Raw genomic sequence first — 57359 nt, 5'->3', positions numbered from 1 at the left:
GAACCTCGACCAGGTCGTTTCCCGCACGGTCGAGCTCGGGCTGCGCGGCAAGACCAATCTCTCCGGCAACCAGACGCTCGGCTGGAAGCTCGGGCTCTACAGAACCGACAATTCGAACGACATCCTCAATGTGGTGGCCCCGATCGGCATGACCTTCGGCTATTTCGCCAATGTCGGGAAGACGCGCCGCGAGGGCATCGAGGCAGCTGTCAACTACACCAAGGGCGACTGGTCGGCCTTTGCCAGCTACGCCTATGTCGACGCAACCTACCAATCCTACATCACGCTCAATCCGCCTTCCGGTGACCCCGCCGGCGACGAACCGATACAAGTGGTGCCGGGCGACCACATCTCCCGCATCCCTGCGCACCACTTCAAGCTTGGCGTCGACTACAAGGTCAACGACAAATGGACGGTCGGCGGCAACGTGCTCGCCGTCGGCAGCCAGAATTTCGGTGGGGACGAGTCAAACGAGAACCCGAAACTGCCCGGCTACGCGACGGTCGACCTGCACACCACCTATCAGATCACCAAGAACATGCAGTTCCATGCGGAGATCGAGAACCTCTTCAACACAAAGTATTATCTGAACGGCACCTACTTCGATAACACGAGCTCCGTGGGAAGCCTGGTGGGAGGCCACAACACGGACACGGTGACGCCGGGCAAACCCTTTGCCGTTTATGCTGGATTGAAGGTCACCTTCTGACCCTTGCCGAAACGGGTTTCCTGAACAGATTACCTCGAGCGCGATTAGTGCGCCTTTTTGAGAGGCCTGTTTTCTTGAGGTCATTTCAGGCAAGGGGAACGTAATGGTTGGAAGTCATTGCCTGTTCGGTGTCTTTGCAGGGGCACTCCTGGCTGTGCTCGGACCCATAGAGGCCAAGGCTGCCGTCCCTCCCGCGCCGAAAAAGATTTCAGTCGAGTTGAACAAACTCGAACCCGTCGGCAGGGGTTGCCGAGCCTATGTCGTGGTCGATAATGCCACCGAATCCGCCTACTCGGTGCTGAAGCTCGACCTCGTCCTGTTTCGTCCGGATGGCGTGATCGACCGGCGCATTGCCATCGACATTGGGCCGCTTCCAGCGAGCAAGAAGGACGTCAAGACCTTCGATCTGGAGGCTACGCCGTGCAGCCAGATCGGAAGCATATTCGTCAATGACGTGCTGGAGTGCAGATCCGGCGAACAGGATGTGTCTGACTGTCTGGACAAGATCGCGGTGTCGTCCCGCGGGCCTGCCGCGCTTTCCAAATAGGGACGGCAAGCGGCCCCAGAGGGCGGAAACTTTCCCGAGATTGCGGAGTTGATTGGCATGGAATCCAGCCTTTCCGTCATCGATCTCGTCCGACACGCAGACCCGGTGGTTCAAGCCATCGTCCTCGGTCTGGCGCTCTGTTCCGTCGCTTGCTGGGCGATTATCATCGAAAAGCTCATCAGGCTCACCAGCCTCCGGCGCCAGATCAACGCCTTGGAACAGCTTGCCGTGCATGGTGGGCGTGGCGCCGGGCAACTCTCCGGTGTCGCGGGGGCCGTCATGTCCGCCGCCCGGAGCGAACAGGCGGATCTCGCCTCGGGCCTGGCATCGCCCTACGAGGCGCGTTCGCGGATCGAGGAAACCATGCGCGCGGCGATGCTCATCGAACTGCGACGCCTCGAAGGGGGGCTGCCCTTTCTCGCGACGATCAGCTCCGCAGCGCCATTCATCGGCCTTTTCGGCACGGTCTGGGGCATCATGACGAGCTTTGCCTCGATCGCGCAATCGCAGGACACCAGCCTTGAGGTCGTTGCGCCGGGTATAGCCGAAGCTCTGTTTGCCACCGCGGCCGGGCTTGCCGTCGCGATACCCGCCGTCATCGCGTATAATCAGATCTCGGCGGTTCTGGGTCGCGCGGCGCAGAGCGGCGGAGCGGCAATACCGCCCATCGCAAGGGCTCTTGCTTACGAACGCGCAAGGACCCCTCAGGAGGTCGACTGATGGCCATGTCGCCTCGGCAAGCGCTCGGTGGCCGGGACGGTCTCGTCTATCGCCCCTCGGCCGAGATCAACGTCACGCCGCTTGTCGACGTCACGCTCGTCCTGCTCATCATCTTCATGGTTGCCGCGCCGCTGATGATGACCGGCGTACGCGTCGACCTTCCGCGCACAAGCGCCGAGAAGATCGGGCAAGTGAAGAAGCCTGTCATCGTGACGGTGGCGCCGGACGGCAGCGTCTATATTCGCGACGAGCGCGTCGCACTGGCCGACTTAGCGGCCCGTCTCGACGCCCTGCGCGCGGCAGAGGGCGACGCCATCGTCTACATCCGCGCCGACAAGGGCACGGACTATGGCGTGGTGATGGACATGCTGGGCCGCGTGAACGCTGCCGGGTACAAGCGGTTCTCCTTGCTCGCCCAGGCTCCGGCGAAAGATGTGGCCTCCCCGTGAACCTCTTCGGCCGGCGTCCGCGCTACGGGCCCTGGCAGGCGGCGCGCTGGACTGCCATAACATTGTCCTTGCTGGTCCATGGCGCCGTTGCGGCATGGATTTTCAGTGCCTCGAGTCAATCGAACGAGCGTCAGCTCGAAATCCCTATCGAAGTCACCGCCGCTCCGCTGATCGACGAACCGCTGGTTGCTCCCTTGCCCGTGCCGCCCGAAGCTCCCTCGGTCCAGCAGGAGGCCGAGGTTCCGGCTTCCGAAGCCCAGCAGCAGGTTGAAGCGGGGCCCAGGTCTCCCACCGCAGCAGAAGCGACCCCTCCGTCCGAGGCAACGGCCGACAGCGGCCCGACCGAAACGGTGCCGGCGACACCGCCCTCCGAGGAATTGCCGGCAAGTCAGCCGCCGCTTACCACAGTCTCCCCAGAGACGCCCCCGACCGTGGCGACAAAACCATCGAAGGTCAAACCCGCGGCGTCTCAGGCCCGGACCAAAACCCGGGAGAAGCTGGCCGCCCGCGAGGGCTCGACGGCGCAGCAATCCGCGTCCCAGCACGCCGCTACAACTCCGAATGACCCCCGCGCGCAGGCCAGCTACATGGCCAGGGTCGCATCGCGCCTCCTGTCGCGAAAGTATTATCCCGGCGGGGCGCCGTCCGGATCGGTGGTTGTCAATTTCAGCGTATCTTCGTCGGGCAAGGTGATGAGCCGTAGGGTCGTCCGAAGCTCCGGTTCCTCGGTCCTCGATCGGGCGGCCTTGAACATAGTGGACAAGGCCGCGCCATTCCCTCCCTTTCCCAAGGGCGTGACCGCTCCGCAGTTGAATTTCAACGTGCCGATGAACTTCAGCAGGTGATAAGCGTCCGCTTCGGGGCAGACGCCACCATGACGCCTTATGATCCGAACGTCTGCTTTTGCTCTTCTGCGCCAAAAGCTGCCAGTCAGCATGCGGCCCCGAGCGGCAGTCGCGGGCCGGGCGAGCCCTGTCAATGAGATATGGCGGAAGAGAATGGGAGTCGAACCCACCAAAGACCGTCTGACGGCCTCTCCCGGATTTGAAGTCCGGACGCCCCACCAGGGACGATTCTCTTCCTTATCCACACGCCAGCGGCTCAACGATGTGCCAGGTCGCCGAACAAGTCCAGCTTGCGGCGGTTCAGCCGGCGCCGGTCGCCTCGCCTGATCGTCACGCTGTTGCGGTCGAAAAACTCGAGGATCTGGATCGCAACTTTGCGGCCGCTGTCCACATGGTCGCGAAAGCAGCCGGCGATGAACCAGCCGTCTTCTCGGCTGGCGTCCAGATCGGTGAGTATCGTGACCATCTCGGCAATTGTGGTGCGCAGGAAGAATCGGTCCTGCGCCACCTCGTGCACGCGGCCCATGCGGCCTGCCAGCTTCAGGAGGTGGCGGATGTCGTCCTCCCTTTCGCCGAGCAATTCGGCTATGTCGCGCACGCGCGGGGGACGGAAGCGTGCGCCGTCGCCCAGCAGGGGCTCGACCTGCCGCCAGAGCCGTTCCTCCCGCGGCCCCATCGTCGCCTCGTGGCCGGCGAGCCGCAGCCAGGCTCCGTCGAGCACGACCAGCCCCTCTTCCCTGAGCACGGTAAGCGCGGTGCGGAAAGCGGGCGCGGGCAAGCGCGGCCGCAGGGACTGCCGCAGCCGCTCGAGGCCGATGCCGGTGAGGTCCGGGTTGTCGGCATGGAACTGCGCCAGCCGCTCCAGGAGGCCGGTGCGGAACATCCGCCAATATTCGGGAAGCAGCAGGAGCGCGGAGGTCCCGTCAGCCAGCAGCACGGCGTCGAGGGCTTGGGCGAACGTGGCGGGGTCTTCCAACAGGGCGCGGTCGCGCAGGAAGGCGGAAGCGTCAAGATGATAGGGCTCGATTGCGAGCAATGCCCTTGCCGCCGCGACTGGGTCTTCCAGCGCATGTGCCTCCAACTGCGCCCGGCGCTGCGGACTGCGCCTGCCGCGCTGCGGGCCGCGAAGGTCCAGGAATCGACCGCCGCCGATCGTACGCTGGGCCGAGACGTCGCGAATGACGAAGCGATCGCCTGCCGCGGCGGCGATGGGGCGCTCCAGAACAAGTTGGACGCGGCTTTCGCTGCCGGGCTGCAGCTCCTCGTCGCTCAGGAGCACGATGCGCGCGCCGACTTCGGCCGAGGCGTGATGCAGCCGTGCCGGAAACCATTGGCCGAGCGGTTTTCGTTCCGAGGGAAGCACGCGTAGCGTTGCGTCGATACGGCCGGTCGGAGCATGCAAAGTGGGATCCACGACCATGTCGCCGCGCCCGATCGCATCCTTGGAAATGCCTTCGCCCGCCAGGTTGAGCGCACAGCGGTCTCCCGCCTTGCCGCTCTCTCTTTCCCGGTTCTGCGCGTGCAGCGAGCGCACCCGAACAGTTTTGCCCGAGGGGCTGACGATGAGATGGTCCCCGACGCGCACGCGCCCTGACAAGACCGTGCCGGTCACCACCGTACCGACCCCTTGGATGGTGAAGGAGCGGTCCACGGCCAGGCGGAAGCGGCCGCCGCTGTGGCGATGGCCGAATGTCCGCGCCGTCTCCATGAGCAGATCGCGCAGGGCATCGAGGCCCGCACCGGTAACCGTGGAGACGCACAGTATCGGCATGTCCCTGAGGCCGGTTGCGGCAAGTTCGTTGCGGGCCTGCGTTTCCACCTCGCTCAGCCGCTCCGGCGCGACGAGGTCGCTCTTTGTGATGACGGCGACGCCCCGCTCGATGCCGAGCAGGTCCACTATGGCCAGGTGCTCGCGGGTCTGCGGCATCACGCCATCGTCTGCCGCCACCACCAGCATCACGAAATCGATGCTGGCGGCACCGGCAAGCATGGTGTGGATGAACTTTTCGTGCCCCGGCACGTCGACGAAGCCCAGTACCTCGTCTTCCGTCTCAGGCAGCGGCACATAGGCAAAGCCGAGATCGATGGAAATGCCGCGTGCCTTTTCTTCCTTCAGCCGGTCGGTGTCGACCTCGGTCAGCGCCTTTACCAGCGCGGTCTTGCCATGATCGATGTGACCCGCCGTGCCAATGATCATGGGGCAGGGGCCTTTCCGGCTTCCGCTTCGGCCGCCCGAATCTGCTCCGGGTTCAGCGCGGTGCGCGCGGCCTTGATGAAGGGGGCGGCAAGCGCGCTGCCGTTCTTCTGCGCGCGCAGCAGCCAGGCAAGTGCTGCGACCGGGTCGCGCTCGACGCCTATTCCCAGATGCAGGGCGGCCCCCAGCATGGCCTGCGCGTCGGCATCACCGGCCTCGGCGCCTTTGCGCCACCAGTAGGCGGCCTGCGCGGCGTCGCGCGGAACGCCAAGCGCGTTGTGATGGATCATGCCGAGCCGCGTCATCGAGGAGGCGATGCCGTTCTCCGCTGCCTTCCTGGCCCATAGCCGCGCTTCCAGGGGATCGAAAGCGACAGCATCGCCCTCCAGCAGCATCCAGCTCAGCATGTCCTGCGCCTGCGCATCGCCCTGTTCCGCCGCCAGCCGGTAGAGGCGGGCCGCCTCCGCATGGTCCGGATCGATGCCTTCGCCCTTGAACAGCAGCGAGGCGAGATTGCGCTGTCCCGAGGCGTCGCCGGCCTCTGCCGAAAGCGCCAGCCAGCGGCGGGCGAGATCCGCGTCCTTTTCGACGCCGAGCCCGCCGGCGAAACAGGCGCCGATATTGTTCTGCGCCCGCGCATTGCCGCCGCGCGCCAGAGGCTCCCAGATGGAGAGGGCGGTCGCATAATCGCCGGATCTCGCGGCGACAAGCGCCGTCTCCATCGCTCGTGCGGTCTCGTCTTGCGGCGTTTTTCGCGTGAAGAACTCGGCAAGGCGCATCACGGCACCCCGCTATGCGTCCGGCCCGGAGAGATTGGCCGAAAACCGCTCCTCGTCTTCCAGGCAGCGCAGGTCCAGGATCAGCGCGCCGTGCTCGATGCGGCCTATCACCGGCATTGGCAGCGCGCGGAGCCGCGCCGAAAGATCGGCGAGCGCCGAGCCGCTGCCGTCCTTCGGCAACACGGCCAGGCCGGCGCTGGCGATGGTGGCAAGCGGCAGCGCGCCCGAGCCGATCTGGCTGAGGCAGTCGCCCACCGCAACATCGAAGGCAGGGCCGGCGAAAGCCGCCAGCTTCGGCGCCAGCCTTGCGGCCAGTGCGGCGATGTCGTCCAGTGAACGAGAGAGCAGGCGCAGCGTCGGCAGCCTTGCGGCCAGCCGCTGCGGGTCTCGATAGAGTTTGAGCGTCGCTTCGAGTGCCGCGAGCCTGATCTTGTCTACCCGCAGTGCCCGTTTCATCGGGTTGCGGTTGATCCTGGCGATCAGCTCCTTGCGTCCGACGATGAAGCCGGCCTGCGGCCCGCCAAGCAGCTTGTCGCCGGAAAAGGTGACGATGTCAGCGCCGTCTTTGACGGCTTCGCGCACCGTCGGCTCGTGCGCAAGCCCGAAGGCGGCAAGGTCGGCCAGCGTGCCGGAGCCCAGATCGTTGACGAGCGGCACGCCCTTCTGCCGGGCGATGCCCGCCAGTTCGGCGGCGGTCACCTCCCGGGTGAAGCCCTCGATCCGGTAGTTGGACGTATGCACCTTCAGCAGCAGGCCGGTATGCTCGCCGATCGCATCGGTATAGTCGCGCGGATGCGTGCGGTTGGTGGTGCCTACTTCCACCAGCTTCGTGCCGGCGCGCGCCATGATGTCGGGCATGCGGAAAGCGCCGCCGATTTCGATGAGTTCGCCGCGCGAGACGATGGCTTCCTTGCCGGAGGCCAGGCTGTTCAGCACCAGCAGCACGGCGGCGGCGTTGTTGTTGACCAGGGTGGCGTCCTCCGCCCCGGTCAGCTCGCAGACCAGTGTGCGCAGATGGTCGTCGCGTTCGCCGCGTTTGCCGGAGGAAAGGTCGAATTCCAGCGCCACCGCCTCGCGCATGGCATACGTCGCGGCCTCTATTGCGGCTTCCGCAAGCACCGCGCGGCCAAGATTGGTGTGAAGCACCGTGCCGGTGAGGTTGAAAAGCGGGCGAAGGCTCGAGCGCTCGGCCGCTTCTAGTGTGAGCGCCGCACGCTCGGCCAGCGCCTGTGCGGATAGAGCCGCCGCGCCGGCTTTCATGTCCTCGCGCGCGGCCGCAAGTGTGTCGCGCACCGCTTCCGTCACGGCCGCGCGGCCGAAACGTTCGGCGGCCTTGCGGGCGGCCTCGCTTTGCAACACCTGGTCTACGGAGGGCAGACGCCGAAGGCTTGCCTGAAGGTCGTGGCCCGGCTGTTCCTTGTTGCTCTGCTCCATGGCGACCTCAAAAGCCGGCAAGCAGTGGTGCGAAACCGCCGCGGCGATAGGGTTCGGCGCGCATCAGCATGTCCATGCCGAGGCTTGCGACATCGTCGGCCACGGGATCGGCGTTGGGTGAGTTCTTCTGGTAGATGATCTTCAGCCAGCTCTGGCACTTGTCGCAGGTCTCGGCCTTGACCGCGCCGCCGCCGTCCTCGACCTCCTTGTAGCCGACGCCCTCAGTGGAACCGCAGCAGACACATTTGATGCGCACATAATGCCACATGGTGCTGCAAAGCGAGCAGACGCAGAAGCGCGCGCCATGCGCACCCGTCCAGTCGACCACCATGGAGATGGAAGGGAGGCTGCCGCAGGCCGGGCAGATGCCGTCGGCCACCGGCTTGATGGTCTTGGGATCAAGCGAGGATGCCAGCCGGGAAAAATGTACCTGAAGCGCTGCCCAGATGTAGATGTGCTCCGCAATCGCGTCGGGAGGCAGCAGGCCGGAAAATATCGCACTCACCATGTCGCGGCGATTTAGAGCGCTCGCATGGGCTACGGCTGAAAGTGCGGCAGCAGCGTTTGGCGGCTTGTCGATCATTTCCGCTTCCGCGAAAAGCCGGTCGAATATGATGGCGAGGCCTTCGTCGGAGGTGGATTTTTCACGGTCGATCAGCGGCATGCCGAATTCTCGGGCGCGCGCTATCTCCTGCCCGTCGGCTGTTGGGGCCGAGCCGAGTTGCGTGGCGACCTGCTGCTGGGCCTCGGAGAGGTCGGCGACAAAGCTGAGATAGGGTTCTAGCGGAGAAACCGAAGCAAGTGTGCGCAGGCGCGCCGCGCGTCTTGCGAAAAGCGAGCCCGGATCGGGCAATCTGACGAAGGGAGGCGAGGAGACTTCACCAATTGCGGTGGGGTCCGGCGTCAGCTCTGGCTTGCCTGCCATATCGATACCTCACGAACCCTACGGGCCACGTGGACCTGAAAATGTATTTTGCGCACCATGTGCTGGTGCTGTCCATCCAAAAGGGATTGCTTGAATTTCAGGTACTATGCGTCGTGTGTGTCGTGGTCCCCGTTGGCTTGCCTTTCCGCATGGAAACCAGCTCGCGCAGCCATTTCCTGTGGTGCCGCCAGGCCCAGCCGCCGGTAACGGTTCCGCGCGTCATGGCATTGATCGTGCCCTTGACCCAGATTGCCGCATAGACGTGGACGATCCAGACGCAGATCGCCACGACGGCGGCGATCGAGTGGATGAGCAGCGCCCAGCGTTGCTGCTGGATGGTGGTGTAGGAGCCGAAATACTGGCTCCAGATCACGATGCCCGAAGCGATCAGGATGATGATCAGGGTCGACATGGACCAGAAGACGATCTTCTGCCCGGCGTTGTACTTGCCGACTTCCGGCAGCTTTTCCTCATGCCCCGAAACCACGTCGTTGGCTTGTGCGATCCACTGGCTGTCCTCGCGCTTCCAGAGGTTGGCGCTCCAGAAGCGAAGGAAGAGGCCGAAGAAGCTGAAGAACAGCACCACGCCGATCCAGGGATGGATCGTGCGTGTCCACTGGCCGCCGCCAAAGAGCGCGGAAAGGAAGAACAGGGAAGGGTGAAACATGGACAGTCCGGACAGCGCCAGGAGCACGAGGCAGATAGCGGTGATCCAATGGTTGACGCGCGCGCCGCCAGAGTAGCGGTGCACCTTCACCGGCCGGCCGGGCACGACGGCGTCGCCTCGCTCCACATCCTCATAGTCGGTCTTGCTCATGAGCGTTTCTCTCCCGTGAGCTTCTCGGCCTGTTCCTCGTCCTGCTCGGTCACGACATTGGGGCCACGCATCATGTAGTGCAGCGCGCCGGCGGCGACGGTAAGCCCCATCACCGCCATGCCGGCATATTTGGTCATGCCCTTCCACACTTCCACGATCGGGCTGATGCGTGGATTGGCGGGAAGGCCCGCATAGATTTCCGGCTTGTCGGCGTGGTGCAGCACATACATGACATGGGTGCCGCCGACGCCGGGCGGATCGTAGAGCCCGGCATTCTCGAAGCCGCGCGATTTCAGATCCTTGATGCGCCCCTGCGCCCACTCCTTCATCTCGTCCTTGGTGCCGTAGACGATCGCCTGGGTGGGGCAGGCCTTGGCGCAGGCCGGGCCTTGTCCGACCGCGATACGGTCGGAGCAGAGCGTGCACTTGTAGGCGGTGTGGTTGACTTCGGAGATGCGCGGGATGTTGAACGGGCAGCCCTTTATGCAATAGCCGCAGCCGATGCAGTTTTCATGGACGAAATCGACGATGCCGTTGGAATACTGCACGATGGCGCCGGGGGCGGGGCAGGCCTTGAGGCAGCCGGGGTCCTCGCAATGCATGCAGCCGTCCTTGCGGATCAGCCATTCGAGGTTGCCCGTGTCAGGATTGTCCCATTCGGTGAAGCGCATCAGGGTGAAGGTGTCGGGCGTCAGGTCGGGCGGATTGGTGTAGGAGCCCGTGTTGAAGCCGATCTCCTGGTGGGTGTCGTTCCATTCGGCACACGCCACCTGGCACGCCTTGCAGCCGATGCACTTGGTCACATCGATCAGCTTGGCCACTTCCGTCTGGCGCTGGGCAGGCGGCGTCACGGATGACGCCGAACGCCTTATCAGGTCTTTCTCACCGAACCGCGGCTGCTGCGGAGTGGTTTCGGGATTTGGAACGGGTGGAAACATGGCGTCGTTTCCTCCTTACGCCACCGCAGGTGCGGTGGTGCGCTCGATGTTGACCAGAAACGCCTTGTATTCCGGTGTTTCGATGTTGGCGTCGCCGACCACCGGCGTGAGCGAGTTCGGTCCCCACCCCTTGCGCGCCGCGCCCGTGAAGCCCCAGTGAAGCGGTATGCCCACCACATGCACGGTCTTGCCATCACAGATGAGCGGCTTGATGCGCTTGGTGACTACAGCCTTTGCCTTCACCGAGCCGCGCTTCGACCAGACGCGCACCCAGTCGCCCTTGCTGATGCCTTTCTCCTTCGCCAGTTCCTCCGAAATCTCCACGAAGAACTCCGGCTGCAGCACCGCGTTCGCGGTGACGTGCTTGGTCCAGTAGTGGAAATGCTCGGTCAGGCGATAGGAGGTGGCCGCATAGGGGAATTCCGGCGAAGCCGTATCGGCGAACTGCTTGAAGTCGTCGTCGAAGACGCGCGCCACCGGATTGCCCCGTACCTTGGGTGCGATCACGTTCTCGATCGGCGACTCGAACGGCTCGTAATGTGCCGGGAAGGGGCCGTCGCGCATCATGGCCCGGCTGAACAGGCGTGATGAGCCCTCCGCGTTCATGATGAACGGACCCACCTCCCGCGGATTGGCGGTCGGGGCGATGTCAGGCACATCATAGCCGGTCCATTTGTGGCCGTCCCACTCGATCAGCTTGCGGCTCGGATCCCACGGCTTGCCGTCGAGGTCGCAGGAGGCGCGGTTGTAGAGGATGCGCCGGTTGGCTGGCCACGACCACGCCCAGTTCAGATAGGCCCCGGTCTCGTCCGGATCGTGGTTGTCGCGGCGGGCCATGTTGTTGCCCGCCTCGGTGAAGCAACCGGAATAGATCCAGCAGCCGCAGGCGGTTGAGCCGTCGTCGCGCAGCACAGAAAAGCCCGGCAGGAGCTTGCCCTGTTCGACCACCACTTTGGCCGGGTCGGTGGGGTCTGTCAGCGCCGCCAGCGCGCGGCCGTTTATCTCCTGCGCAAGCTCGGCGGCCGCCGGCTCGTTCGGGTCCTTGTACGGCCACTGGAGGTTGAGGATCGGGTCGGGGAAGGCCCCGCCTTCCTTTGTGTAGAGCGCCTTCAGCCGCAGGAAGATCTGCGCCATGATCCAATTGTCGGACTTGGCGTCTCCGGGAGGCGTCACGCCCGGCCAGTGCCATTGCAACCAGCGGCCGGAATTGCTGAGGGATCCTTCGTCCTCCGCAAAGCAGGTGCAGGGAAGCTGGATCACTTCCGTTTTTATCGACGCCGTGTCGACGTCGTTGTACTCGCCGTGGTTCTCCCAGAAGCGCGACGTTTCGGTGTCGAGCGGGTCCATGATGACGAGGAACTTCAGCTTCGACAGTGCATCCGTCATCTTCTTGCGGTTTGGCGCGGCCATCAGCGGGTTGAAGCCCTGGCAGACATAGCCGTTAACCTTGCCGGCATTCATCATGTCGAAAATGCGCAACATATCGTAGCCGGGCACGTCCAGCTTGGGCAGCCAGTCATAGGCGAAGTCATTCTGCGCCGTCGCCGCCGGCCCCCACATGGATTTCTGGAAGCTGACGAAGAACTTGCGGTAGTTCTGCCAATAGCTCGTCTGGTTGGGCCGAAGCGGCTTGTAGCCGCGGGTCGACATGTAGGTGTTGAGATCGACCTCCTTCTCCAGCGGAATGTTTAGGTAGCCCGGCAGGAGGTTGGACATCAGGCCGAGGTCGGTCAGACCCTGGATGTTGGAGTGCCCGCGCAGCGCGTTCATGCCGCCACCACGCACGCCAATATTGCCGAGGATGAGCTGCAGCATCGCCATGCAGCGTATGTTCTGCGACCCCTTGGAATGCTGGGTCCAGCCGAGCGCATACATGGAGGTCATCGTCTTGGTGGGTGTCGAGCATTCCGAGATCATCTCGGCGACCTTGAGGAATTTCTCCTTCGGCGTGCCGCAGATGCGCTCCACCATTTCGGGCGTATAGACCGAAACGTGCTGCTTCAGCAGGTTCCAGACGCAGCGGGGATGCTGCAACGTCTCATCGATCGTCGCATAGCCGTCCTCGCCTATGACATAGTCCCAGCTCGATCGGTCGTAGTCGCGCTTGGCCTCGTCATAGCCGGTGAAAAGCCCGTCCTTGTACTCGAACCCGTCCTTGATGATGTAGGACGCGTTGGTGAAGTTCTTCACGTAATCCCACTGCACCTTGTTGTTCTGCATGCAGTAGTTGATCACGCCGAGCAGGAACGCGATGTCCGTGCCCTGACGGATGGGGGCGTAATAGTCGGCCACGGATGCCGAGCGATTGAAGCGCGGGTCCACCACGATCAGCCGCGCGCCGCGATTGGCCTTGGCCTCGGTGACCCATTTGAAGCCGCACGGATGCGCTTCCGCCGCATTGCCGCCCATGATGACGACGAGGTCGGTGTTCTTGATGTCGGTCCAGGAGTTGGTCATTGCTCCACGGCCAAAAGTTGGGGCGAGACTCGCCACCGTCGGGCCGTGTCAGACGCGTGCCTGGTTGTCGAATGCCACTATGCCTGTGCTGCGCACCACCTTGTAGGTGAGGAACGCCGTTTCGTTCGTGGTCGCGGATGCGGCCAGGAAACCGGTGGAGGTCCAGCGGTTCACCGTGACGCCGGCCGCGTTCTTGGCGATGAAATTCGCGTCGCGGTCCTCCTTCAGGTGCCGGGCGACCCGGTCGAGCGCTTCATCCCACGAAATCTGCTTGAACTTGTCCGAGCCGGGCTCGCGCAGCATGGGATACTGCAGCCGGGTCTCCGACTTCACGAAGCCCATCAGCGCAGCGCCCTTCGGGCAGAGCGTGCCGCGATTGGTCGGATGGTCCGTATCGCCTTCGATATGGATGAGCTCGGCCTTCTCGCCTTTCTTCAGATCACCCTTGGAATAAAGGATGATGCCGCAGGCAACCGAACAGTAGGGGCACGTATTGCGGGTTTCGATGGTGTTGACGAGCTTGAAGGGACGTATCGCCTCGGCATAAGCGCTTTCAACCGCGCCGAAACCGAACGACCCCAACGCCGTCGCTGCAACCGCCGCTCCCGCTCCGCCGAGAAACTGGCGGCGTGAGAGTTCAATATTCATTGCGCGTCACCTCCTCTGGCAGCATGCAAGCCCCGCGCACACAGGGTCAGGCAATCCATTGGATTTGTAACCGCAGCAGTTCACCGCAATAATCATATGTTGTCAACAAATTAACCATTTGACCTTGGTCGTATTAGTCATGCCTTCCTAAATGCATGACTAAGTAACTCATGTTTTTCGCCGGCCGCCGGAGGGCGCGAGCCGGCATCGTTGACGCCATGGGCCAAACGCGCGAGACTTGGCTGTGGCTCATTTCATTGCTCCCGCGTGCCGGGGCCATGGACGGCGATTACCCTTCGCATCTTTCTCGCGGCGCAGGTTTGCGCCGTTTCCACTGTGTGCCCTCGATCAGCCGGCTGATGTCTCACTGACACTGGTGATGACGCCAAAGCCCGCGCGCCGCTTGGACCCATTCCGACCTGCCTTCAGACAACACACCCATGTGCCGACTACCCATGGGCTCACAACCTGAGGAGACAGACATGGATATTTCATCACCAATTCGCCTCAGCACGCTCGCCCATGGTGGCGGCTGCGGCTGCAAGCTCGCTCCCTCGGTCCTGCAGTCCCTGCTGGCCGACCAGCCGGCGGCGCAACCATTCAAGCAGTTGCTCGTCGGCACCGAAACCGGAGACGACGCGGCCGTGTGGCAGCTCGACGACGAAAACTGCGTGATCGCCACGACCGACTTCTTCATGCCGATGGTGGATGATCCTGTCGATTTCGGCCGCATCGCCGCCGCCAACGCGATTTCCGACGTCTATGCCATGGGGGGAACGCCGATCATGGCGCTGGCGATACTCGGCATGCCGGTGGACAAGATGCCGGTCGAGATGATCCGCGACATCCTCAAGGGCGGCGCTCGCGTCTGCGCCGAGGCCGGCATTCCGGTTGCCGGCGGCCACTCCATCGATGCGCCGGAGCCGATCTACGGCCTGGCGGTTATCGGGACCGGCAAGATTGCCAACCTGCGCAAGAACAGCGGCGCCCGGCCGGGCGATGCGCTCATCCTCACCAAGGCCGTCGGTGTCGGTGTCTATTCGGCCGCCTTCAAGAAGCAGAAGCTCGACGCCGCCGGCTATGCCGAGATGATGGCCTCGGTCGCGCTGCTCAACCGAGTCGGGACCGAGCTCGGCAAGGATGACGACGTTCACGCGGTCACCGACGTCACCGGCTTCGGCATACTCGGCCATGCGCTGGAAATGGCGCGCGGCTCGAATGTCGGCATTACCCTGCGCTACGGCGACCTGCCGCTTTTCAAGGAGGCGGAAGCGTTGGCGAAGCAGGACTTCGTCACCGGCGCGTCGAAACGCAACTGGACCAGCTATGGCGAAAGCATCCGCCTGCCGCAGGACCTGCCGCTGTGGAAGCGTCATCTGCTGACCGACCCGCAGACTTCGGGCGGTCTTCTTGTTTCTTGCAACCCGCACCGGGCAGCGGACATCCTGCGCATGATCCGGGATAGCGGCTATCCAGGAGCGGCCATAATCGGCAGCGTGGACTCATTAGGGGAGGGCATCACCGTTACGGCCTAGCGAAACCCCTTGATCTGCGCCGTGGGACCCAGTGGTCAAAGAATGCAGGCTTGCGCGTCGGACGGCCTCTATTTCGAGGTGAGCCCCACGGAAGGTATTGCGGACGCGATGAGCAAGCTGTTCCGCAAGATTCTCCTCAATCCCGTCTAACGGGCTGAGGTTTCCTGCGGCGTTGCCCGGCTTGCATAAGCCAAGAAGCTCGGCGCTCGGCTGCCCATGTCGAAAATCGAATGGCGTGCGCGCATCGGTTAGTCTGCATTCGAGGGGACACGCCCGCTGGGAACCTCCGCATCGATGAATTGCGTGTGATGAACACGGCAATGTCAAAATAACAACTTTTCCGCCGTCTATCGTCAATGTAGAGGATCGGGGCCGGCCGCTTTGGCGAGCCCTGAAAACCCCGAGATGACATGGACTGGTTCTTCATAGCCGCACTGGCCTTTGCCTCCAGCATCGATAACCTCGCCGCGGGCCTGTCCTATGGCGTGCGGGGCATTCGCATCGGGCTCGGCGCCAACCTCATTATCGCGGCGATTTGTTTCGCGTTCAGCGAGGTGGGGATATTGTTCGGCCAATGGATCGGCGAAGTCCTGCCCGGCAACCTGCCCGACATCGTTGGCGCGGTGCTGCTGTTTCTGATCGGAATTCGGATCCTGCTGCTGGTGCTCCCCAGGGCGAAGGAAGAAGAACCGGCGGCGCCCACAAGCAGCCGCGGCACTCTCGCGGGTTGGTTTGCCCGCGTACTCGCGGTTGAAAGCGGCAGGATCGGCCTGGTCGAAGCGCTGCTGCTAGGGGTGGCGCTCTCTGCCAATGCTCTGGCCAATGCCGTCGGCGCCGGGCTTCTCCACATGCCTTCGCTTGCCATCGCTCTGTCGGCTTCGATCGGCAGCCTGGTCACGATCTCCCTTGGCGTAGCGCTAGGCCTAAGAGCGACGCAGATCAGCATCGGTCGGTTCGATCTCGGTCGCTTCGGTACCCTGGTGAGCGGCGTTATTCTGGTCTGTCTCGCCATCGGCCAGATTTGGTAGGCGGGTCGGTGGCGGTCGCCGCGCGGCCCTCATGGGTCTGGCGCAGCGCCGGTTCCTCGCAAAGAAGGGAACGGTGTCGCGTCAAGTTGGAGCCGACTATTGCTAGGCCGACCGAGGCAGCAGGCGGCGCGCCTAGTTTAGAATTTATCTAAACTACTGTTTTTACTTGACTCATCGCCGATAACGGATGAAAAGCAATCTTCAAACATGACTGCATTAGGAAGGTATTGAGGCGCCTCGGAGCAGCGAGGCTCGGCCTCATGCATGAGAAGCCAACCCACGCAAAGCGAGCATGCCAATGAGAATCTCCATCAACAGGGGCGCACTCGTTCTCCCCCTCCTCGTGCTTGGTTCCGGTACGGCTCTGGCGAAGGAAATTCCGGTGGGAACGCCGCAAACCGTTTCCGGCATGGAAATCGGCGCGGTCTATCTGCAGCCGATCGAGATGGAACCGGAAGGCATGATGCGGGATGCCAAGGACTCGGATGTCCATCTGGAAGCGGATATCAAGGCGGCCAAGGACAACACGAACGGCTTCGCCGAAGGCGACTGGATACCCTACCTGGTCGTTTCCTACGAACTGACCCATCTCGACAACGGCCAGACCCAGAAGCGCGACTTCATGCCCATGGTCGCTAACGACGGTCCCCACTATGGCGACAACGTCAAGCTCGACGGCCCCGGCAAGTACAAGCTCAAGCTGACGATTTCGCCGCCTTCAGCCAATGCGCACGCGCATTTCGGTCGCCATGTCGACAAGGAGACGGGCGTTGGCGAATGGTTCCAGCCGTTCAGCGTCGACTATGACTTCGTCTATGCCGGGACTGGCAAGAAGGGTGCATATTGATCCGATGGCCTTGCGTGGACAGTTAACTGCGGTCTTGGCGGGATTTCTCCTGTCATCCGTATCGTCTTCTGTCGCCTTGGCTGACGATCCGACTTTTCGTATCGAATTCAAGGACGGCACGATCAACCCGCAGCGCCTTGAGGTGCCGGCCAAGACGCGCTTTCGGCTCGAATTGGTGAATCTTGGCGACACCCCGGCCGAATTCGAGAGCCTCGAGCTCCGGAAGGAAAAAGTCCTCGCACCACAGTCCGACAGCGTGATGGTCATCCGCACGCTGGATCCGGGTGAGTACGCGTTTTTTGATGATTTCCATCCGGGCGCTGCGCCCGCGGTTCTCGTCGCGAGATAAATGCGATGACCACGCAAGACTTCAACATCCTCTTCGTGATCTGGCGGGAGTGCATTGAAGCGCTACTCGTCATCGGCATTTTGAATGCCTGGCTGGCGCATCGTCCTCCTGCCGAGCGCCGGGTCGGGCGCATGTGGCTTTGGTCGGGTGTTGGTGTTGGCATCATCGGGGCTGTCGCGCTCGCTACACTGCTTCTGACGATCGGTGATGCGCTCAGCGACGAGGCGCAGGAATACTTCCAGACGGCGATCGTGCTTATCGCCGCCGGCCTGATCGTCCAGATGGTGTTCTGGATGCGCCGGCATGGCCGCACCCTGAAATCCGAACTGCAGGCCTCGCTCGATCAGGTCGCCGACCGGTCGAACTGGTTCGGCGTGTTCGTGCTCGCGGCGATCGCCGTCCTGCGCGAAGGTAGCGAGGCGGCCGTTTTTCTCTATGGAACCATGGCCAGTGCCGCTGGCTCCAATCTTGCTGCTGCAATAGCTGCCGGCCTGGGCCTTGTCGCGGCATTCGCCACCTATTGGCTGCTTCAGGTAGGCAGCCGGGTTCTGTCGTGGCGGACATTCTTCCGCGTCACCGAGGTGATGCTGCTGTTCCTGGCCGCTTCGCTGCTGATGTCCGGGGTTGGTCACCTCATCTCTCTTGATGTCCTGCCCACGCTGTCGCCGCGCCTGTGGGATACGTCGTGGCTTCTGCCCGACAGTGGCATGCTTGGCGGCCTCGTCTCGGGACTGACCGGCTATCGTGCCCAGCCGGTTTTGATGGAACTGCTTGTTTACGCTGCGTACTGGACTTTCGTGCTATGGATTCTGTATCGGCCCCGGGCGCTTCGACCGGCATGAACGCCCGTCAGGGCGCCGGCAGAGCGCGGGTAGTCACGATGCGCGCGGGCGAATGGCTCCGCGATCATCAGCGTGTCATCCGCCGGCTTCAGTGGGGCATCATCGGGGCCTATGTGGCCTTGCTCCTAATTCCAGCGCTGGCGCCGCTGCCTACCCGGCTGTCGCATATTTGGTCCGACGTTGTCCTGTTCGCCCAGTTCGTGTTCTGGGGGATATGGTGGCCCTTCGTGCTGGTCAGCATGGTGCTGGTCGGCCGCTCCTGGTGCGGCCTGTTCTGTCCGGAAGGGGCGCTCGCCGAAGCGGCCAGCCGCCACGGGCTGGGGCGCGCGATACCCCATTGGATCAAGTGGAAGGGCTGGCCTTTCGTCGCCTTCGCCTGCACCACGATCTACGGCCAGATGGTCAGCGTCTATCAGTATCCCAAGCCGGTGATCATCGTTCTCGGCGGCTCCACGCTCGCCGCCATCGTCGTCGGGTTCCTGTATGGACGCGACAAGCGCGTCTGGTGCCGTTATCTCTGCCCGGTCAATGGCGTCTTCGGCCTGCTTTCGAAGCTTGCGCCACTGCACTACCGCGTCGACAAGGAAGCTTGGCACGACTGGCGCCGCGAGCCAGGCACGCCGGCTCCCTACGTCAATTGCACGCCGCTCGTGCCCATCCGCACGATGCGCGGCGGCTCGGCCTGCCACATGTGCGGACGCTGCGCGGGTTTCAAGCAGGCGGTCGTGCTTGAACCCAGATCGCCGTCCCATGAAATCGTGAATGTCGCGGGTGACGAGCCGAAACCGTGGGAAACCGTTCTCATCATCTTCGGCCTGATGGGGATTGCGGCAGGCGCCTTCCAGTGGGCGTCCAGCCCGTTTTACGTGACGGCCAAGCAGATGATCGCCGGATGGCTGGTCGAGCATGCCGGCACTACGCTGCTCGAGCCCCGGCTTCCCTGGTGGATCCTGACGAATTATCCCGACCAGAACGACATGATGACGCCGCTGGATGGCGGCCTCATGATCGCCTATGTGCTCGCTACCGCTTGCGTGGCGACGATTGCTGTGGTGGGCGCACTTGCGTTGGCGGTACGCGCCCTTGGCCGGTTTGAGGCGCGGCGCCTCCACCATCTCGCACAGTGCCTGATACCGATGGCCGGTTGCGGCGTTTTCCTGGGCTTGTCCATGACGACTGTAACGCTGCTGCGCTCCGAAGGCCTGTTGCTCAACTTCGTCGACCTGCTGCGCATGGGTCTGCTGGCCGGTGCCGCCTTGTGGTGCGTCTGGCTGATGTGGTCCGTGATCAGCCGCTATTCGACCTCGCCATGGCGCAGGGTTGCGGCAACCGTTGCCGGGACCGCGGCCGTCTTGTTCGGCACCCTCAATTGGATCGTGCTGTTCTGGGTTTGGTGATCCGCTCGCCTCAGGTCCCATTGCCGCTCGCGCTACCAGGGCGTGGCGGCCAACCTGATAGGTGCGATGCAGCAGCATAGCGACGCCTCAGCATGATCCCTGGCGCCCCCAATCGCAGAGGCAAATTTTGCCTCTGCGTGGAAGCAGACATCGCGGGTGACCATGCTGGAGGTCGTGGTCGGGCCGGAACCCGACTTTCGCGCCGCGTCCCCGAAGCGGACGTTCCTCGCAGTGAGCCATGCACACGGTATGGTCGGGGCCGGCCAGTGCCTTTGTGATCAGGCCTGCAGCGCTCGGGATTGCGCTCGCTGGCCTTTGGCTGAGAGTTTCTCGGCATCGACCCTATTGCAGGCTTGCGGCATCCCGGTTTGGATCAACTATCGGCTAGCCATCGCGCACAACGAACGTCACCGTCACCGAGACCCCGGAAGTGCCTGGATAACTGAAACAGTCGCTTGGAAGCGGCACGGCCCTTCGATAAGTCGGCACCTAGGCAGTGAGGGAAAACCATCCCGCGTACCGCTGAATCTTCCACAGTCGCACAGCGCGGACGCCGCGCCTTCCTCAAGGCTGGTGCCGCGCCCAGCCGCCCGGGGGAAGGGCAATAAGAACCGCCGCGGCATATCGCTTGATGCTGAGCCGAAGCGACCGACTGGCTGACCAACTAGGAATTGGCCAAAATATTCCCGAGGATCGGGGCTGACGAAGACCGGTATGCAGTCGGCCCAAGGGGCGTCGAGTAGGGCAGCAATACCGGCGGATAGAATGCTATCGCAGTCTACTTCACCAACGCGCAGTAGTCGTCGGTGATCACATTGCCGAAGTCATACCGAATGATGATTACCGAGTTTCCGTCCGAAACTCGCGTTGTGTTGCGAGCAGCGGTCTTGACGGTATCGTCAGAGGCGAATGGGCCGCTTTTGAATTCCATCGTGCCATTTTCTGGCAGAATGGTCACGACTCCCCCGCCTTGGTCACCGCGCAGTTGGTAGCTGCCATCTGACGCGACGTCGAAGGAGAAGGTAAACGTGCTGAAGTCCAGTCCGGAACGGCAGGCGTAGTATCCTGGATGCAATTTGGAAAGAGGAACATATGAGCTCGACAGCTCAAACGATGAAGCGGTCAGAAAAATCGACGCGACAAGCGCTTCGGTGGTTGGAATAGACAAGTACAATTGAGGATCCAATTACTACCAGGGCTCGGTTGAGTGGATGATAACCGAACGCATCAGAGGTTAGAGTTTCCAGAAACGATCGGCGACGCGTCAGGATGTCTGACAACAGCGCAAATGCATCAGCGATGATGAGTTCCATGCCGCCCTTCCTGATTGCAAAAGGTCGTTATAGCAGATTGCAGCAGAATATCAGGAGGGCGAAACCTTGCACTCCAGCACAAGTTCTCCGTTCTCGTCCCCGGTCAGGTCCCGGAGAAATGCCTCATCGCCTTTCGTCCACCATTCATACTTGCCAGATGTATATCGCGCCCCTGAGCCAGAGATGGCAGAGGCGAATACGATCGACTTGCCATCGATGGGAACAATGGCGAGGAAATTCGGGTCGGCATTGACGTAACTGACAGACAGCGGCGCGTCCTTGCCGCACTTGTACGTCAACGATCTGATCTGCGCTTCCGCTGACGCCTCGATCGAAAGGGTGATGCGAGGCTGTACCTCCTGGGCATAGCCGGCGCTCGAGACAATACAAGAAGCTAGCAGGATGGTGAAAACGCGAAATCTTTGCATCGGCGGGTCCTTCAGTTGGCCAACTTTGCCGCCCTATTAACCACCGCTTGCCCGAAACGGAAAGGTGGGGACCCCAAGACAGGTCACCGTTGACTTGGCCACAGGGTATGGCCGCTTGAGGAACGGGGCTGAAGACCCAGTTTGGAGGGGTGGTTGTCGAGTAGGGCAAATTACTGCGGCAAAGGCATCGCTGCTGAACAAACGAGCAAAGCGACAAGCCAAGAAATGACCAGCGCCACCGGGACCGGAGCCCGGGACATCTGTGTGACATACATCGACAGTCTGTTATGAAATGGCGCGGGTATCGGCAGTAATTTTCCGAGCGGAACACAATGCCAGATCAATGCCCTGGAGGCCATACTCGGTGAGGGCGAGCGGCGCGGGCTGATTTTGATCCCACCTGGCTTACGTGTTGGCGACACCATATCACGAGGTCGGCTCGGCGCTTTGTTCGATCTCGGAAAACCTGAACTACGCAGATCATCCTCAAGTTCGCCCGCGGCTGAAGAAAGCAGCGATCATGATCTATCGTTGCCACCCGCCGAACGAGATCAACGCGCACCTATATAGTGGCGACGGTGCGTGCATGACACATGTACCCTGAAGACATCATATGCGCCGGTCTCAGCCGTCTCGAGGGTTCGCGTTTCCTCTCGAAACTGAATGCGGGAGTAGCCATCTCCACGGCGTCAGTTGAAGAAAATGGCGGAAAATTTCAAGGTGTGGCAGTCCGTCGTGTGAGTCATTGATTGACCGTGAGCGAAAATTTTGCCACACCGCCGCGCAAGAGGTTGAACATATTGGCAAGGCGAGGTCCGGCCTCCATCCTGCCGCAGCGACCCAATGCAGGTCGAATGTTCTACCCGGATTGAAATGCGCATAGCTGGCGCCGAGACGGGTTGTTTTGGGTATGTACACTGATTTTTCCGAACAGCGCGTGAAGATGGTCGACGGCCAGGTCCGCACGACCGACGTGACCGATGCCGGTATACTGGAAGCGATGCTGACGGTGCCGCGCGAGGAGTTTGTGGGCGCCAAGCGTCGCGAGCTTGCCTATATCGACGACCATATCGAGCTCGCGCCCGCCCAGGCCGGAAAGCCCGCGCGCTATCTGATGCAGCCGTCGCCCTTCGCCAAGATGGCGCAGCTTGCCGACATAAGGCGGACGGATTTCGTCCTCGATGTCGGCTGCGGCACCGGCTATTCCTCGGCGGTTCTGTCGCGCCTGGCCAGTTCGGTCGTCGCGCTCGAGAGCGACCAGGCGCTTGCCGAGACGGCAGCCGCGACGCTTTCGAAGCTTGGCTACGACAATGTCGCCGTGGTCCAGGGCGCGCTGGCAGAGGGTTACAAGGCCGAAGCGCCCTACGACGTGATTTTCCTTGAAGGGTCTGTGGACAAACTGCCTCAGGCGTTGTTCGATCAGCTCAAGGAGGGCGGCCGACTCATCGCCGTCCAGGGGCAGGGAAATGCGGGCGTTGCCCGTCTGTTTTTAAAGGCTACTGGTATTGTCACCGGCCGCGGGGCATTTAATGCGGCAATTCGGCCACTGCCGGGATTCGAACACGTGAATGAGTTCGAATTCTGAGCGGTAACGTCTTGCGACCGTCGCCTCATCGTGGTGGCTTAGAATTGTACCATCGTTGCTGAGTCCTTGTGCCGACCGGTGCAAGGGCGGCAGGGGGGCATCCAGGCGAATCGTTTTTAGGGCAAAGTTTCCCGACGGCTCGACGCGGCTCCCGCTGAAACGAATGAGGGAATAGTCGTGTCGTTTGTACGTAAAGGCATTTTCGCCGCCGTCCTTTTGTCAGCCAGTGCACTCACCGCGGTGCCCAGCTCCGCCGAGACCATCCTCGGCGCGATGGCGAAAGCCTATCAAAACAATGCCACCCTGAACTCGAGCCGCGCCGGCGTGCGCGTGACCGACGAAACCGTGGCCATCGCCAAGTCCGGCTATCGTCCCACCATCAACGGCATCGGCAACATCACCTACACGTCACAGTTCGGAACGCGGCTGACGACCGGTAACTGGGGCGTCCAGATCAATCAGACCCTGTTCGACGGCTTCCAGACCAAGAACAACGTTGCCGGGGCCGAATCACAGGTGTTCGCTGCGGGCGAGAGTCTGCGCAACACCGAGATGAACATCCTGTTCAATGCGGTCAGCGCCTATGCGGACGTGATTCAGAACCGCAAGATCGCCGTGCTGCGCAAACAGAACCTCGAATTCCTCGACGAGCAGGTGCGGTCGACGAAGTCGCGCCTGGAAGTCGGTGAGGGCACCCGCACCGACGTCGCGCAAGCGGAGGCCGCCCAGCAGCAGGCGATCGCGACGCTGGCCGCCGCGAAGGCCGCGGTCGAAACCAGCGAGGCCCTCTACGAGCAGGTCATCGGAGAGAAGCCCGGCAAGCTCACGCCGGCCAATCCGGTCTCGAACATGCTCCCGCGGAGCCTTAACGACGCCTTGGCGCTGGCTGCCAGCCAGCATCCGGCCATTCTGGCGACGCAATATCTGGTCGATGCGGCCGGCTTTGCCGTGAAGTCGACGGAAGGGCAGTTGCTGCCACAGCTCAGCGGCTCGGCCAGCGCGACGCGCAGTTTCCAGATCAGCCGCGGCATCAACGAAATTACTGGTGTGTCGCCGGGCAACAGCAAGGAATACTTCAACCAGGCCAGCATCGGGGCCACGCTTACCGTGCCGATCTACGAGGCCGGCCGCACCTCCGCACAGGTGCGTCAGTCGAAGGAATCGCTTAGCCAGGCGCGTATCCAGGTCGACGTCATGGGCGATCAGGTCCGTTCGGCCGTGCAGGCCGCCTGGGCGGCCTACATCTCGGCCAAGCAGGGGGTCGAGGCCAATCGCTCGGCCGTTTCGGCCGCAAAGCTTGCTCTCGAAGGCATCGTCGAGGAGCGCAATGTCGGCCAGCGCACCACGCTCGACGTGCTCATCACGCAGAGCGACCTCATCACCGCGGAGGTGAGCCTGGTGCAGTCCGAGGACCAGCTGCTCACGGCAAGCTACGGCATCCTGCAGGCCACGGGTCAGCTTTATGCGCGCCGGCTCGGCCTTCAGGTGACCGAATACAGGCCCGAGGAGCACTATGATGCCGTCAAGGACAAGTGGTACGGCCTGAGGACGCCTGACGGTCGCTGATATCGCGCACCCTTCATCTGTCGAGCAAAAGGGGAGATACCAGTCGGTGTCTCCCCTTTTGCTTTGGGACGGTCTTTAGGCGACTTGTGAATCTGTTGAAATCGCAAGCGCTCCTACTTTGGGGATTCTCGCGAACCCGTGCGTCCGCTACGCTAACCGTTGATTCGAAACCGCCTGGGCAAGGCGGCCGATTCGTCAATTCTGGTCACAGGGGCGGCAAACGTGACGATGGCACAGACGAGCAACGCGCAGCGCGAACCTTCGATGGAAGAGATACTGGCTTCCATCCGCAGGATCATCGAAGACAGCGACACCACCCGCAAGGGCTCCGACGGCGCCATTGCGCGCGACGAGGCGGATAATGGACGTCTCGATAGCGCGGTGATCGAAGTGGACGCCTTCCGCGCCGAGTTGCGGGCTGCCCGGGCCGCGCCGGAACCTGACCAGACGCCGTCGCTCGCCGATGTGCAGGCGCAGATCGCAGCGGAATCGGAATTTGTGCCGGAGGAACACCCGGCCCCGTATTTCGAGGTCGAGCCGCAGCCGGTCGACGCGGAAACGCCTGCCGAGACACCTGTTCTGGCCATGCCCGAGTGGAGCATGGTGCCCCATGTCGAGCCGGAGCCGGCAGCCGCGCCGACGGTGGACCTCGTGGAAGAGCGGCCGGCGGCCCTGCGCCACGAGCCGCTGATGGATTTTTCGGAAGAACTCACAGCCGCGCTCGAAGTGCCAGCGCTCGAACTCCCGGTGGATCCGGAGCCCGCCAGGGTCGAGGCCGTGGCGGCGCCGAAGGCGGCCGAAGTTGCCAGGCCAGCCATCATTTCGGAACATGCGGGCCGTCAGGTTGCGGCCGCCTTCGGCGAATTGTCCGAGGCCTTTGCCGCGCGCAGCCGCAAGACCTTCGACGAGATGGCCGAGCAGATGCTGCGACCCATGCTCCAGGACTGGCTGGACAATAACTTGCCCACGCTGGTCGAGCGGTTGGTGCGCGAGGAAATCGAGCGGGTCGCCCGCGGCGGCTAAATTTCTGGTTTCCTGGGCGAGCGTTCGCCGCGCCAGCCCAGGGTGCCTCGAGGTATCACTCCAGAGTGGATAAGGCGCGCTCGTGATTGGCTTACGGAGCGGCCGCCTTCTCCTACCTCCGTCATCCTCGGCCGGAGCACGAGCGTAGCGAGTGCGGAAGTTCCGGGGATCCATGCCGCTCCGCCAAAGCTGCCGCAGCGGGGCAGAAAGAGCGCGCCGCACCCTGCTGCGTGGATGAATTCATCGATCGACCAGTGCGAACGCGTGGAAGTCACCTGCTTCGAGGTTGGTTCATCACGCGCGCGGCCGTAACGGCCCTAGATCTCGAGCGAAGTCTGGAAGGGTAGGTCGCGCGCTGCCGCAATGACCCCTCCCGCATCCTCAAGGGGGGAGGGAAAGCCCACCGCACGCAACCAAGACGCTCCGCTGCTGTTGACTCGCTCATGCCCTTCCGATTTACACCGGAATCGACAAATTCCGGACAATACGGATCGATTTCCCATGCTTGAGAAGACCTACGACGCCAAGTCCGTCGAACCCAAGATCGCCAGACGCTGGGAGGAGGAGGATGCCTTCCGGGCCGGCGCCGGCTCGAAGCCGGGCGCCGAGGCCTTCGCGATCGTGATTCCGCCGCCCAACGTCACCGGCTCGCTGCATATGGGCCACGCGCTCAACAATACGCTGCAGGACATTCTGGTGCGCTTCGAGCGCATGCGCGGCAAGAACGTGCTGTGGCAGCCAGGCATGGATCATGCCGGCATCGCCACCCAGATGGTGGTCGAGCGCAGGCTCATGGAAAAGCAGATCCATCGCCGCGACCTGACCCGTGAGGAGTTCGTCGACAAGATCTGGGAGTGGAAGGCCGAGTCCGGCGGCGCGATCTTCAATCAGCTGAAGCGCCTGGGGGCCTCCTGTGACTGGTCGCGCGAACGCTTCACCATGGATGAGGGCCTGTCCAAAGCCGTGCTCGAGGTCTTCGTCACGCTCTACAAGGAAGGACTGATCTACAAGGACAAGCGCCTTGTGAACTGGGACCCGAAGCTGCTCACTGCCATCTCCGACCTCGAGGTCGAGCAGCTGGAGGTCAACGGCAATCTCTGGCACTTCCGCTATCCGATCGAGGGCGAGACCTTCGACCCGGAGAACCCGAAGACCTACATCACCGTCGCCACCACGCGGCCGGAGACGATGCTGGGCGACACCGGCGTCGCCGTGCACCCCGAAGACGAGCGCTATAAGCACCTCATTGGCAAGAACGTCATCCTGCCGCTGGTCGGCCGTAGGGTCCCGGTCGTTGCCGACGAATATTCCGATCCCGAGAAGGGCACCGGCGCGGTCAAGATCACGCCCGCGCACGACTTCAACGACTTTGAGGTCGGCAAGCGCCATGGCCTGCGCGCTATCAGCATCCTGACCACCGAGGCGACGGTAAACATCAAGGATAACGAGGACTTCCTCGAAGGCCTTGAATCTACCGCTGAACTGCAGGCGACGCTTGACGCCCTGCATGGCAAGGACCGCTTCATCGCGCGCAAGATGGTCGTGGACATGATGGAGGCCGGCGGCTTCCTCGAAAAGATCGAGCCGCACCGCCACACCGTGCCGCATGGCGACCGCGGCGGCGTGCCGATCGAGCCGTTCCTGACCGACCAGTGGTATGTGAACGCCGCCGAGCTGGCCAAGCCGGCCATCGCCTCAGTGCGCGAGGGCCGCACCAACTTCGTGCCCAAGAACTGGGAAAAGACCTATTTCGACTGGATGGAGAACATCCAGCCCTGGTGCATCTCGCGCCAGCTCTGGTGGGGCCACCAGATCCCGGCCTGGTATGGGCCGGACGGCCACGTCTTCGTCGAGAAAAGCGAGGAAGAGGCGCTCGACGCCGCCGTCGAATATTACCTGGCGCTGGAAGGTCCCTGGAAGGCCTGGGTCCAGGAAAGGCTCGAAAACTTCAAGCCGGGCGAAATCCTCACCCGTGACGAGGACGTGCTCGACACCTGGTTCTCCTCGGCGCTGTGGCCGTTCTCCACGCTCGGCTGGCCGGATCAGACCCCGGAACTGAAGACCTATTACCAGACCGACGTGCTGGTGACGGGCTTCGACATCATCTTCTTCTGGGTCGCCCGGATGATGATGATGGGCCTGCATTTCATGCATGAGGAGCCGTTCCACACGGTCTACGTGCATGCGCTGGTCCGCGACAAGAACGGCGCCAAGATGTCGAAGTCGAAGGGCAACGTCATCGATCCGCTGGAGCTCATCGACGAATACGGCGCGGATGCGCTTCGCTTCACGCTCTCGATCATGGCTGCCCAGGGCCGCGACGTGAAACTCGATCCCGCCCGCATCGCCGGCTATCGCAACTTCGGCACCAAGCTGTGGAACGCGACGCGCTTCGCCGAGATGAACGGCGTGGCCCGCAACGACGAGTTCTGGCTGCAGGACGCCAAGCTCACGGTCAACCGCTGGATCCTCACCGAGCTGTCGCGCGCCACGCGCGAGGTGACCGACGGCATCACCTCGTACCGCTTCAACGAGGCTGCAGGTGCTGCCTATCGCTTCGTCTGGAACCTGTTCTGCGACTGGTACCTGGAGCTTCTGAAGCCGGTCTTCATGGGCGAGGACGAGGACGCCAAGGTCGAGAGCCGCGCGGTGGCCGCCTTCGTGCTCGACGAGATCTACAAGCTGCTGCACCCCTTCATGCCGTTCATGACGGAGGAGTTGTGGGCACACACGGCCGGCGAGGGGCAGGAGCGCACGACGCTGCTGTGCCATGCCGAATGGCCGGCGCCGTCGTTCGAAGACGCGGAAGCCGCAGCCGAGATCAACTGGCTGGTCGACCTCGTCTCGGGCATTCGTTCGGTGCGCTCGGAGATGAACGTGCCGCCGGCGGCCATGGCGCCGCTGGTGATGGTCGGCGCCAACGAGACGACGAAGGCGAGGCTCGATCGCCATGACTCCGCCATCAAGCGGCTGGCGCGCGTCGACGCCGTGACTTTCGCGGAAGCCGCGCCCAAGGGCTCGGCCCAGATCGTCATCGGCGAGGCCACGGCATGCCTGCCGCTCGGCAGCCTGATCAATCTGGAGGCCGAGGCCGCGCGTCTGCAGAAGGAGCTGGGCAAGGTGACCGAAGAGGTCGCCCGCATCCACAAAAAGCTGTCGAACGAGAAGTTCGTGGCCAATGCGGCCCCCGAGGTGGTTGCCGGCGAGCGTGAAAAGCTGGTCGAATTCCAGGAGGCGCAGGAGAAGCTGAACCACGCATTGGCGCGGGTTCGCGACGCCGGCTGAGGGGGCCGTCAGACCTGATTCCGGGTGCCGCCAAAGGCGGCATCCGCTCCCGAAAGCGGGTATGACGCGGCGTCAACTTTGTGGCCGCGGACATTTTTTTGACCCAATGTTGCCATAATGTAACAAGGGGTTGCCGGGCTGCGAAAAAGCCGGATTTTCAGTCTTTTTTCACTTCCGGTCGCGAAAAATACCGCCCATTCCGTTCAAATTTGATCATTTTTGAAGGCTTTTCCGGGTGCCCGGAACGGAGCAGTCCGGACCGCGCATATGGCGCTACGCCTTTGGTTGTAAAAACAAGGGTTGCCACCACCATTCGAATTAGCTCAACCTCTCCGAAAGTATCTTTCGGGGGGAGGGAACCTTCATGAATACAGCGCTTTTGAAATCGGTCTTCGGTGCCGGCTGTGTTTCGCTTGCTATCGTGGGATCGGCGAGCGCTGGCGGCTTCTCGCGCGGCACGGCAGACACTGACATTCTGTACGAAGACGGCAACTTTGCCATGCGCACCGGCGTCACCTATGTGAGCCCGACGCGCAAATTCAGCGAATTCGACGCGGCCAAGGGGCTCGTGGGGACGAGCTATACCGACGACTACGTCATTCCGTCGGCGGCGGTCAAAATCAACCTCAACGACGATTTCCGCTGCGCCGGCACGCTGGTGGACAACAATGGTGGTGCGGCGTCTTTTGCCGTGCCGAAGCCGAGCGGCAAGCTTTCGGAAGAATTCACCACCAATGAAAAGGCGGTGACCTGCGGTGTGAGGTTCCAGGCCGGCCCGGGCTATATGTGGGTGCTCGGCGGCGGGTTCATGGAGAACTTCGACTACAACCGCGTGAACGAGTATGCCCTGGCAGGACCAGGGCTGCCTACTGTCGTTCTTCCGCATGCGACCCTTAATCTGCATGGCCAGAAATATGGCTATCGGTTGGGGTTGGCCTACGAGATTCCGGAAATAGCTCTGCGAGGGCAGGTTCTGTATCGGTCAGGCACGAGCTACGGCGCCGACGGCAACCTGAATGTCCCGACGGCGGCGCTGCTCGGCGCCAAGGCCAAAGAACTGTTCACGGACGCGGCAATAGCGAGGGCAAAGGGAGACAAAGATCTCGCCGACACGCTGGAGGGTACGGCGGCAGTCGTGTTGGGGAAAGCATACGCAGCCGCTGACGCCGGGCTAAGCCAGGACTTTTTAGCCACCGGCACGGGCAATCTTCCGCAGAGTGTCGAGGTCAAGCTGCAGAGCGGCATTGCACCCGGCTGGCTGGCATTCGGTTCGGTCAAATGGACCGATTGGAGCGTCCAGAAGGAACTCCTCGTCACGACGGAGAATCCTGAGGTCGGCAGCGCCGACATCTACAATTGGCGGGATGGCTGGACCCTCACCGGCGGTATCGGTCACGTCTTCACCGACAATATTTCGGGCGCGCTCAGCCTGACCTGGGATCGGGGCGTCGCCACCGGCTGGGATCTTACCAGCGATACCTACACGCTGGCCGCCGGCGGTGTGCTCAAGGACAAGTGGGGCGGCGAGCTTCGCGGCGGCCTCGGCGCCACCTATCTGGCCTCTGCCCGCGAAACCGAGTACGGCCCGCTCAACAGCGCCGTCGACTCCGGCTGGGCGTTTGCCGTCAATCTTGGCTACAAGGTCGCCTGGTAAGCAATTTGAAATGCTGATCGTAGAAAGCCGGGCGTTGCCCGGCTTTTTTCTTGGCCGACGGGCCGGTTTGTTAAGGCACCCGGGCGCAGGCTGAGGCTCGCATTGCTTGCGTCGGCGAGGCAGCCATTTGGCGCCTGTTCGAGCTGGGGTTTGTGCTGATTCGGCAACACTCTTTGCGGAAGCAATGCGCTACAAGGAACAAGGTTAGAACTGCCGCGTTCCCGCCATAAACCCGGAGCACCTCGGCAGGGTCTTTGGCCAAACGCAGGACCAAGACGAAAGTAACCGCGCTTCGGCAACACGAAAATAAGATGGACGCCAAGGTAATCTCGAAAGCTAAGCTGCCAAGCCGCCATGTGACCGTAGGTCCGGCGCGCGCTCCGCATCGCTCCTATCTCTACGCGATGGGGCTGTCGGCGGCCGAGATTGCACAGCCGCTGGTCGGTGTAGCGAGCTGCTGGAACGAGGCGGCGCCCTGCAACATTTCGCTGATGCGCCAGGCCCAGGCGGTAAAGCAGGGCGTGGCGGCTGCCAAGGGCACGCCGAGGGAATTCTGCACCATCACTGTCACCGATGGCATCGCCATGGGGCACCAGGGCATGAAGGCCTCGCTGGTGTCGCGCGAGGTTATCGCCGACAGCGTCGAGCTGACCATGCGCGGCCACTGCTACGACGGCCTGGTCGGTCTCGCGGGCTGCGACAAGTCGCTGCCCGGCATGATGATGGCCATGTTGCGGCTCAACGTGCCCTCGGTTTTCATCTATGGCGGCTCCATCCTTCCCGGCACCTATCGCGGCCGTCAGATCACCGTTCAGGACGTGTTCGAGGCGGTTGGCCAGCATTCGGTTGGCGCGATGTCGGATGCCGAACTGCTCGAGGTGGAGCAGGCTGCGTGCCCGTCTGCGGGCTCCTGCGGCGCCCAGTTCACCGCCAACACGATGGCAACCGTTGCCGAAGCGATCGGCCTTGCGCTGCCCTATTCCTGCGGTGCGCCGGCGCCCTACGAAATGCGCGACCGCTTCAACTTCGCTGCTGGCGAGAAGGTGATGGAACTCATCGCCAAAAATATCCGTCCGCGCGACATCGTCACCCGCAAGGCGCTGGAGAATGCGGCAGCCGTGGTTTCGGCCACCGGCGGCTCCACCAATGCGGCACTGCACCTGCCGGCGATCGCGCATGAATGCGGCATCGAGTTCGACCTGTTCGACGTCGCCAAGATTTTCGCCCGTACGCCCTACATTGCCGATCTCAAGCCCGGTGGGAAATACGTCGCCAAGGACATGTTCGAGGCGGGCGGCATACCGCTTTTGATGAAGACTATGCTCGACCATGGCTATCTGCACGGCGACTGTCTGACGGTCACCGGCCGCACTTTGGCCGAAAATCTGGAGCACGTTGACTGGAACGACGAACAGGATGTGGTTCGCCCGGCCGATAGGCCGATTACAACCACTGGCGGTGTCGTCGGGCTCAAGGGCAATTTGGCCCCTGAGGGTGCGATTGTGAAGGTGGCGGGCATGGCCGAGCTGCAATTCTCGGGGCCCGCGCGGTGTTTTGATTCGGAAGAAGATTGTTTTGAAGCTGTGAGCAATCGCAGCTACCGGGAAGGCGAGGTTCTCGTCATCCGTTATGAAGGCCCCAAGGGTGGGCCGGGCATGCGAGAGATGTTGGCGACAACGGCGGCGCTTTACGGCCAGGGTATGGGCGGCAAGGTGGCTTTGATCACGGACGGGCGTTTTTCCGGCGCCACGCGTGGCTTCTGCATTGGCCATGTCGGCCCGGAGGCTGCGGTCGGAGGCCCGATCGGCCTGATCGAGGACGGCGACATCATCACCATCGATGCCGTGAACGGCACGCTCGACGTGGCGCTTTCCGACGAGGAACTGGCGACCCGGGCGAAGAATTGGAAGCCGCGCCAGACGGACTATCAGTCCGGCGCGATCTGGAAATATGCCCAGACGGTCGGTTCCGCCCGTCATGGAGCCGTCACCCATCCCGGCGGCGCGAAAGAAACACACTGCTATGCGGATATCTGACGTCGTGAGAAAGACCGTTCTGGCGACCTTCTTTGCCACCGCGACCCTCGGCTTGACCGGGGGAGCGATGGCGTTCGACGACAAGGTTTTCGACGACAACGGCGCCGTCAAGCCCAAGTCCAGCCCATGGGCCGTGTTCCAGTTCGGCTTTTCCGCCTACAAGAGCGGCCACAAGGACCAGGCGGTGGAGGCCTATCGCTATGCGGCCGAGAACGGCCAGATCGGCGCCACCTGGAAGCTCGCCCGCATGTATGCCGAGGGCGACGGCGTCGATCGCAACGACTTCGAGGCCTTCAAGTTCTTCAGCGAGATCGTCGATCAGGACGTCGAGCCGGGCAGCCCGGAGGAAAGCTACGTGTCCGACGCGCTGGTGGCGCTCGGCAGCTATCTGAAGAAGGGCATCCCCGACAGCCCGATCAGGCCCAACAAGGTCGCCGCGCAGGAATATTTCATGCGCGCCGCCGCCAATTACCGCAATCCCGATGCCCAGTTCGAAATGGGGAAAATGTTCCTCAAGGGCGAGGGGGGCGTGAAGGCCAGCATGCGCCAGGCCGGTCGCTGGTTCCAGCTCGCAGCCGAGAAGGGGCATGCCGGCGCGCAGGCGACCCTCGGCAATCTCCTGTTCCAGTCGGGCAAGGTCGTGCGCGGGCTTGCCATGATGACGGCGGCGCTCGATCGGGCCGCCCCGGTCGACCAGCCCTGGATCCGCGGCATGCAGGAAGAGGCTTTCGCGCTTGCCGGGGAAGCGGACCGTCGCACGGCCATCGCGCTCGCGGAAGACATCCTCACCAAGGGCGCGTCGCAGTAGGCAGCACTGCGCGGCGACGCCGACGCGTCATGCCCGGTCACGAAAGGAGCGGTCTCCTTTCGAAATTGTTCTCTAAAACTGAAGCTTGCGCGGCGATCCGGACTCTATCCATGAAGATCGGCCTGCGCCCTCACGCCGGCCGGAGCGCCAGTTCTGCCACCACGGGGACGTGGTCGGAGGGCTTTTCCCAGGCGCGCACATGCTTTTCGATCGAGGCAGCGGAAAAGCGGTTGGCCGCTTCCGGCGACATCAGCAGGAAATCGATGCGGATGCCGTTGTTCTTTTGCCAGGCGCCGGCCTGGTAGTCCCAGAACGTGTAGGTGTCCGGCGCGTCGGTGACGGCGCGGGTCGCCTCGGTGAAGCCGAGGTTCAGCAGGCGGCGGAAACCCTGTCTGCTTTCGGGCTGGAACAGGGCATCACTTAGCCAGGCGTCCGGGTTGCGGGCGTCGATCGGCTCCGGGATGACGTTGTAGTCGCCGCCAAGGATGAGCGGCTCCTCGAGCAGCAGGCGCTCCTGGGCCCAGTTTTCCAGGCGCGCCATCCACGACAGCTTGTAGGAGAATTTTTCGGTGCCGATCGGGTTGCCGTTGGGCAGATAGAGCGAGACGACGCGCAGCACACCCTTGTCGGTGGAGAACACGCCTTCGATGAAGCGCGCCTGCTCGTCGGCGTCGTCGCCCGGCAGGCCGCGGTTGACCTCGTCGAAGCGGAGCTTGGACAGGATTGCGACGCCGTTAAAGCCCTTCTGGCCGTGCGTCTCGACGTGGTAGCCAAGCGCCTCGATCTCCGCACGGGGGAACTGGTCGTCGACCGACTTGATCTCCTGCAGGCAGACGATGTCAGGGTTGCTGTCCTTCAGCCAGACCAGCAGGTTGCCGAGGCGCGCCTTGACGCCATTGATGTTCCACGTAACGATCTTCATGAAAACCAGACGACTATTTCATCAAATTCCTTGGTAATGGAATCCGATGAGCGAGTCGATCCTGCATTGCCCTTGGAGGCAAGGAAAACCTGCCAGGGGGAACGGCCGGCAGAAATACTGGGTGCTTGCCATGCCACGCAACCGGTGGACGAGCGCGGAGGCTTGAAAAGCGCGAAACAACGAAAAAGGCCGCGGTACCGCGGCCATTTTTGGATCAGGCCGATAGCGGAAGCCTAGATCGAGAAGCTGGTGCCGCAGCCGCAGGATGCCACGGCGTTCGGATTGCGGATCTGGAACGACTGGCCCATCAGATCGTCCACGAAATCGATCACCGAGCCGCCCATATAGACCAGCGAGAGGTCATCGATCAGCACCGTGGCGCCGTCCTTCTCGATGGCGACGTCGTCGTCGTTGCGGGCTGAAACCAGGTCAAATTTGTAGGAGAAGCCGGAGCAGCCACCGCCCTCCACCGAAACACGCAGCGCGATCTTGCCGGGCTCGTTGGCAATGATTTTGAGGATCCGCCTTGCGGCGGATTCGGAAAGTTCTACAGTCTTCATCGTGGTCTTGGCGTCAGCGCCCATTGGCGTCACCTTGCTTTCGCGTCGTTACCATAGGTATGAAGCGCTACACGGCAAGTCAACCAGCGGCGGCAACGGACAATGGCGAACGAGCTTGGCGATATCGGTTTCGGCTACCGGCCGCGCGCCTCCTATGCCTGCGACCCTGCGCGCTCGCGCGGGCGGCTGTTCGAGGAAGTCGAAAGCCCGACCCGCACGCCTTTCCAGCGCGACCGTGACCGCATCATCCATTCGACCGCGTTCCGCCGCCTGAAGCACAAGACCCAGGTCTTCATCGCGCATGAAGGCGACCACTACCGCACGCGGCTCACGCATACGATCGAAGTCGCCCAGATCGCGCGGGCCCTGGCGCGGGCGCTGCGTTGCGATGAAGACCTCGCCGAGGCCGTGGCGCTCGTCCACGATTTCGGCCACACGCCTTTTGGCCATACCGGCGAGGACGCGCTGAACGAGAAGATGGCCGAATGGGGCGGCTTCGACCACAACGCGCAGTCGCTGCGGGTGGTGACCCGTCTGGAGCGCCGCTATGCCGAGTTCGACGGGCTCAACCTGAGCTGGGAAACCCTGGAAGGCCTGGTCAAGCACAACGGGCCGTTGACGGATGCCGCCGGCAAAGGGCTCAAGGGCAGGGTGCCGCAGGCTATCCAGGACTATTCGCAGCTCCACGACCTTGAGCTCGACAAGTTCGCCAGCCTCGAGGCGCAGTGTGCGGCGATCGCCGACGACATTGCCTACAACACCCATGACATAGACGATGGCCTGCGGGCCGGGCTGCTGACCTTCGACATGCTGGAGGAGGTGGCGCTGCCCGCCTCCATCCTGAAAGCGGTGCGAGACTGCTATCCCGCGCTCGACAGCGCACGGACCGGGCACGAACTGATGCGCCGGCAGATCACCATCCTGGTCGAGGATGTCATCCGGACGGCAACCAGCCGGTTGGCGGCGCTGAAGCCGGGCAGCGTCGAGGATATCCATGGCGCCGGCATGACGATCGCGACCTTTTCGGACGAGATGATCCCGGCGGAAAAGCAACTCAAGGCGTTTCTCTACAAGAACATCTACCGGCATAAGGATGTGATGAGGGTGCGCGCCGGTGCCGATCAGATCGTGCGCGACCTGTTCGACCTCTACTTCGACGACCCGCGGGAGATGCCGGAGGGCTGGCGCGAAGGGCTCGACCGCGCCGAGAATCGTATCAAGGCGCGCCATGTCTCCGATTTCCTCGCCGGCATGACCGACACCTATGCGATCAAGGAACACCGACGGCTGTTTGACCGAACGCCCGATTTGGGATAGGCGAACACCGTTTTCCCGGCTTCAGGCCGGCTCGCATTGTCGATTTTTTCCAGAGTAAGCCTCATGAACATCTTCGCCGATTTCAACGAGCGGGTCATCAAGGTCGTTGAAGCGCTCGACTTGAAGGACAAGGACGGCGGTGTCGTCGACGCCTCGCGCATTGCCGTCGAGCCGCCGCGAGATGCCTCCCATGGCGACCTGGCGACCAATGCCGCGATGGTGCTGGCCAAGCCCACGGGGCAGAATCCGCGCGCGCTGGCCGAAAGGCTTGCCGAGGAACTGCGCAAGGACAAGGACGTCGCTGCCGTCGATGTGGCCGGCCCCGGCTTCGTCAACCTCCGGCTGACGGACGGCTTCTGGCAGTCGCATCTGCAGTCGCTACTGAAGCTCGGCACGGATTTTGGCCGCTCCACCATCGGCAAGGGCACCAAAGTCAACGTCGAGTACGTCTCGGCGAATCCGACCGGCCCGATGCATGTCGGCCATTGCCGCGGCGCGGTGGTTGGCGATGCGCTTGCCAATCTGCTTGCCTTCGCCGGCTATGATGTGACCAAGGAATACTACATCAACGACGCTGGCGCGCAGATCGACGTTCTGGCGCGCTCTGTCATGCTGCGCTACCGCGAGGCCCTGGGCGAGGACATCGGCGAGATCCCGGCCGGCCTCTATCCGGGCGACTATCTGGTGCCGGTCGGCCAGGCGCTGGCCAAGGAGTTCGGCGACGGCCTGCTGCGCAAGCCTGAAGCCGAGGCTGTCGCCATTGTCAAGGATCGCACCATCGATGCCATGATGGAGATGATCCGCGAGGATCTGGCGCTCCTCAACGTGCACCACGAGGTGTTCTTCTCCGAGCGAACGCTGCACGCCAACGATGCCGCGGCCATTCGCTCGGCAATCACCGACCTGACGCTGAAGGGCCACGTCTACAAGGGCAAGCTGCCGCCGCCCAAGGGCCAGAAGCCCGAGGACTGGGAGGATCGCGAGCAGACCCTGTTCCGCTCCACCGATGTGGGTGACGACATCGACCGGCCGCTGGTCAAGTCGGACGGCAGCTTCACCTATTTCGCCGCCGATGTTGCCTATCTGAAGGACAAGCTGCAGCGCGGCTTCAACGAGACCATCTTCATCCTTGGCGCCGACCATGGCGGCTACGTCAAGCGCATGGAGGCGCTTGCCAAGGCGGTCTCCGGCGGCACGATGAAGTTGACGGTGCTGCTCTGCCAACTGGTCAAGCTCTACCGCAACGGCGAGCCGGTGCGCATGTCGAAGCGCTCTGGCGACTTCATCACCTTGCGCGACGTGGTTGAGGAGGTCGGCCGCGATCCGATCCGCTTCATGATGCTCTACCGCAAGAATGACGCGCCGCTGGACTTCGACTTCGCCAAGGTCACGGAGCAGTCCAAGGACAATCCGGTCTTCTACGTGCAGTATGCCTCGGCGCGCTGCCACTCGGTGTTCCGGCAGGCGAGGGAGCAACTGGGCAACGATACCAGCTTCGCGCCGCCGACGCTGGCCGAAGCCGCCGAGCGGCTCACCGACGAAAGCGAGATAGGGCTGATCCGCAAGCTTGCAGAATATCCGCGTCTGGTGGAATCCGCAGCCCTCGCGCAGGAGCCGCATAGACTGGCATTTTACCTGTATGACCTGGCTTCGACTTTCCATGGACACTGGAATCGGGGCACAGACAACCAGGACTTACGTTTTGTTAAGGTTAACGACCGAGAATTGACGCATGCCAGACTTGGGCTGGTGCAGGCTGTATCCGACGTTTTGACGTCTGGCCTGGCGATGATCGGGGCCGAGGCGCCCACGGAAATGCGCTAGGCCGTAGGGGAAAACCTGTCACCTTTTGCCCACATTACGCTGGTAAGGCCCAACCTTCCGCAACGTCCGGTACGTGCGGAAAGTGCGAGTTTCGGGAAAGAGTATGGCAGACAGAACCCAACTGAGAGTCGCCGAGCAGGATCAGCTTTCGAGCGAGGATCCGTTCGCCGAACTGACCCGGATCATGGGGTTTGACCCTCGTGGGACGGCTCGGCAGCAGTCTGAAGCCGTTTCCGCGCCCGAGAGCGCACACGAATCGTTCGATGCCATCGGTGGCGACGACTTCGGCATCGATCTCGAAAGAGAACTGATGGGCGAGTTCGGCCTGGCGGATGACGGGCAGGGCAGTGGTCACGCGTTTCAGCCGGCTGAGCCGCAGTACTCCCATTCGCACCCCGTTGCCGACGAGCAGGGCGATGCGTTCGCGCATGAGGCCGGGACCTATGAGGCGGAGGCCGTCTACGCGGCTCAGGAGCCTTATGCCGAGCCGACCATGACTTACGATGAGCCGGAAGTGGTGGCGCAGTATGATGCCGCGCCGGCCTACCAAGAATTTGAGGCTGCTCCCGCATACGACTACGCGCCCGAAGCGCCGGTCGATCAGGCCGCGGACGCCTTCGATGAAGCGTTCGCCGCTTCGGTGGAGCAGGAACTGTCGCTGGACGGCGACTGGCAGGCTGAGGCCGTGCATGACCGCGACGAAGTGTCGACGCACGATGTTGCAGCCTCGTCCTACTACGAGCCTTCGCTGGAGCCTGCATACCAGCAGCCTGTCGCCTATGATCATGTCGAGGTCGTCGCCGAGGCGTCCTACGCTGAAGAGGCCGTCGCCGCTTCGTTTGAAGACGAATTCGCGCTCGATGCGGATTGGCAGCAGGCCGAAGAGCAGCCCTTTTCGATCGAGGAGCCCGAGGTCGCTCCGACCTACGAGCCCGTTGCTTATCAGCAGGGACTGAGTGAGCAGGGGTCGGAATTCGCGTCCTCTCCGGTCGGAGAGGTGGACTTCTCTGACGAATTCGATACCGCTCTGGCCGAAGTCGATATGGACTTCACGGCCGTTCCGCTGGCATCCGCCGGTGGAGCCGCGTTCGAGCCGCAAGTCGATTTCGATGCGCAGGAAACGTCGTATTTCCATGCGGAAGAGCCGCACCACATCGATGCGCCCGCCGCCCCGGAAGTGACCGGCCCTAGCCTAGAAGACGAGTTGAATGCGCTTCTCGGCAATATGAGCGAGCCGCAGCAGGCATTCGCCAGTGCGCCTGCTGCCCACGTTGAGTATGTCCCGGAGATCGAGACGCTCGCAGCGTTCGACGAACCGGAATTCGCCGCTGCCGAAGAGTTCGAACTTGGGCTGGATGACGAAGACTTCCACGTAGAGACGCCCGCCGCGCCCGTCTCCGAGCCGGTCTTCACGCAGGCCCGCAGCGAGCATAGCTATTCGCGCGGCAACTATCGTATCGGACAGCCGGCCTATGTGCAGCCGGTTGCAGAGTCCTATTCGCCCGCCCCGGTGGCTTATGTCGAGGCACCGGTCGAGCCCATCGCCTACATGCCTGAAAACGCGCACGAACCGGAATTCGAGCTCGAGCCGGAACTCGAACTTGATTTCGACGACGACGCATTCGAGGCGGCCTTCGCCGGATCGATCGAAGATGTGCAGCCAGCAGCCCATGCGGCCGAGCCCGCAACGTTGCAGCCCGAGGTGGCCCAGGAATCCGATCCTTATGCGGAACTCGCGGCCCTGACGGCCTCGTTCAAGCCGACCGTCTCGACCGCAACTGCCTGGAACCAGTACGCGCCTTCGGCCGCCGAGCCGCAGCAAGCGGATATGCAGGGTTTCCAGGAGCAGGACGACCAGGACGATTATGCGGCGTCGGCCTATGAAGATTTTCCCGACATCGACACGGTCGATGTGCCCGAGCAGGCCGTGGCTCTGGCGGACGACCTGGAACTCCCCGAGCTTTCTTTCGAGGAAGACGTCCCTGTCGTGCCTGCCTACGATGATCTCGATGCCGAGTTCGCAAATCTTCTCAACGAGATGAACTCTCCTGAGCCGGCGACGCCCGAGCCTGCTACGCCGACCGCCAGCGAGGCGGATGATTTCGCCGCCGAGTTCGAACGCGAATTCCAGTTCGAGAACCAGGCCTACCAGGCGAGCGACTATGCTGCCGCAGCCGGCATTGCTGCCGCTGGCGCCCTGGGCGCGGCGGCCCTGGCATCCGCCAAGGGCGGTTACGGGAGTGACGACTTCGCGGACTCCCAGACGTCTGGCCGGGGGCAGTTCGCCACCGACGCGTTCGACTACGACCCCGATCTCGAAGACGACATGGCCGCGTCGGCCTACGCCGCAAAGGAGCGCCAGGCGCCGCAGCGCCGCGGCGCGATAATCGCGGCCGTCATCGGTGGCGTCGTGGTCCTGGGTGGCATTGGCGCCTATGCCCTGTCGGGTGGAGGTGGCTCGAGCACGCCGGCCGTCATCAAGGCCGACGAAGGTCCGATCAAGATGCGTCCTGAAAACCCCGGTGGCTCCACCGTGCCCAATCAGGACAGCAAAGTTTACGAGACTGTGGCGCGCACGCCCTCGAACGAGCCGACGCAGAAGCAACTGGTGACGACGGCCGAGACGCCGATCGACATGACCGCGCAGGATGAGGCCCCGCTGGACGAAGAAGAAGTCATTGTCGGGGATGAAGAGAACGCGGCCCCCGCCGGCAAGTCCGAGGACCGGATTATGCAGGCGATCCAGGAAGACAGTGGCGCGGCCCAGAACGCCGAAGTTGCGGCCGTGGCGCCGCGCAAGGTGCGCACGATGATCGTGAAGGCCGACGGCACGCTGGTGCCGCGTGAAGACCCGGCTCCCGAACCTGCGGCTGCACCGGAAGAAGCCGCCGCTCCGGCAGCTTCCGCCCCCGCGGCTTCCGCTCCGGCACAGCAGGCTCCTGCAGAGGCGGCAGCGCCCGCGTCCAAGCCACAGTCCTCCAACACGCCGGCCACGGTCGCGGTTGCGCCGAGCCGCCCGTCCGACCAGCCGGTCAATGTCGTTGGCGAGGTCAAGCCTGATCAGGTCGCGCTCAACGCTGCCAGCGCCGGCGAGTGGGCGATGCAGATTGCTTCCCAGCCGACCGAGGCGGCGGCCCAGGCTTCCTATCAGGACCTGCTGCGCAAGTACGGCGGCGTGCTGAACGGTCACCCGGCCAACGTGGTCAAGGCCGAGATCGCCGGCAAGGGGACGTTCTACCGCGTCCGCGTGCCTGCCGCGACCCGCAACGATGCGATCGCGCTCTGCGAAAGCTACAAGGCGGCCGGCGGGAACTGCTTCGTCTCGAAGTAGTCGACCCGCGTGACAAACAGGCCCAGTAGAATCCAAGACCGGCGCGAGGTCCTCGCGCCGGTCTTGCTCGTATATGGGAGGCGGAAAACGTCGATCTCGCATAGTCTGCGGGGCTGATTTCCACCGCGCCCGCGTTGTTCTATTTTAAGGGCCATGACCGAATCAAAATCGATGATCCTCGGCTGCGCCGGGAAAACGCTCACCCCGGACGAAATCCGCTTCTATGGCGACGAGCGTCCGTGGGGCTTCATTCTGTTCGCCCGCAACGTCGGCGAGCCTGAGGAGATCCGCGATCTCGTGGCCTCCATGCGCGACAGCGTCGGACAGCCCAATGCTCCGGTTTTCATCGATCAGGAAGGCGGGCGCGTGCAGCGGTTGCGTCCGCCCATCGCGCCGAACTATCCGGCCGGCGGCGCAATCGGGGAACTCTACAAGAAGGACCGCGAGGCGGGCCTGCGGGCGGCGTGGCTGTTGTCGCGATTGCATGCCTTCGATCTTCGGCGCTTCGGCATCACCGCCGACTGCCTGCCTGTGCTCGATGTGCCCATCGAAGGGGCGAGCGACGTCATCGGCAACCGCGCCTATGGCAAGGACCCGCAGACCGTGGCGACGCTCGGCAAGGCTGCCGCCGACGGCCTGCTGGCGGGCGGCGTGCTGCCCGTGATGAAGCACATTCCCGGTCACGGGCGCGCGTTCTCCGACACGCATTTCGAGTTGCCGACCGTGGACGCGACGCTGGAGCAACTGCGTGCGCATGACTTCGCGCCGTTCAAGGCGCTCAACGATCTGCCCGCGGCCATGACGGCGCATGTGGTCTACGCCGCCGTCGATCCCAATCATCCGGCTACGACTTCGGAGAAGGTCGTGCGCGAGATCGTGCGCGGCGAGATCGGTTTCGACGGTCTCCTGATCAGCGATGATACCTCGATGAAGGCGCTTTCTGGGGATTTCCCCTCGAAAGCGGCTTCGATCCTTGCGGCGGGGTGTGATCTCGTCCTTCACTGCAATGGCGTGATGGAGGAAATGGCGGGCATCGCATCGCGCACGACCCCGCTTCAGGGCAAATCGCTTGAACGGGCCGAGCATGCCCTTACATGCATCGAACAGTGCGACGCCGCCGACGAGGCGGCTGTGCGCGCCGAGTTTGCAACCTATTTCGAGGCCGCCGTCTAGGATCGCGGCCCGGCAGCGAAGGAACCGGATTGGCGGAGACACAGGACAGCCGGAGCCCGAAGGCCACGCCGATGGACCGTCTTTGGACGGACGGCGAGGAGACGCGCGGCGTCAGCGAGCCGGCGCTGCAGATTGATATTGCCGGTTTCGAAGGCCCGCTCGACCTACTCCTGCATCTCGCGCGCAACCAGAAGGTCGACCTCTCGCGCATTTCCATCCTGGCGCTGGCCGAACAATATCTCACCTTCGTCGACAGTGCGCGCGCCGTACGGCTGGAACTGGCCGCCGACTATCTGGTGATGGCCGCGTGGCTGGCCTTCCTGAAATCCAAGCTGCTCATTCCCAAGCAGGCTGACGAGGAGGGGCAGAGCGGCGAGGAACTGGCCGCCGTGCTGCAATTCCGGCTCAAGCGGCTTGAGGCCATGCGCGATGCCGCGGCCAGGTTGGTCAACCGCAACAGGCTCGGACGCGATGTCTTTGCCCGCGGTAGCCCGGAACTCGTCATCGTGGAGAAGCGCAACGAGTATTCAGCCTCGCTCTACGATCTGCTGACGGCCTATGCCATCCAGCGCCAGCGGCAGGCGATCACCAATGTGCGCATCGCCAAGCGTGGCGTCTGGTCACTGAAACAAGCTCGCGACATTCTCACCCGCTTGGTGGGCGGATTCAAGGACTGGACCGCGCTCGACCAGTTCCTGATCTCTTATATGACCACGCCGGAAGAGCGGGCGACGGCAATTGCCAGCTCCTTTGCTGCCACGCTTGAACTGGTCCGCGAGGGGCATGTGGAGGTCCGCCAGCAGGATGCTTTCTCGCCGCTCTATCTGCGCAGCCGCACAGCTGCCGCAAATCCGGCCAAAGGTGCGTCATGAGCGAAAGCAGCGCCAACGCCACCGTGATCCCGTTCGTGACCGAGGAGGCTGCCGGCGAGCATAGGGCTGCCGAGCGCCGGGACTTCGCGGAGGCCGTGCGCATGGCCGAAGCCATCGTCTTCGCCAGCGCCGAGCCTGTCAGCCAAAAGGCGCTGGCTGCGCGCCTGCCCGAAGGGGTCGACGTCCCCGCCACCATGGCCGAGTTGCAGCGGATCTATTCGCAGCGGGGCGTCAATCTGGTGCGGGTTGCTGACGCCTGGGCTTTCCGGACGGCCGGCGATCTTGCCTTCCTGATGAGCCGGGACGCCGTGCAGCAGAAGAAGCTGTCGCGCGCCGCGCTCGAGGTTCTGGCCATCATTGCCTACCACCAGCCTGTCACGCGGGCCGAGATCGAGGAAATCCGCGGAGTGGAAACCTCCAAGGGCACGCTTGATACGCTGTTGGAAACCGAATGGGTGCGCATGCGTGGCAGGCGGCGCACGCCCGGCCGGCCGGTGACCTACGGCACGACGGACAAGTTCCTCGACCATTTCGCCCTCGAGGAGATCCGCGACCTGCCCGGCATGGAGGAACTGAAGGGGGCAGGGCTGCTGTCGGCCCGCATGCCTTCGAACTTCTCCATACCGCTCCCGCCGTCGGATCTGGACCTGCTCACCGAGGACGAGGAGCCGCTGACCGACATCGACCTCGAGGAGCTTGGGCTGTTGACACCCCGGGCGCTAGATGATTGACGAAGGGTCAAAGAGCCAGGGGCTGTGGTTAAGTGAAGTATGAGAGTACGCAGACGGCAAGCCGGGTGACCGCAGGTGTCACTTTTGCCGCGCGACTGGCCTTCGAGAATATCTGCCATTCCTTCAGTCCCGGGACTGAGACGCTGCGGGACGTTTCGCTGGCGGCGGAGCCGGGCGAAGTGCTGTGCCTGCTTGGGCCTTCGGGTTCCGGCAAAACGACGTTGCTGCGCATCGCCGCCGGCATTGAGGCGCAGACGAGCGGGCGCGTGCTGCTCAACGAGCGCGAGATTGCCGGACCCAGCGTGTTCCTGCCCCCGGAAAAGCGTTCGATCGGCCTGGTTTTCCAGGATTTCGCGCTCTTTCCGCACCTCACCATCCTGGACAACGTCCGCTTCGGCCTGACCGCCCTGTCGGCCGAGGAAGGGCGGCGCGAGGCCATGATCGCGCTGTCGCGGGTGGGTTTGAGCCATCATGCCGATTCCTATCCGCACATCCTTTCGGGTGGCCAGCAGCAGCGCGTGGCGCTGGCGCGCGCGCTCGCTCCACGCCCGGCGGTGCTGCTGATGGACGAGCCATTCTCGGGGCTGGATTCCCGGCTGAAGGACAGTGTGCGCGCCGAGACCCTGGCGATCCTGCGCGAGAGCCGTGCCACCGCAATCGTCGTGACCCATGACGCTGAGGAGGCCATGCGAATGGCCGACCGCATCGCGCTCCTGAAGGACGGCAGGCTGGTGCAATCGGGCCGCGCCGAGGAGCTTTATCTCAAGCCCGCAAATCTCTTCGTGGCCGGTTTCTTCTCCGAGCTCAACGTCTTCAACGGCCGCGCGCAGGGGGAAACGGTCGATACGCCGGTGGGCCGCGTGCCTGCGCCGGGCCTTCAGGACGGCGCGGCGGCCACTGTGGCCGTGCGGCTGACCGGGATCGACGTCAGCGAGACAGCAGGGGAAGTCGAGGCCAGAATTCTGTCGCGCCGCTTCCTCGGCGTCGTGGAATTGCTCGAACTTGCCGTTTCGGGCGCCGAAGCGCCGGTGCGCGCTCGTATACGTTGTGGGGCACTGTCTGCAAAAGCGCGTGACATCTGGCTTTCCTTGCGCAAGTCTGACGTACTTCTGTTTGAAACACAGCGTGAAAGCGCATAGATCAATCTTCAGGAAATCGTTCGAGAGAGAGTTACCATGGGTTCCTTTTCGATTTGGCACTGGCTCATCGTGCTGGTAGTCGTGCTGCTGCTGTTCGGCCGCGGCAAGATACCTGAGCTGATGGGCGACATGGCCAAGGGCATCAAGAGCTTCAAGAAGGGCATGTCCGACGAGGATGACGACGAGAACGTCAAGCCCGTCGATGCCCGCACCGTGGAGCATCGTGCCGACGAAGCCATCCAGACGAAGGAAAAAACCAGCAAAAGCTGAAGTGCTTTCCGCTAGTCGGGTTGGGTAAACATGTTTGATATCGGCTGGAGCGAATTGCTCGTGATCGCGATCGTGATGATCGTGGTCGTCGGGCCCAAGGACTTGCCGCGCATGCTGCGCACGTTCGGCAAGACGACGGCGAAACTGCGGGCCATGGCCGGCGATTTCCAGAGACAGTTCAACGAGGCGCTCAAGGAGGCGGAGCTTGACGATGTCAAGCGGTCCATCGACGATTTGCGCAGCCTGAACCCGACTGAGCAGATCAAGAAGCAGCTCAATCCCTTCGAGCAGGCGGCTGCCGACGTTCGCGCCGGGATCGACGCGATCAAGCCGGCGCCTTCTCCGGCTCCGGCACCCGCTAGCGATGCGGCCCAGCCGGCGGAGCCTCTGAAAGGGGGTGCCACGGCCATGCCCGGTGCTTCAGGAGGCGAGGCGGTAGCAGCGTCCCCGGCAAATCCGGAACCTGTCCAGGTCGCAGCAGCTACGGCGCAGCCGGAGCCTGCGCCTGCAAAGCCGGCCAAGTCTAAGGCCGCGGCTGCCAAGGCCTCGGCGAGCAAGGCAGCTCCCAAGGTTGCCGCAGCCAAGAGCGGTGCCAAGGTCCCAGCCGCGAAGCCCGCGGCCAAGGCTGCAGCAAAGCCGGCAGCGAAAGCGGCCGCGCCGAAATCCACGAAGACTGCGGCAGCCGCTGAAAAAGCCAAGCCCGCCGCCAAGAAGACATCAGCTGGAAGCGCCAAGTGAGCGAACAGGACGACGAAATCGAAAAATCATCGGCGCCGCTGATCGAGCATCTGATCGAACTGCGCAGGCGACTCATCTGGTGCCTTGGAGGGTTCTTCGTGGCCTTCCTCGGCTGCTTCTTCGTTGCCAAGCACCTGTTCAACCTGCTGGTCATCCCCTTCAAGTGGGCGACGGCCTGGGCCGGCCTCGACCCGCATAAGGTCGAGCTGATCTACACCGCGCCGCAGGAATTCTTCTTCACGCAGATCAAGCTTGCCATGTTCGGCGGCATCGTCATCGCCTTCCCGCTGATTGCCGCGCAGATCTACAAGTTTGTCGCGCCGGGCCTCTATCGCAACGAGCGTCGTGCGTTCCTGCCGTTCCTGATCGCATCGCCCATCCTGTTCCTGATGGGCGCGTCGCTGGTCTACTTCTTCTTCACCCCGATGGTGATGTGGTTCTTCCTGGCCATGCAGCAGGCGGGAACCGACAATCAGGTCCAGATCTCGCTGCTGCCGAAGGTTTCGGAATATCTCAGCCTGATCATGACGCTGATCATCTCCTTCGGCCTGGTGTTCCAGCTTCCGGTCATCACGACGCTGATGGCGCGTGTGGGGCTTCTTTCGGCCGATGCGCTTGCCAGCAAGCGCAAATGGGCGATCGTTCTCGCTTTCGTCGTCGCCGCGGTGCTGACGCCGCCGGACCCGGTCAGCCAGATCGGTCTTGCCCTTCCAACCATCCTTCTTTACGAGGTCTCCATCTGGACCGCCCGGATGATCGAACGGAATCGCGAACAGGAACGCGTGGCGCGTGAGAAGAAGGAAGCCTCCGAAGCAGTGGCCGAAAAGGCTTCGCTGCAAGGTTCAGGCGACGGTAACGCCGCGAGCTGATCGCCTTTCGATCCGCCGTCGCGGTTGTGATTTAACTCATACTGCGACGGACTCCTACCATGCTTGATATCAAATGGATTCGCGAGAACCCCAAGAACCTCGTTAATGCGTTGGTGAAGCGCGGCCAGTCGTCCGTGGCCGCCCAGGCGACCGTGGACGACCTGCTGCTCAAGGACGAGATGCGCCGCGCGCATCTCGGCGAGCTTCAAGTCAAGCAGGAGCGCCGCAACGCGGCCTCCCGCGAGATCGGCAACGCCATGCGCAATGGCGATTCCACGCTAGCCGACCAACTCAAGGGCGAAGTGGCCGACATCAAGACCTTCATCCAGAACGGCGAGGCGCGCGAGCGTGAACTCGACAAGGCGCTGGACGACGCGCTGGCGGTGCTGCCAAACGTGCCCCTGGACGACGTGCCGGTGGGCGGCGACGAGAACGACAATGTCGAGATCCGCAAGGTCGGGCAGGTGGGACCGCGCCCGAATTGGGTGAAGGAGCACTTCGAGATCGGCGAGGCGCTCGGCCTCATGGATTTCGAACGCGCCGCAAAGCTCTCCGGCAGCCGGTTCACGGTCCTCAAGGGCCAGCTTGCCCGGCTTGAGCGCGCGCTCGGCCAGTTCATGATCAATATGCACACCACCGAGCACGGCTACACCGAGGTGCAGCCGCCGCTTCTGGTGCGCGACGAGGTGCTGTTCGGCACCAACCAGCTGCCCAAGTTCGAGGAAGACCTGTTCTTCACGCCGCACGGGGAAAGCCGCCTCGGTCTCATCCCGACCGCCGAAGTGCCGCTGACCAACATGGTGCGTGAGGAAATCCTCAACCAGGAGCAACTGCCGCTGCGCATGACGGCGCTCACGCCGTGCTTCCGCTCCGAGGCAGGTTCGGCTGGCCGCGATACGCGCGGCATGCTGCGCCAGCACCAGTTCTACAAGGTCGAACTGGTCTCCATCACCGACGCCGACAGCTCGATTGCCGAGCATGAGCGCATGACGCAGTGCGCGGAAGAAGTGCTGAAGCGCCTTGAACTGCCGTTCCGCACTATTGTTCTGTGCACCGGCGATATGGGTTTCGGCGCCCGCAAGACCTATGACATCGAGGTCTGGTTGCCCGGCCAGAACACCTATCGAGAAATCTCGTCCTGCTCGGTTTGCGGCGACTTCCAGGCCCGCCGCATGGATGCGCGCTATCGCGTCAAGGACGAGAAGGCCACCCGCTTCGTGCATACGCTGAACGGTTCGGGTACGGCCGTCGGCCGTGCGCTGATCGCGGTGCTCGAGAACTACCAGAACGAGGATGGCAGCGTAACCATTCCTGAAGTTCTTCGTCCTTACATGGGCGGCGCGACGAAGATCGAGGCGAACCGGTCCTAATGCGTATTCTCCTGACCAACGACGACGGCATCCACGCCGAGGGCTTGGCGTGTCTCGAGCGCATCGCCCGCACGATCTCGGACGACGTGTGGGTTGTCGCGCCCGAGACTGACCAGTCGGGCTTCGCGCACTCCCTGTCGATTTCGGAACCGCTGCGGCTGCGCAAGATCGACGACCGGCATTACGCGGTTCGCGGCACGCCCACCGATTGCGTCATCATGGGTGTGCGCAAGGTCATGCCCGAGCCGCCGGATCTCATCCTGTCAGGCGTGAATTCCGGTGCCAATCTTGCCGACGACGTGACCTATTCGGGCACGGTGGCCGGTGCGATGGAGGGTACGCTCCTCGGCATTCGTTCGATTGCGCTCAGCCAAGCCTACAACGTGGTGGACCAGGCGCGGATTGTGCCCTGGGACACGGTGGAGACGCTTGCGCCCGCGCTGCTGGAAAAGCTGCTCCAGATCGATCTTCCAAGCGGCGTCTTCCTGAACGTGAATTTCCCGAACTGTCCGCCCGAGGAGGTGCAGGCGCCGGTCGTCACCAGCCAGGGAAAGCTTGTGCACAGCCTCTGGATCGACGAGCGCGCTGACGGCCGCGGCTTCCCCTACTACTGGCTGCGCTTCGGGCGCGAGGCGCCAGAGCTGCGGGAAGGATCGGACATCCATGCGGTTCGCAGCAAGCACGTTTCGGTTACGCCACTGAAGCTAGACCTCACCGCACATGAGATCCGCCACCAGTTGACCAAGGCGCTGGCATGAACAACATCGTCGATGACCGCGAAGGTTTCGCTGCCTTTCTCCTACGCCTGCGCGGTCGCGGCATCGTTGCGAAGGACATGATCACCGCGTTCGAAGCGACACCGCGGCGCGCCTTCATTCCTGCCCAATCGCAGAACATCGCCTGGTCGGAGCGGACGCTTCCGATCGAGTGCGGCGAGACGATGGAGGGCGCCGACCTCCAGGCGGCGGTGATCGCGGCCCTTGCCATCGAACCCGGCTGCCGGGTGATGGAGATCGGCACCGGTTCGGGCTACACGGCTGCCGTCATGTCGCGGCTTGCCGCGCGGGTGGTCACTGTCGACCGCTACAAAACCCTCATCGAACAGGCGCGCCAGCGCTTCGAGGCTCTTGGCATCAACAATGTCTTCGTGCGCCAGGCGGACGGGTCCAATGGCCTGCCGGGCGAAGGACCCTTCGACCGGATCGTGGTCTGGTCGGCCTTCGAGAGCCTGCCCCGGTCCTTTGCAGATCAGCTTTCCAGCGGCGGCATCATGGTCGCGCCCATTGGCCCTGGCGAGGGCGAGCAGGTCATGGCCAAGCTGGGCAAGCTGGGCAGCCGCTTCGAACGCGAGGATATCGCCGTGGTCCGCTTCCAGCCGATGGCCCGCGGCGTCGCGGCCGCAATCTGACCGCATCCGCAGGCACGATCTCCAGCCGCATGCACGGCCGACGCGACGCGAGGCATTTGCCTATCCCTAACGCCTCTTAACCGACCGGTAACATTAACGCGCTTTAATCATGCCAGATTTCAGTGTCGGGTACGCGGGTTGTTGCAATGCGGTTCAGTATTTTAGCCAAGAACGAACGCATTTTGGTGCGCGGTGCGGCAGTTTTCCTCCTGGCAGGGATGGCGGCGGGCTGCAGCTCGCAGGTGTCCCGATTCGGCGGCGTCGATGACATCTTCACCGCCTCGACGCCCAATCAGCGGCAGATCATCCGGCCGAGCCAGCCCTTTCCGGGCGACACGGAAGTTGCGCCGCTGGCGAGCGCCGAGACCGCACCAGTAAGCCGCACCGCCCTGACTCCTGTTTCCTCCCAGCCGCTGCCTCCGCCCGTTCAGTCAGCGCCAGCAGTCGCACAGGCGCCCATCGCATCTCATGCCACGTCAACGACGTTGGCCTCCGCCGCACCCGTCGAGCGGACTTCCACCGGTACGCTGAAGGCGCCGGCTTCCACGTCCGACGGTCACCTGCAGGTCGCGGACGCAAGGCCGTCGGCCGGTTCGAAGCCCGAAATGCCAGGCAAGGCGCCGCTGCCGTCGGCCCCAAGCGGTCAGCTCGCGGTGCTGCCGCAGGCGCCCAAGCTGAAGGAAGGCGAAGGCACGTCTTCTGCCGCCGCCCCGGCAAGCCGCGATCCCAAGGCGTCTGGCGCAGGCACTTACACGGTGCAGGAAGGCGACACGCTTTCCAAGATCGCGAAGAAGACCGGAGTCAGCGCCGTTGCGCTGAAGTCGGCCAACGGCCTGAACGACGGCATCGTCCGTGTCGGGCAGACACTGCAGATTCCGGCCGGCGGTACGACTGCCGTGGCCGCAGCTAAGCCCGATCCGGTCGTCACGGCCTCGGCAGGGCCGACCAAGACGGCTGGCGAGACCTCGACGGTGGCCGCCTATACGCCGCCCAGGAAGTCCGAGAAGCTGATCGACCAGGTCGAGCAGGACGCCGCCGTGGCTCCCGATTCGACCGGAATCGGAAAGATGCGCTGGCCCGTGCGTGGCCGCGTCGTCTCCGGCTATGGCAAGGGCGGTGGCAAGGCCAACGACGGCATCGACATTCAGGTGCCGGAGGGCACGCCCGTCAAGGCCGCCGAAAACGGCGTGGTCATCTATGCGGGCGACGGCCTCAAGGAGTTTGGCAACACCGTTCTGGTGCGCCACGAGGACGGGCTGGTCACGGTCTATGGCCACGCCAGCGAGTTGAAGGTGGCGCGCGGCGAGAAGGTGAAGCGCGGCCAGGAAATCGCGCTCTCCGGCATGAGCGGAAACACCGATTCGCCGAAGCTGCATTTCGAGGTCCGCAAGAACTCGACGCCGGTCAATCCGTCGGGCTACCTCGAATAGAGGGTCCGGCTCTTCGGAACGACGATGCAAAAAACCCGCCTCAAAAGGGCGGGTTTTTCTTTGGCGTCCTGAAGATGTCAGTCCTTAAGGGGTTGACCCAGCCTTCCGGCCAGGTCCTGGATGAATTGCCAGGCAACGCGGCCAGAGCGGCTGCCGCGCGTCGTTGACCATTCCAGCGCCTCCGCACGCAGCGCATCCGGCTCGATGTTCAGCCCGTGATAGCGCACATAGCCGTCGATCATCTCCAGATATTCGTCCTGAGAGCATTTGTGGAAGCCGAGCCACAGGCCGAAACGGTCGGACAGCGACACCTTCTCCTCCACCGCCTCGGACGGATTGATGGCGGTCGAGCGCTCGTTCTCGATCATGTCGCGCGGCAGGAGATGCCGGCGGTTCGAGGTCGCGTAGAAGATCACATTGGCGGGGCGGCCTTCCACGCCGCCTTCCAGTGCAGCCTTCAGCGACTTGTAGGACGTGTCGTCGTGGTCAAACGAGAGATCGTCGCAGAAGAGGATGAAGCGGAAAGGCGCGGCCTTGATCAGTCCCATCAGCTTGGGCAGGGTGTCGATGTCCTCACGATGGATCTCGACCAGCTTCAGCGGCGCCTTGTTTTTGCCGGACGCGTTGATCGCGGCATGCACCGACTTGACCAGCGAGGACTTGCCCATGCCGCGGGCACCCCACAGCAGCACGTTGTTGGCCGGCAGGCCGGATGCGAAGCGTTCGGTGTTGTCCACCAGGATGTCGCGTACGCGGTCGACGCCGCGGATGAGGCCGATGTCTACGCGGTTGACGCGCTGGACGGGCTCCAGGAAGCTACGGTCGGCGTCCCATACGAAGCAGTCCGCTGCCTCGAGGTCGCTTCGCGGGGCTGCTGGCGGTGCGAGGCGCCCCACCGCCTCGATCAGCAGATCGAGCTTCTGGGTGAGCGCTTCCAAGGTGTTGTCGGTCATTTTCCAGGTCCATTCACATGAAGACATATTTGGAGCGACATGTGGTTAGATTGGGTCGCATCCGCAGTTGCGGAGCAGATGGGCCCCGACTGAGGTTGCCTCTCCAGGTGCACGAACTGTTGCGAAATCCGCGGCTGCCAGCGACCCAACCTAACCACATGGCTCTCGATGGCTGTAGCATGAGCATTGGACACGGGGAAAGCAGGCCTCCAATGTGCCAACGCGGTTGCAAAGGTCGCTCCAGCCACTATATTCCGCGCAGCTTTCACTAGGGGGCTCGTTGCGAGCTATCCGTCTATTTTCAGGAGTTTTTTGATGTTCGTGACACCGGCATACGCCCAAGGCACCACTGCCGCCGCTCCCGATATGCTTATCAGCGTCCTGCCGTTCGTCCTGATTTTCGTGATCATGTACTTCCTGATCATCCGGCCGCAGCGCCAGCAGCTCAAGAAGCGCGGCGAGATGCTGGCTGCAGTGCGCCGCGGCGACACGGTCGTTACCGGCGGCGGTCTCGTCGGCAAGGTCACCAAGGTGATCGATGACAACGAGCTGGAAGTCGATCTCGGCAACGGCCTCAAGGTCACGGCGCTGCGCTCGACCATCGCCGACGTGCGGGTGAAGGGCGAGCCCGTCGCCAACCAGAACGCGAAGAAGTAACCGCCTTCGGGCGCGCTCTTTCAGGAGCCGTTGAAAGACAGCCATGGCAGGGATCGTCATCCGAGAGGCGCATTTTCCCGGTCGCGCCCCGATCGAGGCCTATGGCAATGGCGGCTTCCGCTTCGCCGACATGTCGCATCGCGGCTCCCTTCTGTGCCTGCCCTCAGGCATCTATGGATGGGAGCCGGCCGACCCGCTGGCGCTCGTGGCTGAAGATTTCGCACGGGTGCTGGCGGAAGCGCAGGAGATCCAGATCCTGCTCCTCGGGACCGGCAGCGAGTTGCGCCCGCTGCCGCCGGCCCTGCGGGGGGCTTTTCGGGAACAGAAGATTTCGGCCGACCCGATGTCGACGGGGGCTGCCGTGCGCACTTACAACGTGCTTCTGGCCGAAGACCGCGCCGTCGCTGCCGCGCTGATTGCCGTCGACTGACATGGATGATCACTCCAAGATCGTGATGGAGGCGGCTCGGGCCGCCGACCGCGACCGCTATCTCAGCGCGCTCTATGCGCCGGAGGACAGGCGGCCGGCACTGTTGGCACTCTATGCATTCAATGCCGAGATTGCGGCCGTGCGCGACCGCATCCGCGAGCCGCTGCCCGGCGAGGTGCGGCTGCAATGGTGGCGCGATGTGATTGCCGCCGGAACCGCGCAGGCCGCCTCCGGCCACCCGGTGGCGGAAGCGTTGGTCGAAGCGATCAGCGCAAACAATCTGCCGCAGGCCGCCTTCCAGAACTATCTCGATGCGCGGATTTTCGATCTCTACGATGACCCGATGCCGTCGCGAAACGACCTCGAGGGCTATTGCGGCGAAACTGCGGGGGCGATCATCCAGCTGGCCTCGCTGGCGCTCGACCCATCGACCGCCCCGGCCTTCGCAAATCTTGCCGGGCATGCCGGCTGCGCCCAGGCGATTACCGGTCTGCTCCGCCTGCTGCCGCTCCACCGCGCGCGCGGCCAATGCTTCGTCCCGCGCGACATCCTCTCTGCTGTCGGCTCCTCGCCGGAAGAGTTCATCACGGGCGATGGCGGGGCAGGGGTGGCTGGCGCCCTGGCGGCCATGATCGCCTTGGCTGACGAACACCTCTCGGCCTTCGAACGCGGCGCACCGGGTCTGCCCGTCTCACTGCGTCCGGCCTACCTGCCCGTGGCCCTGACCCGCGCCTATCTCAACCGCTTGCGCAGGATAGGCACGAAGGCGTTGACGGACCACGCCGACGTGGCGGCCTGGTACCGGCACGCGATCCTGTTCCGCCGCGCCGCCCGCGGCTGGAAGCCGAATCATTTGACGTAAACGTCAGTCGTGTTACTTCTTGACCGTTGCCGCCCGCCTGGAGCCGGCGGCAGTGGGGGAGAAAATCGGCTGATGAGCCTGCCTGTCCTCGTAGCCATCGTGGTTGTCGGGATAAGCCTTTGCGTCGTTGCGGTGCATTTCACTGGCGGCAGCAAGTGGGCGACGCTCGATGGCGCCGACGACGCGCTCCGCCACTTCCAACAGGATTTCCCCGACGAAGCCGTCCGCAAGGTGCGTCTCACCGCCGACCGGCGCACTGCCTTCATGGAACTCGACGGCGGCCGCAGCGGTATCGTCCAGACCTTCGGCGACCGCTTCCTCACACGCATCGTCACGCCGCCGGACGTCGTCTCCGCCTCACTCGCCGAGCCGAGTGTGGTGTCGATACGTTTCAGGGATTTCACCTGGGCCGGAGGGAGGTTTGCATTCGCCGACGCCCGTGACGCAAGCGCCGTGCTGAAGGCGATTGAGCTTGCCGAGCCGGCGCGCGCTTTGGAGGCATGACGATGGAAAGCTACGATTTCCCGCAGGTCACGCAACTCGCCATTCCCTTCTTCGTCGCGGCGATCCTGATCGAACTCTGGCTGGTGCGCACGGGCAGGGCAAAAGGCGCGTTCGAAACGCGCGACACCCTGACCAGCCTGATGATGGGGACCGGAAACGTCGTCGCCGGGCTGCTTCTCGGCGTAGTTTCCTACACGGCGCTGATGTGGGTTTGGCAGTTCCGCTTCTTCAATCTCGGGCTGTCGGTCTGGGTGTTCGTTGCCGCCTTCCTGCTTGATGACCTGCGCTACTACTGGTACCACCGCATCGCTCACCGCGTCCGCTGGGTCTGGGCCGAGCACGTAAACCACCACTCCAGCCAGCACTACAATCTCTCGACAGCCTTGCGGCAGAGCTGGACCGGCCTGTTCACCGGCATGTTCGTGCTGCAAGTGCCGCTGGTGTTGCTGGGCTTCCACCCGGCGGTCATCGCCTTCGTCTTCGGCTTCAATCTTGTCTGGCAGTTCTGGATCCATACCGAGACCATCGGCCGGATGTGGAACTGGTTCGAATTCATCTTCAACACGCCCTCGCACCACCGCGTTCACCACGCCACCAATCCGCGCTATCTCGATGCGAACTACGCCGGCACGCTGATCGTCTGGGACCGCATGTTCGGCACCTTCGTGCAGGAACTGCCCGAGGATCAGCCGCGCTATGGCATCGTCAAGAACATCGGCACGTTCAACCCGGTGAAGGTCGCCTTCCACGAATGGATCGGCATGTTCCGCGATGCAGTCGCGCCGGGGCTGGCGATTGGGCAGCGCCTCGGCTACCTGTTCCGGCCGCCCGGCTGGAGCCACGACGGATCGCGCAAGACTTCGGAACACCTGAAGGCAGACTATGTCCGCCGGCATCCGGATGAAGCGGGCAAGCCGGGCCTGCCGGGTGGGATCGCTCCGGCCGAATGAAAACGCCCGCCAGAGGCGGGCGCGTTCTGCTGTCTTTCTGAAATGCCGGCTATTCCGCGGCCTGCGCCTCAGCGGGGATGCCGAGCCATGCACGGCAATCGGCCAGCGCACGTGCGGTGATTGCATGGCGCTTGGCGACAATCTTGTCCTTGCCGCGCAGCCGCTTGCCTTCCGGCTTTGGCGCCTCGACTGGCGGGAACAGGCCGAAATTCACGTTCATCGGCTGGAAAGAGCGTTTGCCCGGCTCGTCGTCGGAAACGATGTGGCCGCCGGTGATGTGGTTGAGCAGGGCGCCGAACGCCGTGGTGGCCGGCGGTGTCGAAACCTCGCGGCCGAGAATCTCGGCGGCTGCGAAGCGTCCGGCCAGCAGGCCGACGGCAGACGACTCGACATAGCCCTCGCAGCCGGTGATCTGGCCGGCGAAGCGCAGGCCGGGGCGGCCCTTCAGTTGTAGCGTGGGGTCGAGCAGCGTCGGCGAATTGATGTAGGTGTTGCGATGCAGCCCGCCGAGACGCGCGAAGTCTGCATTCTCCAGGCCAGGAATCATGCGGAAGATGCGCACCTGCTCGGCGTACTTCAGCTTGGTCTGGAAGCCGACCATGTTGTAGAGCGTGCCGAGCGCGTTGTCCTGCCGAAGCTGGACGACCGCATAGGCCTTCACCGTCGGATTGTGCGGGTTGGTCAGGCCCATCGGCTTCATCGGGCCGTGGCGAAGTGTCTCCACGCCGCGTTCGGCCATGATCTCGATGGGCAGGCAGCCGTCGAAATAGGGCGTGCCTTCCCACTGCTTGAACTCGGTCTTGTCGCCGTCGATCAGCGCCTGCACGAAGGCCTCGTACTGGGCCTTGTCCATGGGGCAGTTGATGTAATCCTTGCCGGTGCCGCCGGGGCCGACCTTGTCGTAGCGCGACTGGAACCAGCAGGTGTTCATGTCGATCGACTCGAAATAGACGATCGGGGCGATGGCGTCGAAGAAGGCCAGTGCGTCGGCGCCGGTGCGCTGCGCGATTGCCTCCGCCAGCGACGGTGCGGTGAGCGGTCCGGTGGAGATGATTGCCTGGTCCCACTCCTCAGGCGGCAGTCCGGTGACTTCCTCGCGCTGGATGGTGATCAGCGGATGGGCCTCGAGCGTTGCGGTGACCGCCGCGGAAAATCCGTCGCGATCGACCGCCAGCGCGCCGCCGGCCGGCACCTGATGGGCATCGGCCGATCTCATGATCAGAGAATCGGCCAGGCGCATCTCGGCATGCAGCAGGCCCACCGCATTGGCCTGCGCATCGTCGGAACGGAAGGAGTTCGAGCAGACCAGCTCGGCCAGCGACTCGGTCTTGTGCGCGTCGGTGCCGCGCACCGGGCGCATCTCGTGAAGGATGACGGGAACGCCGGCCTGCGCAGCCTGCCAGGCCGCTTCGGAGCCGGCCAGACCACCGCCGATGATATGCAAGGGTTTTGTTGTCATGCGTTGGAAATAGGCTGCTCAGCCAAGGAAATCAATCGACGGCAACGCCTTGTCCGAAAACGACAACACCCGCCGGGGGAGGAGGTCCGGCGGGTGTCGGTAGAGTGGTCAGCGATCGGGAGGAGGTGAACGCTGACCTTATTCATCGGAACCCGGGAGGAGGTAGGCGCCGACGAAATTCCTTTCGCCATTTGAGGGTGCGAAGGCCCTTGGAGAACAGCACCCGCCGAGGGAGGAGGTTCGGCGGGTGCCGTTAAAGGCGGCCAGCGATCGGGAGGAGGTGAACGCTGACCTTATTCATCGGAGCCTGGGAGGAGGTAGGCGCCGACGAAATTCCTTTCGCCATTTGAGGGTGCGAAGGCCCTTGGAGAACAGCACCCGCCGAGGGAGGAGGTTCGGCGGGTGCCGTTAAAGGCGGCCAGCGATCGGGAG

50 protein-coding genes and 1 tRNA gene (1 of these 51 only partly in view) are annotated in these 57359 nt (G+C 63.3%); 37 read left to right on the top strand and 14 right to left on the bottom strand.

What is annotated here, in order from left to right; translation table 11 throughout:
- From ABLE85_RS06205 to ABLE85_RS06185, 5 genes are all read left to right on the top strand, one after another.
- Window positions 1-709: the 3' end of a TonB-dependent receptor gene (locus ABLE85_RS06205; RefSeq protein ID WP_348791827.1), read on the top strand. 1502 nt of this gene lie to the left of the window's left edge; 709 of the gene's 2211 nt are visible here — the last part of the coding sequence; its start codon lies beyond the left edge, outside the window; it ends in the stop codon at window positions 707-709.
- Window positions 710-812: 103 nt separating this feature from the next.
- Window positions 813-1256 carry a hypothetical protein gene (locus ABLE85_RS06200; RefSeq protein WP_348791826.1) on the top strand — a complete coding sequence of 148 codons (444 nt, stop codon included), beginning with the start codon at window positions 813-815 and terminating at the stop codon, window positions 1254-1256.
- A gap of 57 nt (window positions 1257-1313) precedes the next feature.
- On the top strand, window positions 1314-1976 hold the full coding sequence (locus ABLE85_RS06195) for a MotA/TolQ/ExbB proton channel family protein (protein ID WP_348791825.1): 663 nt from the start codon (window positions 1314-1316) through the stop codon (window positions 1974-1976).
- Window positions 1976-2425 carry a biopolymer transporter ExbD gene (locus ABLE85_RS06190; protein ID WP_348791824.1) on the top strand — a complete coding sequence of 150 codons (450 nt, stop codon included), beginning with the start codon at window positions 1976-1978 and terminating at the stop codon, window positions 2423-2425. The genes ABLE85_RS06195 and ABLE85_RS06190 overlap by 1 nt, the downstream gene beginning before the upstream one ends.
- Entirely contained in the window at window positions 2422-3270 is an 849-nt protein-coding gene (locus ABLE85_RS06185; RefSeq protein WP_348791823.1) for a TonB family protein, read from the top strand. Before ABLE85_RS06190 ends, ABLE85_RS06185 begins: the two co-directional genes overlap by 4 nt.
- Window positions 3271-3411: 141 nt before the next feature.
- On the opposite strand, the gene ABLE85_RS06180 is transcribed toward ABLE85_RS06185, so the two are convergent.
- The 8 genes from ABLE85_RS06180 to fdnG form a co-directional block, all read right to left on the bottom strand.
- Window positions 3412-3507, bottom strand: a tRNA-Sec gene (locus ABLE85_RS06180).
- Window positions 3508-3526: 19 nt separating this feature from the next.
- The gene (selB, locus tag ABLE85_RS06175) at window positions 3527-5467 is read right to left on the bottom strand and encodes a selenocysteine-specific translation elongation factor (protein WP_348791822.1); all 1941 of its coding nucleotides are present in this window, start codon (window positions 5465-5467) and stop codon (window positions 3527-3529) included.
- On the bottom strand, window positions 5464-6186 hold the full coding sequence (locus tag ABLE85_RS06170) for a tetratricopeptide repeat protein (RefSeq protein WP_348792119.1): 723 nt from the start codon (window positions 6184-6186) through the stop codon (window positions 5464-5466). Before ABLE85_RS06170 ends, selB begins: the two co-directional genes overlap by 4 nt.
- 69 nt (window positions 6187-6255) lie before the next feature.
- Window positions 6256-7677, bottom strand: coding sequence for an L-seryl-tRNA(Sec) selenium transferase (gene selA / locus ABLE85_RS06165; RefSeq protein WP_348791821.1), 1422 nt, complete (start codon window positions 7675-7677; stop codon window positions 6256-6258).
- Between the two features lie 7 nt (window positions 7678-7684).
- Window positions 7685-8602, bottom strand: coding sequence for a formate dehydrogenase accessory protein FdhE (gene fdhE / locus ABLE85_RS06160; protein WP_348791820.1), 918 nt, complete (start codon window positions 8600-8602; stop codon window positions 7685-7687).
- 97 nt (window positions 8603-8699) lie between these two features.
- On the bottom strand, window positions 8700-9419 hold the full coding sequence (locus tag ABLE85_RS06155) for a formate dehydrogenase subunit gamma (protein WP_348791819.1): 720 nt from the start codon (window positions 9417-9419) through the stop codon (window positions 8700-8702).
- A complete protein-coding gene (gene fdxH / locus ABLE85_RS06150) occupies window positions 9416-10357 on the bottom strand; it encodes a formate dehydrogenase subunit beta (RefSeq protein ID WP_348791818.1) in 942 nt (313 codons plus the stop codon). The genes ABLE85_RS06155 and fdxH overlap by 4 nt, the downstream gene beginning before the upstream one ends.
- A 15-nt stretch (window positions 10358-10372) precedes the next feature.
- A complete protein-coding gene (fdnG, locus tag ABLE85_RS06145; protein WP_348791817.1) occupies window positions 10373-13462 on the bottom strand; it encodes a formate dehydrogenase-N subunit alpha in 3090 nt (1029 codons plus the stop codon).
- Window positions 13463-13944: 482 nt separating this feature from the next.
- Here fdnG and selD point away from each other — a divergent pair, with 482 nt between their 5' ends.
- The 6 genes from selD to ABLE85_RS06115 all read left to right on the top strand — a co-directional run bounded on the left by selD (window position 13945) and on the right by ABLE85_RS06115 (window position 19460).
- Entirely contained in the window at window positions 13945-14997 is a 1053-nt protein-coding gene (gene selD, locus ABLE85_RS06140) for a selenide, water dikinase SelD (RefSeq protein ID WP_348791816.1), read from the top strand.
- Between the two features lie 410 nt (window positions 14998-15407).
- Window positions 15408-16025, top strand: coding sequence for a manganese efflux pump (locus ABLE85_RS06135; RefSeq protein WP_348791815.1), 618 nt, complete (start codon window positions 15408-15410; stop codon window positions 16023-16025).
- Between the two features lie 298 nt (window positions 16026-16323).
- The gene (locus ABLE85_RS06130) at window positions 16324-16872 is read left to right on the top strand and encodes an iron transporter (protein WP_348791814.1); all 549 of its coding nucleotides are present in this window, start codon (window positions 16324-16326) and stop codon (window positions 16870-16872) included.
- Between the two features lie 4 nt (window positions 16873-16876).
- Window positions 16877-17221, top strand: coding sequence for a cupredoxin domain-containing protein (locus ABLE85_RS06125; RefSeq protein ID WP_348792118.1), 345 nt, complete (start codon window positions 16877-16879; stop codon window positions 17219-17221).
- A 5-nt stretch (window positions 17222-17226) separates the two neighbouring features.
- Window positions 17227-18063: an FTR1 family protein gene (locus ABLE85_RS06120; RefSeq protein WP_348791813.1), complete on the top strand. Its 837-nt coding sequence runs from the start codon at window positions 17227-17229 to the stop codon at window positions 18061-18063.
- Window positions 18060-19460, top strand: a complete 1401-nt coding sequence (locus tag ABLE85_RS06115) for a 4Fe-4S binding protein (protein WP_348791812.1) — start codon at window positions 18060-18062, stop codon at window positions 19458-19460. Before ABLE85_RS06120 ends, ABLE85_RS06115 begins: the two co-directional genes overlap by 4 nt.
- 778 nt (window positions 19461-20238) lie before the next feature.
- Here ABLE85_RS06115 and ABLE85_RS06110 read toward each other — a convergent pair.
- On the bottom strand, window positions 20239-20628 hold the full coding sequence (locus tag ABLE85_RS06110) for a hypothetical protein (protein WP_348791811.1): 390 nt from the start codon (window positions 20626-20628) through the stop codon (window positions 20239-20241).
- Window positions 20629-20823: 195 nt separating this feature from the next.
- Window positions 20824-21201: an MliC family protein gene (locus ABLE85_RS06105; RefSeq protein ID WP_348791810.1), complete on the bottom strand. Its 378-nt coding sequence runs from the start codon at window positions 21199-21201 to the stop codon at window positions 20824-20826.
- A 910-nt stretch (window positions 21202-22111) separates the two neighbouring features.
- On the opposite strand from ABLE85_RS06105, the gene ABLE85_RS06100 reads away from it, so the two are divergent.
- The 7 genes from ABLE85_RS06100 to ABLE85_RS06070 all read left to right on the top strand — a co-directional run bounded on the left by ABLE85_RS06100 (window position 22112) and on the right by ABLE85_RS06070 (window position 33158).
- Window positions 22112-22786, top strand: coding sequence for a protein-L-isoaspartate O-methyltransferase (locus ABLE85_RS06100; RefSeq protein WP_348791809.1), 675 nt, complete (start codon window positions 22112-22114; stop codon window positions 22784-22786).
- 177 nt (window positions 22787-22963) lie between these two features.
- On the top strand, window positions 22964-24352 hold the full coding sequence (locus ABLE85_RS06095; RefSeq protein ID WP_348791808.1) for a TolC family outer membrane protein: 1389 nt from the start codon (window positions 22964-22966) through the stop codon (window positions 24350-24352).
- 228 nt (window positions 24353-24580) lie between these two features.
- A complete protein-coding gene (locus tag ABLE85_RS06090) occupies window positions 24581-25375 on the top strand; it encodes a PopZ family protein (RefSeq protein WP_348791807.1) in 795 nt (264 codons plus the stop codon).
- Between the two features lie 501 nt (window positions 25376-25876).
- On the top strand, window positions 25877-28660 hold the full coding sequence (locus ABLE85_RS06085) for a valine--tRNA ligase (protein WP_348791806.1): 2784 nt from the start codon (window positions 25877-25879) through the stop codon (window positions 28658-28660).
- A 364-nt stretch (window positions 28661-29024) separates the two neighbouring features.
- Complete coding sequence (locus ABLE85_RS06080; protein WP_348791805.1) at window positions 29025-30314, top strand: outer membrane protein transport protein; 1290 nt, start codon at window positions 29025-29027, stop codon at window positions 30312-30314.
- 311 nt (window positions 30315-30625) lie between these two features.
- Window positions 30626-32350 (top strand): dihydroxy-acid dehydratase, encoded by a 1725-nt coding sequence (gene ilvD / locus ABLE85_RS06075; RefSeq protein ID WP_348791804.1) that lies wholly within the window; start codon window positions 30626-30628, stop codon window positions 32348-32350.
- Window positions 32337-33158, top strand: a complete 822-nt coding sequence (locus ABLE85_RS06070) for a tetratricopeptide repeat protein (RefSeq protein ID WP_348791803.1) — start codon at window positions 32337-32339, stop codon at window positions 33156-33158. The genes ilvD and ABLE85_RS06070 overlap by 14 nt, the downstream gene beginning before the upstream one ends.
- A gap of 130 nt (window positions 33159-33288) precedes the next feature.
- On the opposite strand, the gene xth is transcribed toward ABLE85_RS06070, so the two are convergent.
- Together xth and erpA are read right to left on the bottom strand one after the other, a co-directional pair.
- Window positions 33289-34080, bottom strand: coding sequence for an exodeoxyribonuclease III (gene xth / locus ABLE85_RS06065; protein WP_348791802.1), 792 nt, complete (start codon window positions 34078-34080; stop codon window positions 33289-33291).
- A gap of 233 nt (window positions 34081-34313) precedes the next feature.
- Window positions 34314-34664, bottom strand: a complete 351-nt coding sequence (gene erpA / locus ABLE85_RS06060; RefSeq protein WP_348791801.1) for an iron-sulfur cluster insertion protein ErpA — start codon at window positions 34662-34664, stop codon at window positions 34314-34316.
- A 78-nt stretch (window positions 34665-34742) separates the two neighbouring features.
- Between erpA and ABLE85_RS06055 the strand changes: the two genes are divergently transcribed.
- The 14 genes from ABLE85_RS06055 to ABLE85_RS05990 all read left to right on the top strand — a co-directional run bounded on the left by ABLE85_RS06055 (window position 34743) and on the right by ABLE85_RS05990 (window position 51112).
- Window positions 34743-35957: a deoxyguanosinetriphosphate triphosphohydrolase gene (locus tag ABLE85_RS06055; protein ID WP_348791800.1), complete on the top strand. Its 1215-nt coding sequence runs from the start codon at window positions 34743-34745 to the stop codon at window positions 35955-35957.
- Between the two features lie 63 nt (window positions 35958-36020).
- A complete protein-coding gene (gene argS, locus ABLE85_RS06050; RefSeq protein WP_348791799.1) occupies window positions 36021-37781 on the top strand; it encodes an arginine--tRNA ligase in 1761 nt (586 codons plus the stop codon).
- Window positions 37782-37884: 103 nt separating this feature from the next.
- Window positions 37885-41112 carry an SPOR domain-containing protein gene (locus ABLE85_RS06045; protein WP_348791798.1) on the top strand — a complete coding sequence of 1076 codons (3228 nt, stop codon included), beginning with the start codon at window positions 37885-37887 and terminating at the stop codon, window positions 41110-41112.
- Window positions 41113-41265: 153 nt separating this feature from the next.
- Complete coding sequence (nagZ, locus tag ABLE85_RS06040) at window positions 41266-42285, top strand: beta-N-acetylhexosaminidase (RefSeq protein ID WP_348791797.1); 1020 nt, start codon at window positions 41266-41268, stop codon at window positions 42283-42285.
- Between the two features lie 71 nt (window positions 42286-42356).
- The gene (locus ABLE85_RS06035; protein WP_348792117.1) at window positions 42357-43157 is read left to right on the top strand and encodes a ScpA family protein; all 801 of its coding nucleotides are present in this window, start codon (window positions 42357-42359) and stop codon (window positions 43155-43157) included.
- Window positions 43154-43888 (top strand): SMC-Scp complex subunit ScpB, encoded by a 735-nt coding sequence (scpB, locus tag ABLE85_RS06030; protein WP_348791796.1) that lies wholly within the window; start codon window positions 43154-43156, stop codon window positions 43886-43888. The genes ABLE85_RS06035 and scpB overlap by 4 nt, the downstream gene beginning before the upstream one ends.
- Window positions 43889-43920: 32 nt before the next feature.
- Window positions 43921-45027, top strand: a complete 1107-nt coding sequence (locus tag ABLE85_RS06025; RefSeq protein WP_348791795.1) for an ABC transporter ATP-binding protein — start codon at window positions 43921-43923, stop codon at window positions 45025-45027.
- A gap of 36 nt (window positions 45028-45063) precedes the next feature.
- Window positions 45064-45297, top strand: a complete 234-nt coding sequence (locus tag ABLE85_RS06020) for a twin-arginine translocase TatA/TatE family subunit (RefSeq protein ID WP_348791794.1) — start codon at window positions 45064-45066, stop codon at window positions 45295-45297.
- A 30-nt stretch (window positions 45298-45327) separates the two neighbouring features.
- On the top strand, window positions 45328-46035 hold the full coding sequence (gene tatB, locus ABLE85_RS06015; RefSeq protein WP_348791793.1) for a Sec-independent protein translocase protein TatB: 708 nt from the start codon (window positions 45328-45330) through the stop codon (window positions 46033-46035).
- Complete coding sequence (tatC, locus tag ABLE85_RS06010; RefSeq protein ID WP_348791792.1) at window positions 46032-46904, top strand: twin-arginine translocase subunit TatC; 873 nt, start codon at window positions 46032-46034, stop codon at window positions 46902-46904. Before tatB ends, tatC begins: the two co-directional genes overlap by 4 nt.
- Before the next feature lie 59 nt (window positions 46905-46963).
- Window positions 46964-48274 (top strand): serine--tRNA ligase, encoded by a 1311-nt coding sequence (serS, locus tag ABLE85_RS06005; protein ID WP_348791791.1) that lies wholly within the window; start codon window positions 46964-46966, stop codon window positions 48272-48274.
- Complete coding sequence (surE, locus tag ABLE85_RS06000) at window positions 48274-49032, top strand: 5'/3'-nucleotidase SurE (RefSeq protein ID WP_348791790.1); 759 nt, start codon at window positions 48274-48276, stop codon at window positions 49030-49032. The genes serS and surE overlap by 1 nt, the downstream gene beginning before the upstream one ends.
- Window positions 49029-49682, top strand: coding sequence for a protein-L-isoaspartate(D-aspartate) O-methyltransferase (locus tag ABLE85_RS05995; protein WP_348791789.1), 654 nt, complete (start codon window positions 49029-49031; stop codon window positions 49680-49682). The genes surE and ABLE85_RS05995 overlap by 4 nt, the downstream gene beginning before the upstream one ends.
- A gap of 146 nt (window positions 49683-49828) precedes the next feature.
- Complete coding sequence (locus tag ABLE85_RS05990) at window positions 49829-51112, top strand: peptidoglycan DD-metalloendopeptidase family protein (RefSeq protein ID WP_348791788.1); 1284 nt, start codon at window positions 49829-49831, stop codon at window positions 51110-51112.
- Window positions 51113-51189: 77 nt separating this feature from the next.
- On the opposite strand, the gene ABLE85_RS05985 is transcribed toward ABLE85_RS05990, so the two are convergent.
- Window positions 51190-52065 carry an ATP-binding protein gene (locus tag ABLE85_RS05985; RefSeq protein ID WP_348791787.1) on the bottom strand — a complete coding sequence of 292 codons (876 nt, stop codon included), beginning with the start codon at window positions 52063-52065 and terminating at the stop codon, window positions 51190-51192.
- A 315-nt stretch (window positions 52066-52380) separates the two neighbouring features.
- On the opposite strand from ABLE85_RS05985, the gene yajC reads away from it, so the two are divergent.
- The 5 genes from yajC (at window position 52381) to ABLE85_RS05960 (ending at window position 55468) form a co-directional block, all read left to right on the top strand.
- Window positions 52381-52722, top strand: coding sequence for a preprotein translocase subunit YajC (gene yajC / locus ABLE85_RS05980; RefSeq protein WP_348791786.1), 342 nt, complete (start codon window positions 52381-52383; stop codon window positions 52720-52722).
- 43 nt (window positions 52723-52765) lie between these two features.
- Entirely contained in the window at window positions 52766-53152 is a 387-nt protein-coding gene (locus ABLE85_RS05975) for an Mth938-like domain-containing protein (RefSeq protein WP_348791785.1), read from the top strand.
- A gap of 1 nt (window position 53153) precedes the next feature.
- A complete protein-coding gene (locus ABLE85_RS05970; RefSeq protein ID WP_348791784.1) occupies window positions 53154-54014 on the top strand; it encodes a phytoene/squalene synthase family protein in 861 nt (286 codons plus the stop codon).
- Between the two features lie 72 nt (window positions 54015-54086).
- Window positions 54087-54518 (top strand): hypothetical protein, encoded by a 432-nt coding sequence (locus ABLE85_RS05965; RefSeq protein WP_348791783.1) that lies wholly within the window; start codon window positions 54087-54089, stop codon window positions 54516-54518.
- Between the two features lie 2 nt (window positions 54519-54520).
- Window positions 54521-55468 carry a sterol desaturase family protein gene (locus ABLE85_RS05960; RefSeq protein WP_348791782.1) on the top strand — a complete coding sequence of 316 codons (948 nt, stop codon included), beginning with the start codon at window positions 54521-54523 and terminating at the stop codon, window positions 55466-55468.
- 49 nt (window positions 55469-55517) lie between these two features.
- On the opposite strand, the gene trmFO is transcribed toward ABLE85_RS05960, so the two are convergent.
- Window positions 55518-56927 (bottom strand): methylenetetrahydrofolate--tRNA-(uracil(54)-C(5))-methyltransferase (FADH(2)-oxidizing) TrmFO, encoded by a 1410-nt coding sequence (gene trmFO / locus ABLE85_RS05955; RefSeq protein WP_348791781.1) that lies wholly within the window; start codon window positions 56925-56927, stop codon window positions 55518-55520.
- Between the last annotated feature and the right edge of the window lie 432 nt (window positions 56928-57359).

It is taken from the genome of Mesorhizobium sp. KR1-2, assembly GCF_040045035.1.
Classification (GTDB): Bacteria; Pseudomonadota; Alphaproteobacteria; order Rhizobiales; family Rhizobiaceae; genus Pseudaminobacter.
The sequence above is the reverse complement of the archived record's forward strand: the minus strand, read 5'-3'. Positions and strand labels throughout refer to the sequence as shown.

Bases quoted from the DNA above. Each gene is read 5' to 3' on its own strand.
- ABLE85_RS05985 (WP_348791787.1), bottom strand. From the start codon at position 52,065: ATGACCGACAACACCTTGGAAGCGCTCACCCAGAAGCTCGATCTGCTG.
- surE (WP_348791790.1), top strand. From the start codon at position 48,274: ATGCGTATTCTCCTGACCAACGACGACGGCATCCACGCCGAGGGCTTG.
- ABLE85_RS06035 (WP_348792117.1), top strand. From the start codon at position 42,357: ATGGACCGTCTTTGGACGGACGGCGAGGAGACGCGCGGCGTCAGCGAG.
- ABLE85_RS06100 (WP_348791809.1), top strand. From the start codon at position 22,112: ATGTACACTGATTTTTCCGAACAGCGCGTGAAGATGGTCGACGGCCAG.
- yajC (WP_348791786.1), top strand. From the start codon at position 52,381: ATGTTCGTGACACCGGCATACGCCCAAGGCACCACTGCCGCCGCTCCC.
- ABLE85_RS06130 (WP_348791814.1), top strand. From the start codon at position 16,324: ATGAGAATCTCCATCAACAGGGGCGCACTCGTTCTCCCCCTCCTCGTG.
- ABLE85_RS05960 (WP_348791782.1), top strand. From the start codon at position 54,521: ATGGAAAGCTACGATTTCCCGCAGGTCACGCAACTCGCCATTCCCTTC.
- ilvD (WP_348791804.1), top strand. From the start codon at position 30,626: ATGGACGCCAAGGTAATCTCGAAAGCTAAGCTGCCAAGCCGCCATGTG.
- ABLE85_RS06195 (WP_348791825.1), top strand. From the start codon at position 1,314: ATGGAATCCAGCCTTTCCGTCATCGATCTCGTCCGACACGCAGACCCG.
- fdhE (WP_348791820.1), bottom strand. From the start codon at position 8,602: ATGGCAGGCAAGCCAGAGCTGACGCCGGACCCCACCGCAATTGGTGAA.
- selD (WP_348791816.1), top strand. From the start codon at position 13,945: ATGGATATTTCATCACCAATTCGCCTCAGCACGCTCGCCCATGGTGGC.
- ABLE85_RS06115 (WP_348791812.1), top strand. From the start codon at position 18,060: ATGAACGCCCGTCAGGGCGCCGGCAGAGCGCGGGTAGTCACGATGCGC.
- erpA (WP_348791801.1), bottom strand. From the start codon at position 34,664: ATGGGCGCTGACGCCAAGACCACGATGAAGACTGTAGAACTTTCCGAA.
- ABLE85_RS05975 (WP_348791785.1), top strand. From the start codon at position 52,766: ATGGCAGGGATCGTCATCCGAGAGGCGCATTTTCCCGGTCGCGCCCCG.
- ABLE85_RS06200 (WP_348791826.1), top strand. From the start codon at position 813: ATGGTTGGAAGTCATTGCCTGTTCGGTGTCTTTGCAGGGGCACTCCTG.
- trmFO (WP_348791781.1), bottom strand. From the start codon at position 56,927: ATGACAACAAAACCCTTGCATATCATCGGCGGTGGTCTGGCCGGCTCC.
- selA (WP_348791821.1), bottom strand. From the start codon at position 7,677: ATGGAGCAGAGCAACAAGGAACAGCCGGGCCACGACCTTCAGGCAAGC.
- xth (WP_348791802.1), bottom strand. From the start codon at position 34,080: ATGAAGATCGTTACGTGGAACATCAATGGCGTCAAGGCGCGCCTCGGC.
- ABLE85_RS06045 (WP_348791798.1), top strand. From the start codon at position 37,885: ATGGCAGACAGAACCCAACTGAGAGTCGCCGAGCAGGATCAGCTTTCG.
- ABLE85_RS06080 (WP_348791805.1), top strand. From the start codon at position 29,025: ATGAATACAGCGCTTTTGAAATCGGTCTTCGGTGCCGGCTGTGTTTCG.
- fdxH (WP_348791818.1), bottom strand. From the start codon at position 10,357: ATGTTTCCACCCGTTCCAAATCCCGAAACCACTCCGCAGCAGCCGCGG.
- ABLE85_RS06020 (WP_348791794.1), top strand. From the start codon at position 45,064: ATGGGTTCCTTTTCGATTTGGCACTGGCTCATCGTGCTGGTAGTCGTG.
- ABLE85_RS06070 (WP_348791803.1), top strand. From the start codon at position 32,337: ATGCGGATATCTGACGTCGTGAGAAAGACCGTTCTGGCGACCTTCTTT.
- ABLE85_RS06120 (WP_348791813.1), top strand. From the start codon at position 17,227: ATGACCACGCAAGACTTCAACATCCTCTTCGTGATCTGGCGGGAGTGC.
- scpB (WP_348791796.1), top strand. From the start codon at position 43,154: ATGAGCGAAAGCAGCGCCAACGCCACCGTGATCCCGTTCGTGACCGAG.
- ABLE85_RS06190 (WP_348791824.1), top strand. From the start codon at position 1,976: ATGGCCATGTCGCCTCGGCAAGCGCTCGGTGGCCGGGACGGTCTCGTC.
- ABLE85_RS06155 (WP_348791819.1), bottom strand. From the start codon at position 9,419: ATGAGCAAGACCGACTATGAGGATGTGGAGCGAGGCGACGCCGTCGTG.
- ABLE85_RS06125 (WP_348792118.1), top strand. From the start codon at position 16,877: ATGGCCTTGCGTGGACAGTTAACTGCGGTCTTGGCGGGATTTCTCCTG.
- tatB (WP_348791793.1), top strand. From the start codon at position 45,328: ATGTTTGATATCGGCTGGAGCGAATTGCTCGTGATCGCGATCGTGATG.
- ABLE85_RS05970 (WP_348791784.1), top strand. From the start codon at position 53,154: ATGGATGATCACTCCAAGATCGTGATGGAGGCGGCTCGGGCCGCCGAC.
- selB (WP_348791822.1), bottom strand. From the start codon at position 5,467: ATGATCATTGGCACGGCGGGTCACATCGATCATGGCAAGACCGCGCTG.
- ABLE85_RS06055 (WP_348791800.1), top strand. From the start codon at position 34,743: ATGGCGAACGAGCTTGGCGATATCGGTTTCGGCTACCGGCCGCGCGCC.
- serS (WP_348791791.1), top strand. From the start codon at position 46,964: ATGCTTGATATCAAATGGATTCGCGAGAACCCCAAGAACCTCGTTAAT.
- nagZ (WP_348791797.1), top strand. From the start codon at position 41,266: ATGACCGAATCAAAATCGATGATCCTCGGCTGCGCCGGGAAAACGCTC.
- ABLE85_RS06085 (WP_348791806.1), top strand. From the start codon at position 25,877: ATGCTTGAGAAGACCTACGACGCCAAGTCCGTCGAACCCAAGATCGCC.
- ABLE85_RS06090 (WP_348791807.1), top strand. From the start codon at position 24,581: ATGGCACAGACGAGCAACGCGCAGCGCGAACCTTCGATGGAAGAGATA.
- ABLE85_RS06105 (WP_348791810.1), bottom strand. From the start codon at position 21,201: ATGCAAAGATTTCGCGTTTTCACCATCCTGCTAGCTTCTTGTATTGTC.
- argS (WP_348791799.1), top strand. From the start codon at position 36,021: ATGAACATCTTCGCCGATTTCAACGAGCGGGTCATCAAGGTCGTTGAA.
- ABLE85_RS05990 (WP_348791788.1), top strand. From the start codon at position 49,829: ATGCGGTTCAGTATTTTAGCCAAGAACGAACGCATTTTGGTGCGCGGT.
- ABLE85_RS06170 (WP_348792119.1), bottom strand. From the start codon at position 6,186: ATGGAGACGGCGCTTGTCGCCGCGAGATCCGGCGATTATGCGACCGCC.
- ABLE85_RS06135 (WP_348791815.1), top strand. From the start codon at position 15,408: ATGGACTGGTTCTTCATAGCCGCACTGGCCTTTGCCTCCAGCATCGAT.
- ABLE85_RS05965 (WP_348791783.1), top strand. From the start codon at position 54,087: ATGAGCCTGCCTGTCCTCGTAGCCATCGTGGTTGTCGGGATAAGCCTT.
- ABLE85_RS05995 (WP_348791789.1), top strand. From the start codon at position 49,029: ATGAACAACATCGTCGATGACCGCGAAGGTTTCGCTGCCTTTCTCCTA.